47 protein-coding genes and 5 pseudogenes are annotated in these 52,669 nt (G+C 58.2%); 27 read left to right on the top strand and 25 right to left on the bottom strand.

What is annotated here, in order from left to right:
• Positions 1-693 precede the first annotated feature (693 nt).
• Entirely contained in the window at positions 694-1,236 is a 543-nt protein-coding gene (locus KIP88_RS38025; protein ID WP_214493302.1) for a DUF4760 domain-containing protein, read from the top strand.
• 62 nt (positions 1,237-1,298) lie between these two features.
• Here KIP88_RS38025 and KIP88_RS38020 read toward each other — a convergent pair whose 3' ends face one another.
• Positions 1,299-2,069 (bottom strand): trypsin-like peptidase domain-containing protein, encoded by a 771-nt coding sequence (locus tag KIP88_RS38020; RefSeq protein WP_249791325.1) that lies wholly within the window; start codon positions 2,067-2,069, stop codon positions 1,299-1,301.
• A gap of 185 nt (positions 2,070-2,254) precedes the next feature.
• The gene (locus KIP88_RS38015; protein WP_214493300.1) at positions 2,255-3,232 is read right to left on the bottom strand and encodes a hypothetical protein; all 978 of its coding nucleotides are present in this window, start codon (positions 3,230-3,232) and stop codon (positions 2,255-2,257) included.
• Positions 3,233-3,609: 377 nt separating this feature from the next.
• On the opposite strand from KIP88_RS38015, the gene KIP88_RS38010 reads away from it, so the two are divergent.
• From KIP88_RS38010 to KIP88_RS37940, 16 genes and pseudogenes are all read left to right on the top strand, one after another.
• The gene (locus KIP88_RS38010; protein ID WP_214493299.1) at positions 3,610-3,909 is read left to right on the top strand and encodes a hypothetical protein; all 300 of its coding nucleotides are present in this window, start codon (positions 3,610-3,612) and stop codon (positions 3,907-3,909) included.
• An 80-nt stretch (positions 3,910-3,989) separates the two neighbouring features.
• Positions 3,990-4,910: a hypothetical protein gene (locus tag KIP88_RS38005; protein WP_214493298.1), complete on the top strand. Its 921-nt coding sequence runs from the start codon at positions 3,990-3,992 to the stop codon at positions 4,908-4,910.
• Positions 4,911-5,192: 282 nt separating this feature from the next.
• On the top strand, positions 5,193-5,459 hold the full coding sequence (locus KIP88_RS38000; RefSeq protein WP_214493297.1) for a hypothetical protein: 267 nt from the start codon (positions 5,193-5,195) through the stop codon (positions 5,457-5,459).
• Positions 5,460-5,851: 392 nt separating this feature from the next.
• Positions 5,852-6,655, top strand: coding sequence for a hypothetical protein (locus KIP88_RS37995; protein WP_214493296.1), 804 nt, complete (start codon positions 5,852-5,854; stop codon positions 6,653-6,655).
• Between the two features lie 133 nt (positions 6,656-6,788).
• Entirely contained in the window at positions 6,789-7,214 is a 426-nt protein-coding gene (locus KIP88_RS37990) for a hypothetical protein (protein WP_214493295.1), read from the top strand.
• Positions 7,215-7,307: 93 nt separating this feature from the next.
• The gene (locus KIP88_RS37985; protein ID WP_214493294.1) at positions 7,308-8,360 is read left to right on the top strand and encodes a serine protease; all 1,053 of its coding nucleotides are present in this window, start codon (positions 7,308-7,310) and stop codon (positions 8,358-8,360) included.
• Positions 8,361-8,392: 32 nt separating this feature from the next.
• The gene (locus KIP88_RS37980) at positions 8,393-9,391 is read left to right on the top strand and encodes an SIR2 family protein (protein ID WP_214493293.1); all 999 of its coding nucleotides are present in this window, start codon (positions 8,393-8,395) and stop codon (positions 9,389-9,391) included.
• Between the two features lie 103 nt (positions 9,392-9,494).
• Positions 9,495-9,779 carry a DNA -binding domain-containing protein gene (locus KIP88_RS37975; RefSeq protein WP_214493292.1) on the top strand — a complete coding sequence of 95 codons (285 nt, stop codon included), beginning with the start codon at positions 9,495-9,497 and terminating at the stop codon, positions 9,777-9,779.
• A 584-nt stretch (positions 9,780-10,363) separates the two neighbouring features.
• Positions 10,364-10,636 (top strand): annotated as a pseudogene (locus KIP88_RS37970) (SOS response-associated peptidase); the annotation flags it as partial.
• Positions 10,633-10,893 (top strand): hypothetical protein, encoded by a 261-nt coding sequence (locus tag KIP88_RS37965; protein ID WP_214493291.1) that lies wholly within the window; start codon positions 10,633-10,635, stop codon positions 10,891-10,893. The pseudogene KIP88_RS37970 and the gene KIP88_RS37965, both read left to right, overlap by 4 nt.
• 97 nt (positions 10,894-10,990) lie before the next feature.
• A complete protein-coding gene (locus KIP88_RS37960) occupies positions 10,991-11,335 on the top strand; it encodes a response regulator (RefSeq protein WP_214493290.1) in 345 nt (114 codons plus the stop codon).
• Positions 11,336-11,767: 432 nt separating this feature from the next.
• Positions 11,768-12,055 carry a hypothetical protein gene (locus KIP88_RS37955; RefSeq protein ID WP_308163728.1) on the top strand — a complete coding sequence of 96 codons (288 nt, stop codon included), beginning with the start codon at positions 11,768-11,770 and terminating at the stop codon, positions 12,053-12,055.
• A 13-nt stretch (positions 12,056-12,068) separates the two neighbouring features.
• Positions 12,069-12,245: a hypothetical protein gene (locus tag KIP88_RS37950; RefSeq protein ID WP_214493289.1), complete on the top strand. Its 177-nt coding sequence runs from the start codon at positions 12,069-12,071 to the stop codon at positions 12,243-12,245.
• Positions 12,246-12,427: 182 nt separating this feature from the next.
• The gene (locus KIP88_RS37945) at positions 12,428-12,718 is read left to right on the top strand and encodes a pyocin activator PrtN family protein (protein WP_214493288.1); all 291 of its coding nucleotides are present in this window, start codon (positions 12,428-12,430) and stop codon (positions 12,716-12,718) included.
• Positions 12,719-13,117: 399 nt separating this feature from the next.
• Positions 13,118-13,258 (top strand): hypothetical protein, encoded by a 141-nt coding sequence (locus KIP88_RS46970; protein WP_249791324.1) that lies wholly within the window; start codon positions 13,118-13,120, stop codon positions 13,256-13,258.
• Positions 13,258-14,094, top strand: coding sequence for a site-specific integrase (locus KIP88_RS37940; protein WP_249791323.1), 837 nt, complete (start codon positions 13,258-13,260; stop codon positions 14,092-14,094). The genes KIP88_RS46970 and KIP88_RS37940 overlap by 1 nt, the downstream gene beginning before the upstream one ends.
• 306 nt (positions 14,095-14,400) lie before the next feature.
• Here KIP88_RS37940 and KIP88_RS37935 read toward each other — a convergent pair whose 3' ends face one another.
• Positions 14,401-16,881, bottom strand: coding sequence for a DUF4238 domain-containing protein (locus KIP88_RS37935; RefSeq protein ID WP_214493287.1), 2,481 nt, complete (start codon positions 16,879-16,881; stop codon positions 14,401-14,403).
• A 488-nt stretch (positions 16,882-17,369) separates the two neighbouring features.
• Between KIP88_RS37935 and KIP88_RS37930 the strand changes: the two genes are divergently transcribed.
• Complete coding sequence (locus tag KIP88_RS37930) at positions 17,370-17,606, top strand: YodC family protein (protein WP_214493286.1); 237 nt, start codon at positions 17,370-17,372, stop codon at positions 17,604-17,606.
• Between the two features lie 11 nt (positions 17,607-17,617).
• Positions 17,618-20,722, top strand: a complete 3,105-nt coding sequence (locus KIP88_RS37925; protein WP_214493285.1) for a DEAD/DEAH box helicase — start codon at positions 17,618-17,620, stop codon at positions 20,720-20,722.
• A 231-nt stretch (positions 20,723-20,953) separates the two neighbouring features.
• On the opposite strand, the gene KIP88_RS46965 is transcribed toward KIP88_RS37925, so the two are convergent.
• From KIP88_RS46965 to KIP88_RS37910, 3 genes are all read right to left on the bottom strand, one after another.
• A complete protein-coding gene (locus tag KIP88_RS46965) occupies positions 20,954-21,199 on the bottom strand; it encodes an SMP-30/gluconolactonase/LRE family protein (RefSeq protein ID WP_308163727.1) in 246 nt (81 codons plus the stop codon).
• Between the two features lie 134 nt (positions 21,200-21,333).
• Entirely contained in the window at positions 21,334-23,409 is a 2,076-nt protein-coding gene (locus KIP88_RS37915; RefSeq protein WP_214493284.1) for a sorbosone dehydrogenase family protein, read from the bottom strand.
• A 253-nt stretch (positions 23,410-23,662) separates the two neighbouring features.
• Positions 23,663-25,027 (bottom strand): phospholipase effector Tle1 domain-containing protein, encoded by a 1,365-nt coding sequence (locus tag KIP88_RS37910; protein WP_214493283.1) that lies wholly within the window; start codon positions 25,025-25,027, stop codon positions 23,663-23,665.
• A gap of 327 nt (positions 25,028-25,354) precedes the next feature.
• On the opposite strand from KIP88_RS37910, the gene KIP88_RS37905 reads away from it, so the two are divergent.
• The 3 genes and pseudogenes from KIP88_RS37905 to KIP88_RS37895 all read left to right on the top strand — a co-directional run bounded on the left by KIP88_RS37905 (position 25,355) and on the right by KIP88_RS37895 (position 31,574).
• Complete coding sequence (locus KIP88_RS37905) at positions 25,355-26,200, top strand: type IV toxin-antitoxin system AbiEi family antitoxin (protein ID WP_214493306.1); 846 nt, start codon at positions 25,355-25,357, stop codon at positions 26,198-26,200.
• Positions 26,187-27,097, top strand: a pseudogene (locus KIP88_RS37900) (nucleotidyl transferase AbiEii/AbiGii toxin family protein). The gene KIP88_RS37905 and the pseudogene KIP88_RS37900 overlap by 14 nt, the downstream one beginning before the upstream one ends.
• A gap of 13 nt (positions 27,098-27,110) precedes the next feature.
• A complete protein-coding gene (locus tag KIP88_RS37895; RefSeq protein WP_214493282.1) occupies positions 27,111-31,574 on the top strand; it encodes a hypothetical protein in 4,464 nt (1,487 codons plus the stop codon).
• A 470-nt stretch (positions 31,575-32,044) separates the two neighbouring features.
• On the opposite strand, the gene KIP88_RS37890 is transcribed toward KIP88_RS37895, so the two are convergent.
• Positions 32,045-32,245 (bottom strand): helix-turn-helix transcriptional regulator, encoded by a 201-nt coding sequence (locus KIP88_RS37890; RefSeq protein WP_308163729.1) that lies wholly within the window; start codon positions 32,243-32,245, stop codon positions 32,045-32,047.
• Between the two features lie 89 nt (positions 32,246-32,334).
• Between KIP88_RS37890 and KIP88_RS37885 the strand changes: the two genes are divergently transcribed.
• Positions 32,335-32,751: a hypothetical protein gene (locus KIP88_RS37885; protein WP_214493281.1), complete on the top strand. Its 417-nt coding sequence runs from the start codon at positions 32,335-32,337 to the stop codon at positions 32,749-32,751.
• 49 nt (positions 32,752-32,800) lie between these two features.
• On the opposite strand, the gene KIP88_RS37880 is transcribed toward KIP88_RS37885, so the two are convergent.
• From KIP88_RS37880 to KIP88_RS37820, 13 genes are all read right to left on the bottom strand, one after another.
• Positions 32,801-33,094: a DUF2274 domain-containing protein gene (locus tag KIP88_RS37880; RefSeq protein WP_214493280.1), complete on the bottom strand. Its 294-nt coding sequence runs from the start codon at positions 33,092-33,094 to the stop codon at positions 32,801-32,803.
• Between the two features lie 5 nt (positions 33,095-33,099).
• A complete protein-coding gene (locus KIP88_RS37875; RefSeq protein WP_214493279.1) occupies positions 33,100-34,377 on the bottom strand; it encodes a TrbI/VirB10 family protein in 1,278 nt (425 codons plus the stop codon).
• Positions 34,374-35,384 carry a P-type conjugative transfer protein TrbG gene (gene trbG / locus KIP88_RS37870; protein ID WP_214493305.1) on the bottom strand — a complete coding sequence of 337 codons (1,011 nt, stop codon included), beginning with the start codon at positions 35,382-35,384 and terminating at the stop codon, positions 34,374-34,376. Before trbG ends, KIP88_RS37875 begins: the two co-directional genes overlap by 4 nt.
• 11 nt (positions 35,385-35,395) lie before the next feature.
• Entirely contained in the window at positions 35,396-36,100 is a 705-nt protein-coding gene (gene trbF / locus KIP88_RS37865) for a conjugal transfer protein TrbF (RefSeq protein ID WP_214493278.1), read from the bottom strand.
• A gap of 4 nt (positions 36,101-36,104) precedes the next feature.
• Positions 36,105-37,286: a P-type conjugative transfer protein TrbL gene (trbL, locus tag KIP88_RS37860; RefSeq protein WP_214493277.1), complete on the bottom strand. Its 1,182-nt coding sequence runs from the start codon at positions 37,284-37,286 to the stop codon at positions 36,105-36,107.
• A 12-nt stretch (positions 37,287-37,298) separates the two neighbouring features.
• Positions 37,299-38,054, bottom strand: a complete 756-nt coding sequence (trbJ, locus tag KIP88_RS37855; RefSeq protein ID WP_214493276.1) for a P-type conjugative transfer protein TrbJ — start codon at positions 38,052-38,054, stop codon at positions 37,299-37,301.
• Positions 38,055-38,101: 47 nt separating this feature from the next.
• Entirely contained in the window at positions 38,102-40,690 is a 2,589-nt protein-coding gene (gene trbE, locus KIP88_RS37850; protein WP_214493275.1) for a conjugal transfer protein TrbE, read from the bottom strand.
• Entirely contained in the window at positions 40,684-40,941 is a 258-nt protein-coding gene (locus KIP88_RS37845; protein WP_214493274.1) for a VirB3 family type IV secretion system protein, read from the bottom strand. The genes trbE and KIP88_RS37845 overlap by 7 nt, the downstream gene beginning before the upstream one ends.
• A complete protein-coding gene (locus KIP88_RS37840) occupies positions 40,941-41,312 on the bottom strand; it encodes a TrbC/VirB2 family protein (protein WP_249791322.1) in 372 nt (123 codons plus the stop codon). Before KIP88_RS37840 ends, KIP88_RS37845 begins: the two co-directional genes overlap by 1 nt.
• Before the next feature lie 20 nt (positions 41,313-41,332).
• Entirely contained in the window at positions 41,333-42,271 is a 939-nt protein-coding gene (gene trbB / locus KIP88_RS37835; protein ID WP_214493303.1) for a P-type conjugative transfer ATPase TrbB, read from the bottom strand.
• Positions 42,272-42,308: 37 nt separating this feature from the next.
• Complete coding sequence (locus KIP88_RS37830; protein ID WP_214493273.1) at positions 42,309-42,863, bottom strand: CopG family transcriptional regulator; 555 nt, start codon at positions 42,861-42,863, stop codon at positions 42,309-42,311.
• Between the two features lie 11 nt (positions 42,864-42,874).
• Positions 42,875-44,902, bottom strand: a complete 2,028-nt coding sequence (locus KIP88_RS37825) for a conjugal transfer protein TraG (protein ID WP_214493272.1) — start codon at positions 44,900-44,902, stop codon at positions 42,875-42,877.
• A gap of 62 nt (positions 44,903-44,964) precedes the next feature.
• Positions 44,965-45,204, bottom strand: coding sequence for a hypothetical protein (locus KIP88_RS37820; RefSeq protein WP_214493271.1), 240 nt, complete (start codon positions 45,202-45,204; stop codon positions 44,965-44,967).
• Between the two features lie 142 nt (positions 45,205-45,346).
• Here KIP88_RS37820 and KIP88_RS37815 point away from each other — a divergent pair, with 142 nt between their 5' ends.
• Positions 45,347-46,741, top strand: coding sequence for a GSU2403 family nucleotidyltransferase fold protein (locus tag KIP88_RS37815; protein WP_214493270.1), 1,395 nt, complete (start codon positions 45,347-45,349; stop codon positions 46,739-46,741).
• A 37-nt stretch (positions 46,742-46,778) separates the two neighbouring features.
• Here KIP88_RS37815 and rlxS read toward each other — a convergent pair whose 3' ends face one another.
• Complete coding sequence (rlxS, locus tag KIP88_RS37810) at positions 46,779-48,743, bottom strand: relaxase/mobilization nuclease RlxS (RefSeq protein ID WP_308163726.1); 1,965 nt, start codon at positions 48,741-48,743, stop codon at positions 46,779-46,781.
• Positions 48,744-49,028: 285 nt separating this feature from the next.
• Between rlxS and KIP88_RS48295 the strand changes: the two genes are divergently transcribed.
• The gene (locus KIP88_RS48295) at positions 49,029-49,913 is read left to right on the top strand and encodes a transposase (RefSeq protein WP_214493268.1); all 885 of its coding nucleotides are present in this window, start codon (positions 49,029-49,031) and stop codon (positions 49,911-49,913) included.
• Between the two features lie 128 nt (positions 49,914-50,041).
• Here the strand turns inward: KIP88_RS48295 and KIP88_RS37800 are convergent.
• A pseudogene (locus KIP88_RS37800) lies at positions 50,042-50,281 on the bottom strand (integrase); the annotation flags it as partial.
• Positions 50,282-50,291: 10 nt separating this feature from the next.
• Between KIP88_RS37800 and KIP88_RS37795 the strand changes: the two are divergent.
• Positions 50,292-50,522 (top strand): annotated as a pseudogene (locus tag KIP88_RS37795) (tyrosine-type recombinase/integrase); the annotation flags it as partial.
• A gap of 113 nt (positions 50,523-50,635) precedes the next feature.
• Positions 50,636-50,773: pseudogene (locus KIP88_RS37790) on the top strand (transposase domain-containing protein); the annotation flags it as partial.
• 166 nt (positions 50,774-50,939) lie between these two features.
• Here KIP88_RS37790 and KIP88_RS37785 read toward each other — a convergent pair.
• The 3 genes from KIP88_RS37785 to KIP88_RS37775 form a co-directional block, all read right to left on the bottom strand.
• A complete protein-coding gene (locus KIP88_RS37785; protein ID WP_213253727.1) occupies positions 50,940-51,479 on the bottom strand; it encodes a S26 family signal peptidase in 540 nt (179 codons plus the stop codon).
• A complete protein-coding gene (locus KIP88_RS37780; protein WP_057849756.1) occupies positions 51,469-51,687 on the bottom strand; it encodes a helix-turn-helix domain-containing protein in 219 nt (72 codons plus the stop codon). The genes KIP88_RS37785 and KIP88_RS37780 overlap by 11 nt, the downstream gene beginning before the upstream one ends.
• Positions 51,688-51,837: 150 nt before the next feature.
• A partial coding sequence (locus KIP88_RS37775; RefSeq protein ID WP_214493267.1) for a DUF2285 domain-containing protein occupies positions 51,838-52,669 on the bottom strand: 832 nt, incomplete at its 5' end.

The raw sequence follows: 52,669 nt of genomic DNA, 5'->3' as shown, positions 1-52,669 counted from the left end.
CTTGGGTCAATTGCGTCGCTTTGGCCGCACGCCTAGCACTTCCGGTCTTCCCCCGACAACGGACATCGTGAGAGGCAGTCGGCATGTCTCAAAAGGGCCACGAGCGGACCAATGCGGCGTCCTAGATGGGTCGATCGAGCTCGGCGACAAAGCCGTGCCAGGTTTGCTGCGGCCCCCAGACGGGCTTCGCGCAAACGCTCAAGATGCGTATCCCTTCGGAACGCGATGCCGCACCGGTATCTGGGAATCCGGCGCCCCCTCCACCATGATGGAATGATGATCGCAATAAAAAAGGCCGCTGCCGGCTTATCGACAGCGGCCCCAAAGTCTAGGGAGGAAACGCCCAGGGAGGCGAGCGACAAGACTAACACAACCTAGCCTAGACAGTGATCACTGTTCCGGGAGGCCCGCCACCTGCGCGGAACTTTCGATGTCCTAAGATTGCCCGCCATAGAGCGGAAGCCTCAGACCGCCCGGTGAAATACGAAATCAGGCGCTTCGGGGGGAATAGTATAACGGTAGCACATCGATTTGTGGCTAAGCCGTTGAAACATCTCGCTCGGTTCTGCAATTCCCCGTCCTTTCGGCCCTACTATTTCCGGCCAATTCCGAGCTGTTTGCAAAACCGCCTTTGATGCCGCCGAAGGTCCCGCTAAGCTTGTATGACACAAGGGCATCAATCAAAGGCGGGAAATGGAATTAGATGCAATCGCGAAACTTGCACCAATAGGCACTGTTGTTGTCGCACTTGCGGCTCTAACAGTCGCCACATGGTCTCTGCTCGCACAGAAGGGAGTCGCCCGGCGCAGAGCTGCAATCGATTTCTTTCTTAAGGCAGAGATGGATGACAAGCTGCTGAAAGCTTACGACAACTACAGAGCAGGGGTCGAAGTTCTAAAAGGAACCACTGACCTTACCCAGTTCTGCGCGACAAAGCACTATCAGGCGGTGAGAAGCTATCTGAACGTCTTCGAACTGATGGCTGTCGGCATTGAAAACGAAACGTTCGATGAGCGCATTTGCTATGTGTTCTGGAAGGGATTTGTCCTAGACGCCATGAATGATACGGCGAAATTGATTGATCACATCCGCAAAGCGCATAACGCGGATCTGTATTTTCGTAGCTTCCGTAGGCTGCACTATCGATGGATGACAAATCCTGAGTTAGCCATTCGATGGCAGCACAAAGGGCGACCGCTCCGGCCGGGTCCTATACCGCTAGCTCTGTCGCCATAGCCAGCCCTCAGTGCTCACTTGCTGTTCGGGTGGCACTTCTGCCACGTGGCCCATAGCAACGATTAGCGGGCCCATCTGTCGATACACTCGCGGATACATTGAGCCTTAAAACAATAAGAAAAGCCGGAAGGCATTCCGCCGATTATAAGCTGACCAGCGTTCACGCCGAGGAGCACAGCCTCCCCCGCAAGTTGCGCGAAAACGGGCGCTCCTGACGCCCCCTCTGCTGACTGCGCCTGAAATAACACTCGACGTGCTGGCTCTTGGCTTTCACTATGATAATCGCTCTCGGGATCGCTCGAAACAATGCCTCCTCGCATGACTGGACGCTCGCTGCTCTTATCGTACAGAAGGGAATAGCTGGGCATTAAGATCGGAGCGCCAGGTGCCAGTTTCTTCAGGTCGTCACCTGTAGCGAGCATTCCAACATCGAGATTCATAAGCGACGGCGGTCCGAGCGCTGCTCCTGCAGTTTCACCCTGTTTTCGCCTACGCATGAATTGCATTTTTCGATCGGTCAGATCCAATACGGCCACGTCTTCTGCCGGGTTCGTCGCGAACAAGAACTGAACCGGTTCCGTCGGAATTGTCTCGTAGTAGTGGTCCGTTTCCGAGTAGCCGGATATTTTAACGTCCCCCAAGGTGAAGCCCACGTATTTCCTGTCTTTGAAAGACAGGTCCAGATTGTGCCTGTTCGTCACGGCGTATAGCGCGGCGCCTGATTTCACCAGAAAGCAGGTTCCGTGAATCTCCTTTGGGGAGCCGTCGGGACCAAAGTGCAGCACCGATATCCTGAGTGCCGAATATACTAGCCGTTTCGCAGGGACGGACATTAGGAACCAGCCGTTGTTTGGATATTCTCTAGCGTTATATCCTGCCGTCACGGATCAGGGAGAGACGAAGTACTGCGTGCACAACATTCCGATGTCACCGGAAAAACGCCGCGACCAGACTTGCACAGTTTGTTGCACAGTTCGCGCAAATTGGGGCGTCCCCGGTTCGCCGCAAACTACGCTCGTCAAAGTATGAAGGGTTTGGGCGTTGGTGGAAGTTGGTTCGCGTGCCCCCAGGTCATAGAGATGTGTCTGGACGAGACATCGACAACCGGCGGGTAAAAGCTTTTTGCGTCGCAGTCGCGAAGCGACACAGACAGATTACTGTTGACTAGAGCCGACAGCATACCCTGCCCGCCAAATAGCCTGTGGGGTCCGAAACGAACGCTGAACATTGCAAGATTAGCCGCTACCGCCTGCATACACGCGAGAACCGTAGCGGACGAAAGCCGGTTTAGCCCGTCGTGCTTTGCCTGGTTATACTGATCGTACCAAGGGAGACTTTGCGTAGGCGCGGCAGAACTCCATGTAGAGAACGGTCGGATCGGGACCACAGCCGAATGCCGTGGAAATGACACTTCATAGTCCGGCAGGGATAGCGGATCCTTCAACCGAACATAATCGGTGGTGCGGAATCCCTGGCCTGTCGGGATGACGCCAGCCTTGTCCAGGTAATATTTCCACTGCGCCTCGACATCAGTGCACGCCAAAATTAGTAACTCTCTCGTCTTTTGGCTGAATGCACCCAAAGATTGAGGGGTCGGCTCAATGAAAAGCAATAGTTCGTCGAGCCGCTCGATCAGCAATAAGAGGCGCTGCTCCGCTGATCGCAAGTCGGTTTGATTTTGGGCCAGCCCTGCAATCATATCCTTGTCGAAATGAATGCCCGGCCGCCAGACGCCCTCTATCGACTCTCCAACATCAAGTAGCGACGACTCAACATCTTCCGCTCCGAACTGCTGCTTGACCCAATCTTCCAACGAGCCCTGCTTCCCCATACTCACCGTCAGCCCTGGCGAGATCACCCAAACTCCATCAGCAATTCCGTAAACATGCACAAAATGGGTCGGCGTTGCGTAAGCATAGCCGCGCGGCTGCTGCAGGTGGACAGGTCCCCAGCCCTGAAATTGTCCTGAAGTAGTGCGGTAGACCAAAGCCTTCATGCCAGCATGATCCTAGCTAAATAACCCCTTTGCGATTGCGTCCATAGCCCTCGCATGGTCATCGCTCGGGGGCATGACGTACCGCAGCACTAACGAAAATCGTCCATAAGAAGCAGGCAGCGAGCGCTTCTTGCGCTGGCGCTCGAAAGCCTAAGGTTGTGGAAAACCAGTACAAATACGGAACGGACGCTACCCAAAGGAGAATCGGTCTATAGTCGGAACCGAATCGGGGACTCGCTCCCGCGAAGGGCGAGCCCCCTTGATCCTGCCATTCTCAGCTAGGGGCTGACGGCAGGCCATCGGTCGGTAGCAACGGGACTAAACTCCTGACTCGCCCATGTCGTCAAGTCGGCCCCACATTTGAAAAGGCGCCAAACATGGCCGGTTACTGGACTACATTTCGCATTCACAACGATGCAGGCTACCGCGTTCGCTACGACAACTTAGTTGAGGCGGTACGCTTAATCAGCTCCAAATGGTGGGTTGATCCAACTTCATTTCTGCTTTTCGAATCTTCGAAAGACATTAATGGCGTTGCTGCCAGCATCAAAGCGGCGATCAATACCAGCACTGATATGGCATTGATCGGGATGCCTGACTTTAAGGACGCGCGCCTTGTCGGGCAAACCGGCGATCAAGACTTGTTCGTTCTGATGCCCTTCGCAAAGAAGGTCTGATTTACGTCAATGAGGACGCCCAAGATTCTGGCGAGCCACACTTTTCATTTGTGCCGCCAACAACGAGAATCCCGGCTCACTTGCCGGGCTTCTTCTTCGATTTCGGTTTCTTAGCCTTCTTCCCGATCTTCATTTCCTCGTGCGGCTTTGGCTTCATCCGCACGAGGGCGCTCATCAGATTTTTGGTTGCTTGCAAATCGTCGGTTTTTGCCATGGATGACTTCGCACCGTTTGAAAGCCCCAAGCTACTCATCGATGGGGCAAAAACAAGCATCGTCAATTTTAGATCGGCGTGCGAGACGTTTATCGAGTCTTGCAATTACGACATGATTTACAGCCAAGACCCGAATACCAAGCAAAAAATCGTCAAGCTCCGCTTCCATAACCGCCTTCCGGCGCTGCGCTATGCGGCTTATGGCATCGTCAACGATCTTCGCCACTCGTTGGATCAGGCTGTCTGCGACGCTGCGGTGGAATTGGGTAGACCCGACTCGCGCGGAGTCTACTTTCCCTTCGGGAAAACCGCCAAGAACCTGGATGACGAAACGGCGGCAAAAACCAAGAAGGTCAATGCGGACCTTGTGACCTTCGTAAGAGCATTCAACGCGCATTATGGAGGAGACGACATGCTCTATGCACTCAGCTCCGTCGCCGGACCTAGCAAGCACCAGCGTATTCTTCGCATGTCGCTCGACTCTAAAGGGGTCGTTTTTGGACTGGGCGGCCAAGCCACCAGCATGACCTTCCGTGGCGGAGAGAATCAGATCGGAATCAACAAGTGGAATGATCTGCGCAACGAACTCGAATTTTGTCGCTTCGCGGAGGATACGACCGGAAACATTGATGCGCGCCCGGTGCTTCAGGTAGTCCTCGGAACAGGAGAACCCCCGCTGGCGGACCCAGCGCCGACCGCGCTCGACGCTCTGGCGGGCAAAGTTGAGAGCATCGTCCTGGGTATTGAAGCGGAGACCGCGCGCATCAAACGCAACCTTGGCATTTGAAATATTCTGCACTGTTCCTCACAGTGCACTTGCACACTCAACCAAAACTGCAGCCCTGCTGGCACATCTATTTCGGCGACGTCCATGTCGGGCACGATCGCGAAGAGCGAATGAGCGCGAGCTAGCCCACCATACGGCTTGTTGCGAAAGTAGTCGCGGTTGCCTAGCGCTTTCTCTGCGTACTGATCGACCGCAACGGTGATCGCCTGGACGTGTTGAAAGCAGTAGCCCTCGCGCGTAGCCAGGTGGCGCACTTCAGCGAGCGCGCTGATCCAAGGCGAATTGTCGGCCGCGTTCACGTCGTACCATTTCAGCGGCTCTGCCATCACCAACTCCGGCCGCCAAGCACACGCCCTTTCGTGGCCCGCCCTGCTCCTTCTTGAGCCGTTCACGCTCAGCACAAAGGTCGTCGATTTTGGCGTGCATCCTTGCAAGGAGGAGTTCAGCCGAGGCAGTGGAAATCCCTGCCCTTTGAAGCTGGAGGATTTCCTTGCGCTGTCTTCCGACCTGGGCGCGCATGTGCTCGATTTCGGAACGGACGCGATCTAGGCCCATAGCGCTCCTTCATTACCCTCTGGATTGTGCGAACGAGCCCTTCCGCCCTGCGCTCTAGCCGGTCGTAGAGGCGAAGCCGCCTGAACAGGATTTCGATTTCGCGGTCATTTTTCTTCATCCCGAGAATAGTACAAATCGTGAACAAATTGGCAAGCCGCTAGGTATTGGGGGGTGGTCGCCTAGACGCCCCAGCCCTTCCTGCACAAGGAAGTCATCTGGCTTCAAAGGCCGAACCATATCAACGACTTGCGCTTGATGTGTTCACATTTGTGCCGCGATTCCCGTTGGACTATCTACGGCGAGACATATCGACGCTTATACACACCTGTGGAGAGTTTAGGCGGCGCACCTCGCGCTCGACGCGAATCTCCGTCTAAGGTCGCGCAATGGATACCGCGCTCTTCCTTACGCTTTTTTTATTCGCGGTCCAGATCGCTGCCGGGGTGGCTCCCCTGATATGGCCAAACCCGCAGCATGCTTGGATTGCTAGATCAATCTTTTGGTCGTCGGGACTCTTTGCGGTCGTTTGCATGGTCATATGGGCGCAGCCGATGTCGTTTGTTTCGCCGAATTATCTCATCGCTTTCGGTCTCGTTATCGCCGCCTGCGGATTCGTTTGGCAGCAAACAAAGCTTGCGAGCAAGCCTGAGGTGGTGGGACTAGCGGTGGAAGCAGCCTCGCAATCTCCGGCACCGCTAGAAAAGCGATTTACGGCCTATGACATCGAGCAGCGCATTCGGGCGATAGATGAATTATATGGCTTGCTAAGCACTGAAGTACTGTCCGCATCTACAGCCGGTGCACGTTTGAACAAGTCCCTTATGGATAGGATTTTGAACAAGACGGCCGCAGCGAATTTATCCGCATATGCGGACACTACAGAGATTGCTCTCAACAAGTATTTTGATGCGGCCGGAAGATACATGATCTTTCCCGACATACATCACGATGCAACGGCACTCGTTTGGAATCCGTTCGAGGCGGTCAGCAGCGCGAAGAACCTCGCTGCGGAAATCAAATCGCTAGAGCAGCAAGACGCCAACGTTCCGCTCTATCTTAAAAGCAATAAATTCATGGCTGAGTTCAACACTGCTACATCGGGACGATTCTGGACGTGGATTAACGAGAAGCAGCAACTTTTGACAAAGAAGCGTCGAGAGTACGAAGCTGCCCCGATCTATCCGAAATAGGACGCGTTAAAAGCTTTCGATTGCTGATGACCTGCACCGAGACGCACGTGAATGTCCCTAAATAAGCGCCTTTGAAAGATTTGACGCGTTCCCGGCGGCGCTTCGGCGACCCATGAGTGATGCGGGGAAATGAATGCATTTTCGTTTTGGCGGCGAACTTCCCGACGATCACCCGTTTCTGGAGCGCTTCAGATCATTAGTCGATTGGTCGTTCAAATTTATATCCTGGTTGATAATCACTGCCACGCTGGGAGTAGCCGCGCAGGTAACCAAGGATCCCTGGCTCTATGGACTCTATTTTCTTTGCCATGTGTTGCTGATTTTCTTTTTGCAGGCATTTTTCAGTTGGCTGTTCACCATGAAAATTCCCGGCGGAAGGAGCCGGAAAGAACCCGCCGCACCCCGACGTGGGTGGTGGGCATGGATGCATAAGGCAAGACGGATGCTCATCGCAATTTTTGCCTTCCTTGTGTGGGGCTGCTTTCAACTAGGGATGCAGCAGGCCATCGGTCGGACAGTTGATGCGATAGCGGAATTTCAGAAAACGAACAGGAAGTAAAACGCCGAGGGCTGGCTGGCCTGCTGATGTTTACCTAGCTATGGGAGTGACAACTATGCCCCCGCTGAAGCTCGGCAAATAGGGCAGATGCAAATGGACGACATCGGAATATTGAAATCGATCTGGAGAAAGAACGAGGCGGGCGTTTGGGCTGGTCACGATCTTAAGGGCATAGACCTCAAACCCAGAAAGGGTTTCTCAAAGGACTACTTCAAAATCGAAAATGAAGTCACTCTTATGACCCAAAGCCCGGGTCCTATAATGAACAACTTCTTCGCCACGTTTGGCACCACTGAATTTCTAGTTCGGCAAAGCATCGTACCTATCGTCGCATGGAATGACGGCGATGAAGAGATGCGCTGCATCGGCACCGGCTTTTTCATCAGCGCGTCCGGTCTGTTGATAACCGCTGCGCACGTAATTCGTGATCCAGTAGACGAAAATTATACGAGCGTCACTCAAGTAACCAGAGACGCGAAGAAATTGGGCGACGACCTGCGATTCGGAACGTTGCTGCCCGCCAACCCAGCTCTGAAAAATGCTCCCTTTCAAATGCATCCGCTAATGCGCGAAGCAAAATGGTTCATGTGCCCATTTGAGTGGACGCTTCATTGGGGTAGAGATGTTGAAAGCCCGCTTCTGCATCTAGCACCTGAATTTAAAGCAGACCTCGATATCGCAGTTTGCAAAGTTCGAGAACAGCCGTTGATTGGCCCCTATCAGCCGCTGAACATCGGCCGGTATAATCTCAAACTTGGCGACCGCGCCGTTGCGATTGGTTATCCCGAGATGAGGAACATTCGATTTGGAGGCGATGACTACCAGCCAGAATTGGTTGTTTCCGTTGGCTCCGTAACAAGCATTTACCCGGACAACATGACCGAGAAGCAAAACTCAACGCCGGGACCGAACTTCGAGTTCGACGCAAAAATTCCTGGCAAAATGAGCGGCAGTCCCATTTTGGTTGGTGGAGGCATTATAACGAAAGGAGTTGTCAGCCGTAGCTTGGGTAGCACCGAAAATCACGCAAGCGGGTGTTTGATCGCGCCGATGATGACGCTGCCGTTAATCGACAACAAAAGCCTGATCGACCTGATGAAGAATGGGAACGAAGGTATTGCTAATGTCCACGGAGCGGGTCTTTAGGGGTGAGTATACAAATCGAGGAGAGATTGTTAATGCCTCATCTCTTGTTGACCGGTGCTGGCTTCAGCCGAAATTGGGGGGGCTTCCTTGCGATAGAAGCCTTCGAGTTTCTACTCGGCTGTCCCGAGTTGAACGCACTCATAAGAAATCGTCTCTGGGCAAACTCTGGAAATTTTGAAGAAACCTACCAACAACTGAGGGACGCAGCTGCCGATCCGGCCGATTTGGTCGCGGCAGATAATTTCGCCCGATTCAACAAAATGCTGATCCGAATGTTTGATACAATGAAGCTTGGCTTTCGCTCCACCCACATCGAACGAGCGCAAGATCGCGGCGTTTTTGCTATCGACGCACTCCTCGACCATTTCGATGCCATCTTCACACTCAACCAAGACACCCTTTTGGAACAACATTACATATACAATATTCCGCAGACACCTCCTCCTCACAAATGGGAGGCTCGGTACATCCCCGGTCTTATGCCGCCGGAGCCAACCACCGTTCATGGAAACCAACTGTCCAAAGCCACCGTGCGGTCAATTATGGAATCAGGCTTCGTGCTTGAGGCGGGTAAACAGCCCTATTTCAAGCTCCATGGTTCCTATAACTGGCGCGCACGAGACCAGCACGTGATGGTGATCGGAGGGGCAAAAGTGGACGACATTAATCGCATTGCCCTTCTCAGCTGGTACCAAGAACGGTTTCACGAGATGATTTGCGGGTCCAATACTCGTCTCATGATTATCGGATACAGCTTCAACGATGACCACATCAACGCTCAGTTAGCGGCGGCCGCGCGGGCCGGAGCAAAAATGTTTATAGTTGACATGCAAGGCCTTGATGTAATCGATAAACGCGATGTGCGAATGCGAGCTGCTATCCCACCTGCTCCGCTGTTCAACACTCTTCGGGATAATATTGTCGGAGCCTCAAGAAGATTGCTGCGCCCGACGCTGCAATCCGATCCTGTTGAGGTCAAAAAGTACGTGGACTTTCTCGGCATCGAGATCAGATACCGTTACGACGAGTAGCCACCTACTTTAGCAGTTCGTCAGGGTTCACCAGTAGCTGGTCATCAATATGCCAAGGAGACCAATGCAAATTGGCCGACGACAAGCTATTGCGAGAAATCCGATGCCGAAGCCGCCGCTTGATCCAGATGTCGCCGATACCGCGCCCTCCAGTTCCGTATTGACCGTTTACGACGAGAAACACCTTGTCACTTATCTGCGTCTGCTCGACGCGGACGGGCAAGGTGCCGACTGGCGTGAAGTCGCGCGAGTGGTGCTGCACCTTGACCCAGAACATGAAGCTGATCGCGCCCGGAGAACGTTCGAGAGCCATTTGTCGCGCGCCAAATGGATGACGGAGCACGGTTATCGGCATCTGCTGCGTGATGGCGCGTCGGCAAAAAAGTGACGACTGCCAATTCGTCAGGAGGTGCAATTCGTCAGGAGGTGGCTGCCTATGCGCCAAACATCGGACCGTCGAGCGTCGGCGTAAACTTAAAGGGTGGAGCCTCGTTCGCGATCGTGGCCAAGAAGTGCTTCTCTTTGGTCGCCGGTTGATCTCTATCGCTTCCACGATGAAGGAAGCCAAGTGGGGCAGCACTTCATCGCGCTACGTGCTCGGTTTGATTTAAGGTGCCACAGCTGACCTAGGGCATCCTCTCACAACGGACACCCTCACCGTCTGTTTATCCGGGAAATGTCTAGCCCAACCGGTGCAGGGCGTCGCTCAAATGCGGAAGACCGCTTCTGTCGGCACTTCGATTGACTTCATATTTGCACGTCCGACATTCAAAAGTCTGTAGCTCGTAGGTGCTGCCGTAAAGCGCATGCGGCGTGCGCCTGGTCACGTACATCGTGCCGGTACAGGACGGACAGGACGGCCCCTCGTGTGCACCAAATCTGATCTGCATAAGCATGGTAGAAATCCTCGGGCCCCAACCGGGCCTAGGGTATTGCAGGCAAGGCGCCTGCCTTGCACCGTGCTTAGTGAGCATCTGGACCGAGTTCAAGGGCGACCGCGGGACGAAATCGAAACTGATCCCGGGCCCGAATCAGGTCTATGGCTTTCTCACGACTTCACCGAACGCCGTCGTCGAACCGATCCATCCGAAAGCCATGCCGGTCATCCTGATGACAGACGAGGAGCGCGACGTCTGGATGCGCGCGCCGTGGGATGAAGCCAAGGCGCTACAGCGGCCGTTGCCCGACGATGCGATCAGTGTCGTTGCGCGCGGTGTGGACAAAGAAGACAAGGCCGCCGCATGAAATACGCCACCGCCCGCCCCTATGCCGACCCGGAAAATGCCGCGCGCCGAATCCTCGAAATCGCCAACGCGGTCGAACCTATTCAAGGGCGCATCCACATCGAGAAAATCAACGAGCCGTTTCTCTTCCGTGACCGCGGCAGCCCGGCCGAGTACGGCGCTGGCCTCAAACCCGCGATCGACCGCGGCTGGCTCAAGATGCACGAGTCCGAGACCTTCGTCACCTTCACGCCAGCGGGCGCGGAGTTGTTCGCGTAGCTCCGTCAGCCCAGCACAACCAATCCATCCGAACACCAGCCGGCCGGATTGCAACCATTGCCAATTCCGGGATTTGTTTTCTTTTCTGGAGGCAATGATGTCGAACTTCGTAGCCCTCATTGTGGAGGATGATCCGTTCCAGCGGGAGTGCCTTTCCGACCTTCTGAAAAGCGAGGGACTTGAGGTGGTGGAGTGTGCCAATGCAGCGGCCGCGGAACTGGTGCTGGCTTCAACCGGCCCTGACCTGCGGGCTCTGGTGACCGATGTAGAGCTGGGTGGAGATATGTCCGGCGTCGAGCTTGCGCAGTATGCTAAGCGCAAGTTCCCGGACCTCAACGTGGTGTTGGTCTCTGGACAGGGCCCGCCCCCCGTTCCGCACGACACCCACTTTCTTATGAAGCCCTATGAGCCACAGCAGCTGCTGGACGCGGTGCTGAGGTGAGCTGTCCGTCGTCGGGGCTTTGGGACATGGCCAAGTAAATATTTGAGGCCTTCGACGGCTAGGTGGTGCTCGTCTCCGCCTTTGTCTTTCAAAAAATTGGTAACCTTCTCCCGAGCTTCGGCCTCCTGCGCCGGCGTTAGATTCACCATCATGCCGTAGCTTTGCATCACGCGATCAATGGCTGCTTGCATGTGTCGCCTCCAGGTTCCGGAAAATGGAACTCCCTAGGAGAAAGAGAGTTCCCTAGGAGCATCTTCCTTACTGCGGGCGAAGCTGCGCGATGGTGTGCCCGCTGCGCTAGGTTGTTGCTGAAAGCAACCTGAGAGAAGCGTTGTTCGCCCCTACCTAAATGCCGCCATCTCCCACCAAATCAAAATGTTCCCTGGGGGAACGAAATAAAACCTGTGGCACCCGCTCCCAGCGGGGCGCAAAATGTTCCCGTCACCGCAAGGTCCCACGGCAGCTATCGGTGATGAGAACGCCGATCGCGCTCCCGCCATCCTCGCGGAATGGAGCAGCGCCATGCAGCAACGCCGTTTCAAAGACGTATTGACCATTCCCGATCGGCTCATTCAGGAGGCCGAACGCTTACGCGCGGAAGCCAAGAAACTGCCGCCCGGCATTGAGCGGCATGAGCTCGAACGGGAGGCCCGACAAGCCGAGACCGCTGCGCACCTGGACCAGTGGCTGAAGTCTCCCGGTCTGCGGTCGCCACAGTAAGAGGCGCAGCGCCATGAAGGATTACCTCGCCTCAATCGAGAAACTGCGACGGGACGCGTCGGAGGCCGCTCTAATTCGCGATCTCGCTACGGACCACGCCAAACGGGAAATGTTCGACCGACTGTGCCAGCATTTGGATCGGCTGGCCGATGAAGTCGAGAAAGTCATGAACAGCCCCAAGACAGCATAAGCGTTCACGACGAAAGGGCCCCAGGCGGCGGCGCCGAGACCCCTCCGAGGTGTGTCGCACCGGGGGGAAGTGCGACATCATTTTAATCTCCCCACTCCGACAGCGGTTCCTAACGTCTCTGCCCTCCCGTAAGGAGACCAGAACAGCTTGAGTCGCCGGTGCGCCGAACTAGCATCTGTCTCATGAACAAAGCAGCCGCCAACTCCCCCACCCTCAACACCGCCTTCCTGCTTATGGCGCAGTACGGCGGCAAGGCGGTGATCCCGGTCGAGGATGTTTGCCGCGACTACTTCTCGCATCTCGATCCGGCGAAGTTCGTCCGCAAGGTCGGCGCAGGCGAAATCGCGATCCCGTTGGTCCGCATGGAGCCGAGTCAGAAGTGCGCCAAGGGCGTCCACCTTCAGGACTTGGCCGACTACCTCGACGCTCGCCGCGCAGCCGCGCTCAAGGAGTATCAGCAACTCGCGAGCTAGGTACGACGAAAATGCTACACGGCCTATTTTCGCCATTTCTGAAAATGCAAGAAACCACTGTGCTGCAACGACAACTTTGATTCTTCGTCGTTCAGTCGGTCCAATTCATCATGGGTGCCACCGAAAAGCGCGGTGGTCTTCGATCTCAACAATTTACATTGTGCTCCCAATGGGATCGAGCACGAACGTGCGCATCGAAACTAGCCGAAATTGCAGACGTTTGTTGCTGTTTTGACCTCCCGGTGCACACACAGCGCACACGAAAGTCGGAGTGCACACGCGTGGCGACCTTCACACAATTGGCATCCGGAAACTGGCGCGTCCAGGTCCGCCGCAAGACCCGTTATGTGGCCGAGACGTTCCGTCGGGGCAAGGACGGAGAAGAATTGGGCGCTCGAAATGGAGCGCAACATTGACCGCAAAGGATCGTCCAAACCACGCGCGGCGCGCAACATTCGCACGTTTGGCGATCTGATCGACCTACACGATGAAGACATGCACGAAGTTGGAAGGCCCCTCGCCGGTCAAAAGCTGCTGTGATGGCGTCGCTCAAGACCGAGCTCGGTAATGTGAAGTTGCCTGCACTCAATCGAGAGCGGCTGATCGAGTTCGGAAGAAAGCGCGCCAAGCAAGGCGCTGGTCCCGCGACGTTGGCGATCGATTTGTCTTTCATCCGCACAATCATAACGCACGCCGCCGCTGTGCACGGCATCGAGGTTTCAGCCAAAGAAGCCGGCCTCGCACGCGTTGCGCTAAGTCACCTCAATCTGGTTGGAAAGGGCAAAGAGCGTCACCGACGACCCACACAAGACGAACTCGACGAACCAATCGAATACTTTGAGACGAACCCTCGGCAATTCATACCGATGGGACGGATCGTCAGATATGCCGTGGCAACGACGTTGCGCCAGGAAGAGATCTGCAAACCCGAGTGGCCGCTGGTTGATATGAAGAAACGATTGGTGGTCATTCAAGACAGAAAGGATCCGAGGAATAAGGATGGAAATGATCAGAAAGTACCTTTGCTCAATCTAACGGGCTATGACGCGTGGGAGGTCGTGCTTCAGCAGCGAATTGTGACTCGAGGCTATGGACGGATCTTTCCCCACAACCACAGATCCGTCAGCGCGGCATTCACCCGGGCATGCGATGAACTCAAGATCGACGACCTCCACTTTCACGACCTGCGTCACGAGGGAACGAGCCGCCTGTTCGAGGCAGGACTTCCGATCGAGAAGGTAGCACTTGTCACCGGCCACAAGGATTGGCGACAGCTCCAGCGCTATACCAATCTAAAGGTTGAAGATTTGCTTAAGCTGCAATACGCGCAGCAGCCGTCGATGGAAGAATCCATCGCGACGTTAGCTGCCTCATAGCCGATCTAGGCAGGGTGCTGTGTGCACGCAAATCGGTCTTGTTATCTCTCATAAAAGTCAGGAAGATCGACCGCTGCCAAAACCGAGAGGCGGTGCCCCGCAAGAGGCCGCGATTCCGAGCGATTCCGCTAGCTGTGACGCAGCGCTGCTGTCGCTCATTGAAGGGCTCATGGAACGGGTACCGGTGCGCAATGATCGGGAATCGAGATGTAGCCTATGGGAATGGTTGGTAAAGCGGCATCACACGAGCCGGTTCGAAAAGGCTAGGGAGACGATGGCGACGACAATCGTCGCCCCTATTCTCCCCTAGTCGGCCACCTTGATTGGCTCAATATGAAAGACCATCGCGACATTTGGCAGATGGTTCTCCGAACTTGACATCAAGAGCAGACGATTGACGGTGTTGTCCTGGATCCCGCCCTGCAGGAACAGACCGGCAATTCGCGCTTGTTTGAGCGGGATATCGGCTTTTTGAAGACTCTGCTGCGCCGGTGTGTGCGTACGCGTGAAGCGGCCGGCCAGCCCCTGCTCAACATTCGGCTTGCGGCCGCGATCGCCGAGTTTCGTTACATACTTGAATGTGTCGCGCATAACTTGATGATACCCGAAAAACGACGTATCCGACGCTAACGCCACGACGTCAGACGCCGTTTGTGGAAACGCAAACACGGACTCACGAATAGCGCGGGCGAGCTCGGGTACCGCCATTGTTGGTATGCGTGCCGGCCGGGCTGCGGCCATGAGTATTTCTTGCCAGCGAGCCGGGCTGTCGGTGACGATGCTGGCACCTGTCGCTTGAGCCAAATACATGGCCATCTCAAAATTCGGCGCCAGTTTCGCCATGTTAAGGCTAGCCGCCCCCTCACCGCTCTCAAACGGCTCTTGCTGGAGGACGGCCAGCGGATCCTGTTCTTGAAGTCGAAGCATTGCTTGCAGCATGGTCTCGCGTTCGGCTTCGTCTTTGTCAGGAAACACCTTTTGCATCTGCGAACGCAAGACCCGCTGCGGCATGGACATGATACCGCGCTGGGCGTCCTCCCTCATCAAGACCTTCGTGCGATCGTCTTCGTACATTCGCGGGTCATTACCGACCGATCGGGATCGCGCCATCTGCCACATCTGGTCGCGAAGATGTTTGTCAAAGTCACACGGATCAGGGATCAGATTGACCAAGCCGCGCTCGACCAACGGCATTACTGTGTAAAAGAACGCAATCGATTTGAGTACCTCCTGACGATAGGCACTCGGATTTTTGACGGGACTAAATTTGGGGTTCAGAATGCGCGCATTGACGAACGGGTGCTGAATGATCAACTCTCCAAAATACAGCGATGCCCCGAGCGCGTAGTCCGCTATCGCGTCGGGGTGAATAGCGCCGGTATAGATCGCCCGCGGCGTCCCGTCGGGCTTCGGGAGGAGCTGCAAAAGGTCGGTCTGTTCCGGCCATAGACCTTCGTACAAATGATAGATTTGCTTGATTTTCTCGTCGGTCATTTCGCGGCGGATGGTGACCCAATCTTTTTCCGTTTCGGCGAGCCCGAGCACATGCTCAAGGGCGTTGTAAAACATGATGTTGCGTTCGCGGATGCTGCGCTCGGTCCAAGTTGGTCGCAACGCGGGCGGTTTCGAAGCGCAGCAGTCCTTAAAGCGTTGTCCGTAGCCGCATCCGCACACATCATTGGGTCGCAGGGGTTTGGCGCGGGCCGGCTTCTTCAGCCATTCACGCTCCTTTTCGGTCCTGCCGAACGCGTCCTGGTAATGGACGTGACCGCTCTCGAACTTAGCGAACATCTCGCCGCCATAGTGGAAGAGTTCGTTTTCGGGCGGTAAGAGAACGCGTCGGCATTCACTCCAATCCTCGGTTTCGTCCGGGTACAGCCACTCCTTTCGGCCTGCGGCAATAAAGCGGCGGGCTCTCGCTCGGACAATCCGATTGATGCGCGCAACATCGGGCGCGGCGAACTTACGCACGCGGATGAAGGCGTCGGTTCGAACCATTGAATTTCGGTAGTTTCGCGCAAAGGTCCGCTTCTCGAGCGGGTTTGCATCGGGGTTCTGCGCATATTCAAGATTGGTGAGGATCAGACAGAAGTCACGTGAGAGTGGAAAAAGTGTCTGCGACGCCTTCAGTGCGATCGACGGGTCGAGCGGATACGCGCCGAGCGCAGCATCAGGCGGTACCGCATGATTATAAATGGTGACCGGATGATCGCTGGTGATGAATTTGATCTCGGAGTCATCGGCGGTCACAATTTCGCGCACGCCCTCGGCCCAGATCGTGCAGTGCATCGAGCGAATGCCTTGCATTTCGAACATGAGATCGTTCTGCGTCAAAGCAGGATACTGCGCTTTCAACCAATCGAGTCCCTTGGGTGTGCGGATTTTCTGCACGTCGATGTATTGGAACAGAGTTTGAAAATGCTCGTGCCACTTGCCGGGGTCGTTCTCACAAAACGCTCGCACGGCCTGCGCGCCCTTGGCATCGACATCGCCAAACAATCGGCGCTCGATCTCGTCGCTGACGAACGTGCCGAAGAACGTCGAATAGAGATCTTTCTGTTGAAAGCACTGGGTAGTCGGCCAATGGATCAGGGACTTGCCAATCGTGACAATCCGACCGTCATCGAGTGCTTTCTGAGGCGGCGTGAGATCAAAATAGGCGAGCGTATTGCGCCCCGGCTCGAAGAAGCCGGCCTGATACCACCGCGGAACATAGTGATTGTTTCTTGTTGGCGACATGCCCACCGATTTGTAGCGCCGCTCCCGAGCGACGAGCTGTAAGTCCATTTCACGCGCCTATTGCACCGACGAGCCGTCAGCGCCGGGCCATCGATCGGACACTCCTGATATGGGGTCGAATTGCCAACCGGTTACGCCGTATGCCCACAGCGTTCAGCTTTTTCGCGGCAATACGACGAGCTAAGCCTGATGGCTCGTCATCGCAGGCCAACGCCGGCCACGTTCGATACCTGCAAAGAACGACCGGCTTGGTCCATCGGCTTTGTTGTTAAACGAAACCTAGCGTTTGCTGGAAGACCGCAAAGCGAAGCTTGTCGGTTTCAAGCCCGCGAACAAATTAAGAACTAAAATTCAAGCACTTGCCTGCATTTTGATGGATGCACTTGCGATAGGCAGGAACCATCCCCATATATAGTTGGTAGGTTATCGGCTACCCCCTAAGGCTGCGACCTCACGACCGGAAGAAGCATTTATTCTTTCGTTCACGCATTAACTTCGTTTGGAGCCATGGGCGGAAGCAAAATAGGAGTTCGGGGATGGAATTGAGTGAATTTAAGCCCGGCGACCTCGTGCAGGTGAAATCCGGCGGGCCAGTAATGACCGTTGAGCAAGTTGGCACGTCAGCCACGTTCGGCGAAGATTTCGTTTCCTGTGTGTGGTTTGAGAAGGTGGGCAATAAGCAGGTCGCGCAGAAGGAAACATTCGCGCCTGCCGTCCTTGAGAAAGCTGAGAAGCCGCGGGCCTCATTCTCTGTCGGCATTCAACGGGCATAAGGCGGTGGCCCGTGGCGTTTCGCGGTCTCTTCATCGGCATTGATCGTTACGTCTCAGCCAGCATTGATGAGCTGACATGTGCGCGTCGCGATGCAATGGCGCTCGAAGCGCTGTTCTTTGACACGCTCGGCGAATCGACCGTGCTGCTGACGGATGCCGATGCCACGCGCTCACGTGTTGAGGCGGCTTTTGCGGACCTGTCCGGGTGTGATCCCGAAGATACGGTGGTGATTGCCTTCTCCGGCCACGGATCAGAGTCGCACGAACTTGTGACGCATGACGCGGATCTGGCCGATCTCACGGGCACTGCCATCCCGCTCGATCTGTTGCAGGATTGGTTTTCGCGCATTCCAGCAAAGCGTTTGATCCTCTTCCTCGATTGCTGTTTCTCCGGCGGCATTGGGGCGAAGGTGCTGCACGTCGACACGAAGGCCCGGAGCATCATGTCAACCGACGCGAGGCTCGCCCAGCTTGCGGGCGCAGGGCGTATTATTTTCACGGCATCTGCCGCAACCGAACCCGCCTACGAACACCGTCGCTTCGGGCATGGGTTCCTCACCCATTTCTTGCTGGAGGCGTTGCGCGGTGCTGAAGAAGTCGTTGGCGGAGGCAAGATCTCGCTCTACCGGATGCTCGAACACGTCACGAACCGGGTAAAGGCTGCCGCGTCTCAAGTTGGAAAGCTGCAAAATCCGACCATGCGTGGAACCATCGATGGTGACATTGAATGGCCCGTGTTTGTAGCAGGCGCAAAGTATCAGGCTGCATTCCCGTCGCGATTGCCAGCCAGTGTGTCATCCGATCTCTCTAGTCTTGCTGCTGCTGGATTCCCGAGCGCACTGATTGCTGCCTGGGGCGGTGCGATCCCATCTCTGAATGCGATTCAGACAACTGCCATCAACGACTTCGGCGTATTGGATGGCGAGAATCTTGTCGTCTCGGCTCCGACCTCGTCTGGCAAGACGATGGTGGGCGAGTTAGCGGCATTGCGAAGTGTGCTGGATCGCAAGCGGGCCCTGTTCCTGTTGCCGCTCAAGGCTCTTGTGGCCGACAAGCGTCGTCATTTCGCGAACGTCTATGGTGCCTTCGGTGTTCGGACGGTGGAAGCCACTGGTGAAACCGATGACATCACGCCGCTGCTTCGGGGCCAATACGATATTGGCCTCCTGACCTACGAAAAGTTTGCGGCTATCGCCCTCACTTTTCCGCACGTGCTGGCGCAGGTCGGCACGATTGTTATTGATGAAGCACAAATGATTGCCGACCGCAGCCGCGGCGCCAATCTCGAATTTGTTCTCACCCTGATTCGGATGCGTCGCCGTGAGGGGGTTGAACCACAATTGATCGCCCTATCTGCCGTGATCGGGGACACGAACGGTCTGGAGCAATGGCTGGGAGCTCGGCTTCTCCGACGAACCGAACGACCGGTCCCGCTCGAGGAAGGTCTCCTGCTCGGCAACGGCTATTTCCGATTTATTGATCCGGCAACCGACAAAGAGCGAGCCGAGGGCCCCATCATCCGGCCAAACGTCGGGGGAAAAGGATCCAGCCAAGATTTGATCATCCCGCTAGTGAGGAAGCTCGTAGCGGAAGGCCAGCAAGTCATCGTGTTTCGCGAGACAAAAGGCGAGGCACGCGGCTGTGCAAACTATTTGGCGACGGCACTCGGGCTGCCTCCCGCTGCCGAGGCCTTAGAGCAGATGCCTGGAGGCGATCCTTCGCAGGCCAGCGCGGATTTGCGCGGTGCGCTCGCGCGTGGTGTCGCGTTCCACAATGCTGATCTTGAACGCGAAGAACGCCGGATCGTGGAAGAAGAGTTTCGACGGCCCGGCTCCGGGCTGCGGGTCATTGCTGCGACAACCACGTTGGCGATGGGCATAAATACGCCCGCGTCTTCGGTAATCATTGCCGGGCTGACTCATCCCGGCGATGAACCGTATTCCGTAGCAGAGTACAAGAATCTCGTCGGTCGTGCTGGCCGGCTTGGTTTTGCTGAAAAAGGCGCCTCATATCTGTTGGCGCTCGATCCGCGTGCCGAACATGATCTCTGGTCGCGCTATGTGACGGCGACGCCGGAGGATTTGGTGTCGCGCTTCCTCGATGAAAAGACAGATCCCCGTTCCCTTATCATTCGCGTCTTGGTTGCCGCCCGTCGCGCGGCCGGCGAAGGGGCCGCAAGTGAGGAGATCGTCGAATTCCTCGAATCCAGCTTTGGAGCCTTTCAGGCGAGGCGCGCGAGCACGGGATGGCAGTGGAGCCGAGCCGATCTTGTCTTGGCGTTGGCGGATTTGGAACAACATCACCTTGTGGAGAAAAATGCGGCAGGCGCTTTTGAACTCACCAAGCTTGGACGTCTCGCTGGAGAAAGCGCAGCTGAGGTGGGGTCCATCATTGCGCTGGTGGACTGCCTCGCGTCGCTTCAACCCGAAGAAATTAGCGATCCTGTTCTAATTGCGGCGGCGCAAACGACTGTCGAGGTCGATCAGGTTTTGTTCCCGATCAACAAGAAGAGCACGCAGAAGGAACCACAACTTTGGCCTAATGAGCTCCGGGGACAAGGCGTGCCTTGGCAGGTTTTGAATGCGCTTCAGCGGGGGATAACCGAAAGTCATCAGGCCACATTGCGCGCCAAGAAAGCTGTCGCCTGCCTGTTGTTTGTGTCCGGCCGAGCGATGAACGAGATCGAACGCGTGCTGACGCAATTTGGTGGGGCCTTTGGTGGAGCGGCAGGCCCTATCCGCTCGGTAGCGGCACGGACTTGCGATCTTGTACCTGTTGCTGCGCGTGTTGCAGAGATATTGCACCCGACGCTTGACCTGGGTAACCGCGTCGGGCGGCTGGCCGTTAGACTTACCTACGGCGTTCCAAGCGCGGCCGCGGAATTGGCCCAGTTTGCCGGGGCCGAACTCTTGCGGGGCGATTATTGCCGCCTCGCCGCAGCGCATCTTTGCGAACTGGACCCCATAAGCGCTGCCTCGGATGAGCAGCTCCTTGCTTGCCTTGATGAGGACAAGCGGAAGCTCCAGCTCATTCGGGACGTTGCCAAACGGATTGCAAGACAGCGGACGCAAGCGGCAGCGTCTAAGACTCCGGTACTTGAGGCTTACGTGGCATAACGGCGGGATTGGTAGCGGCGGAGCCCCATGATTGCCATCAGTTGCGCCAGCAGCCGCCTCGCGAAAGCAAGGCGCCGTTCGCCTTCGTCTCGAACCTCGCAGGCGCGCTCCTCGGGCTTGAAGCGCTTCAACTCAGGCGCGCGGCGACGGCTCAGTGTCGTCGCAGCCCTTGTTAGAAATCTGCCCAATCGCAAACTGATAAGCATTTGCTCGAAGGCTTATCAGTTATGTCTAGCAATCAGTTCTTTGCAGGCAGTACTCACGTCCTTCCTGGTCTGTGCGAAAGGATTCGACGAAGCCCCCTTGCCGCTGGGTGACAAAGATCGTCTTGCCGTCTTTGCCACCGAAGGCGAGGTTTGAGGGCTCTTTGCCCTTGAGCGCGATCTCTCTCTGGGCTTTGCCGTCTGGGGTCAGGACGGCAATTGAACCCTTCAGGATGCGGGCGATGAATAGTTTGTCTGCCGAGATTGACGACATAGAGATTGCCGTCGAGATCGACGGCCGGCCCTTCGATGCCGGACGTGTATTCGCCCGCGGGCGTGGTCTGGACGCTTTCGAACAACTTCACTTCGGCCGGCGCGGATGTCACGGCGGCCAGGCTCTGCATGGCGCTACAGCAAAGGCACCAGAAGGTCCTGACGGATATAGTAGCCATCTGCATCGGTGCACTCGCCGTTGAGGAAGATATCGGCAGGCCGATAGAACCGGCTGAAGCCGGGCTTACCTGCAGCGTTCTTTTGTGTCACCACGACGACCTTCGTCGTCGGGATTTCGCCGCATTCCTTGTCGGACTTGCTAACGAATTTCCTCTGAACGGGACCGGGCTTGATCCGCATCCTTGTTCCGGGAACCATCGTCCCCGCCAGATAATCGGCAAAGTTCAGAACCTGCGAGTAGCCCGGCTCCGTCTGGGGCAGTTTCTCTCCTCCTGGAGGCATCAGCTTTTCCGCGCCGAGGCCGCGGAGACGGATGCGCAGCTTCCCAGAATCGGGGTCTCCGGGATAAATCCAGCCGTCCTGCGCGAGCATGAAGCGCAGGACCGTTTGATCTTTCTCAGCCTCCGGCTGTCCTTTCTTAAGCCCGAAATCGGAATGGCAGCCGAGGCAGTGCTTCTCGACCAGATTGGTCCGGACGGAAGTCAGGCGAGCCTTGTTCTTGGAATCGTTCGCGACGAAGCCAGCAAGCTCGTCGATCTGCTCAGGCGTCCGCACGCCGCACGGCAGCGGATCGGGCGGGTTGCCGGAAGCGCGGTCGATGCGAATTACAGTCTGGTTTTTGTCCTCGGCGATCCAAATCGCACCATCGGCCGCGACCGTCATGCCGACCGGCGCGCCCTGCGGCCGCGCGCCGTTTACCCGGTACCAGCCGGATATCAGCTCCTCATAGGCGGCGGCCGGAGCATTTCCGGCGTCGGTCTGAAAGGCGCGGCTCGGTTCAGCGCCACAGCTTACTTGATAGCGGACGGGCGGCGGGCTTATTTTCGGGAAGCCACGGCCGTCTACATCGTAGATGAGAAGACGGCTTCCCGTCGGGCGGTAGCCGTGCAAGGCGACAAGAAGCTTGCCGTCAAGTTCCGGGAATTTGCTCCCCCGATAATACAGCATGCCGAGTGGCGCGCCGTGTGGCGGCAGCAGCGAGTGCGGCGGTTTGTACGCGGCGGTGTTGTTGCAGAAATTCTTGTAGGGCCCCGACTGTAGCACCGCCCTAAATTCAGGGCTTGGCGTCGAAAGATCGTAGCAATACGGCCAGCCGTAATGCTTCCCTCTCTCGATCGCGTTGATCTCCTCGTTGGGCTGGAAGATATCCGGCAGGTCCCTCGCATTCTCGCCCTGCAGCAAGGCATAACCGGCGTCGGGGAAGCGGGAATGCACGGCGAGCGCCATCGAGTTCCGGAGGCCTCGCGCATAAATCTCGCGCGGCGGGTTGGAATCGCCCGGCCTAAGCGCCGGGAATACGTTACCGGATGACGGCGTGAACACCCAGATGGAGGCAAGAGGCGACGGGCCTTCACCCGCGGCGCACGGCTTGGTGATCGGCGGCCTCGTGATGCAGTCGTCGCTGTGGGAGCCGATATTGACGAATATGCGTCCCGTCCTGTCGAAAATGAAATGCTTGAGCGAGTGACTGCTTTCTTCGATCTTGGCGCCGTCCGGAAGCGTGACCCTGCGGCCCGGGAGGCCGTGAATGATTGTCTCGATCGTGCTCTTCGGATTTGCCGCGAGTGGATCGAACCGAAAAATCGTCTCATGGGTTGAGGCGTAGGTTTTCTTATCCGGTCCGATCGCGAGGCCGAACGGATATTCGAGGTTCGTGACGATTTCCTTGACCCGCTTGCCTTCCGCGGCGTGAGGATCAAGCAGCAGCAGCCGACCATCTGTGCGATTCCATCCACCCATGTCGGAGATCACGAACTGCTCGTGGCCGGGGATTTGCACGATGGAGCGCGGAAATCTCAGCCCATCTTCCTCGCTCAGAACCAGCCCCGCGCAAAATCCCTTCTTCATGTCGATCTTGACCCTGGGAAACGATAGGCCCCGGCCGCCGCATCGCTCCGCGCCGATCGCGTATCCGCTCTTTCTTTCGGGTTCAACTGGCCAGGCCGACGAACCACAGAGAGCCGTGGCGGCAAGCACAAGCGCCGTTCGAATCTCTCGACGAAAAGAACAGGCAAGACTCGCATGAGCCATGGCAATCTCCGAATCTCTCGCAGACGCGAGTCGCCACTCAAGATACCATAGCATTACCCCTGATACTCATAATCAGATACTACAACCAAACGTTCTTGCATTCCTGCGATCGGAGGTGGCCGTCACCATTACGGAGTGGGTGGCCCCAAGAGTGTCGACCGCTCCGGACTGATAAACCTTCTGTGAAAACCGATCAGTGCGCCAGATCGCCTGCCGTTCTCAGGCCGCAGTCGTCACCTCCTTCCACTCGAATTCAGATGGAAAGTTGCTCAGTTGACGACAATGCTGGGATACGCAATTTCCAGCCGACAAATAATTCATCTGCGTCGTCGATCGTGTCTCTATTGGCGTCGAAGATAATCTTCCACTTTTCAGTGTCGCCATAGTAATGCTTTGCGAGCTTGCGGAGCTGATCTCCTGATACAACCACGTGTTCAGCGAGAATGTTGGTATCCTGCTGACCGGCATCGATCACGTAAGACGCAAGGGCTGAATCAAGCTTGCTCAACGTTCTTGGCCTATAAGTAACCCGATCAGGCAATTCGCTGGGCGAGGCCTTGTAACGGCGCAGTGCCGCCGCAGAAAGTTGCCAGAGGTGATCCGGCCCTTCCCTGTCCGTCGTGATGACGTTCGTGAAATTTTTTTCCGGCTTGCTCATGTTCACAAGCGGCACGAGAGCATTGGGAGCAAATCCTTGGATGCGCGAACCGGCGGCGGTATCAAGTACCAAGCCCGCACGCTTTGCACCTTTCAACACCCAAGCCAGTGCCCCGTCAGACAATCCGCGAATGTCACCGCCGCCGCCCACTGAGCCATGAGTGCCGGGAAACCACTTCTCCTGATAGGGAGCATCAAGATGATCCGGGGCATAGTTTTTTTCAGCGTTAATGGCGGCTAGATCACCCCAGGTGGCGGGTGGAAATAATGCGCGGCGCTCGTCAATTGCGACGGCATGTCTCGCACTCTCGACAAAATCGCTCAAACTTGCATCATGAAAAGCATATTTGTTGTTGAGCTTCTGACTGAAAGGCATGAGCTCGGGAAATCCGAGCGCTGCAACGGTATCCCAAACTCCCAGGTACTTGATGGTCAGGACTGGAGCCGAGCCCTTTTGGTAGTTGGCCACATTCTGGCAGCGCCAAGAATCGTCGTCGGTACCAACACAAACATTACTCGAATAATCAGCGCGAAACTTTCTCATGCGTTCGCTGGCGCCGTCCGCTCCGGAGAGTCTTTCACGATACAGTTCTAAGGCCTCGTCAATTCTGGCGGCATGGAGCCGACGCAATGGTCCGACATGGCGCACAAAGTTCACGAAGGTCCGAGCACTAAATGCGCCGCGAGAAAATCCGAAGACGAAGATTTCATCGTTGGGATCGTAGTTAAAGATCAGGAAGCGATAAGCCTCGCGAACATTCTCGATCAGGCCTGCTCCGAACATACCTCCAGAGAGTTTTTCGAGACGGCCTGTACCTACGCCTTCATCATAGTGAATGATCTGCGTTATTCCGTCTCTCGTTTCTCGAACGATACTCGCCGCGGTCAAAACGACGTTGGTAGGCGTATCCGCGTTCAACGCATTCCATGTACCATCAAAGCAAAAAACTAGGCGTTTCATGTTGATCCACCGAAATCAGATGCGCTCGTCGCTAAGTGTCGTGCTGGAATGGGCCAGTGCGCCCCGCGTTCCCTAATGGTCCGGTCACCTTCAACCGTAACGTGGCCCTAAGGCTGATTTCGCGCTTCGAGACTAATCAGGGGGAACGAGGGTTCAGGGTGTGCAAGATTTGGGTCAAAAACAAGTCGGTTCTACAAATGTCCACCGCTATTTGGCCTATCTGAGCGAGAGTCGGTTCGCGTGTAGGGCCATATACTCAATTCGGTTGATTAAATAGGGCATTTTTTAAACTAGCCTAGGGTTTGAAGATATGCTATATTGCTCAATATGGCTGAGCAAAGCACAAGCAAGCTAAACCAACTCCAGAACGAGCTTCCGGAAGGCTTGCTCGTGGACGCCGCTTGGCTACGAAAGAAAGGCTACGCGACCAACCTTGTCAGCCACTACGTATCGACGGGCCGCCTCGAACAACCCGCGCGTAGCGTGTACCGAAAACCACGCGGTGCATTGAGCTGGCAGCAAGCCGTCATATCGCTGCAGACGATATTGAACGCCAGCCCCCTCATAGTAGGCGGCCGCACTGCCCTCGAACTCCAAGGCTTCGCGCATTATCTCTCGCAGACGATAACAGAGGTCCACCTATATGGGCCAAAGTCCCCGCCGACCTGGCTTGGAAAGCTAAGCGTGGGCGCCAAATTCGTTTTTCACAACAGCAAAAGGTTGTTCAAGAACGACCCGGTCACCTTCGGGCTTGGCAGCCTAAAATGGGATGTCACCAAGTCCCATAATGACGTTCTCGCACAATCAGGCTTCATGGCGCAGCCTTGGGGTCAATGGGATTGGCCATTGACCCTTTCCATGCCTGAGCGCGCCTATCTTGAAATGCTCGATGAGCTACCGGCACATGAAAGCTTCGAGCAGGCCGACAAACTCATGGAAGGCCTTTCAAATCTCAGGCCGCGGCGTTTGCAAAAATTACTGGTCGATTGCCGCAGCGTAAAAGTGAAGCGCCTGTTTTTCTTTTTCGCCGATCGCCATAAGCACACATGGCTCAAACATGTCGATAAGAACACGGTCGATCTTGGCGCCGGCAAACGAATGCTGGTAAAGGGCGGGAAGTTTGACCCCGCCTACCAGATCACCGTCCCGGAGGATCTGAATGGCGTTCAATGAGCAGTACCGCCGCCAAGTTACACTGCTCATGCGCGTCCTCCCGCTGGTCGCGCAGGAAGATTGCTTTGCGCTCAAAGGCGGAACCGCCATCAATCTCTTTGTGCGCAATATGCCTCGGCTGTCGGTCGACATCGACCTCACCTATTTGCCGATTCAACCGCGTGCAGAATCCTTGACCGCGATCAGTGCAGCACTCAAGCGCATCGTTGAAAGAGTCCAGCAAACGATCCCGGCCTCCAAGGTGATCGAGCAACATTTCGAGGGCAATCTCGTAAAGCTGCTGGTGCGCGCGGATCAGGCTCAAATCAAAATCGAAGTCACGCCCGTATTGCGCGGGTGCGTGTACCCGCCCGCCCTGAAATCAGTTTCCGAAGCCGTGGAAGACGCCTTCGGCTATGCGGAAATTCAGGTCACCTCGTTTCAAGACCTGTACGCAGGTAAAATTGTGGCCGCGCTCGATCGTCAACACCCGCGCGATTTTTTCGACGTACGCGATTTACTGGCGAATGAAGGCATCGACGACAATCTTCGTTGTGCCTTCATCGTCTACATGCTCAGCCATCATCGGCCGATGTCGGAAGTTCTAGCGCCACCGCGCAAGGATATTTCCGTCGAATACGCACGCGGTTTCATCGGCATGACAGAAAACGAAGTCCCGCTCGATGCATTGCTGGCGGCCAGAGAGAATATTATCGAAAAGATCGTCGCCAAATGCCGAAGAAACACCGCGAGTTCTTGGTTTCATTCGAACGGGGCGAGCCAAAGTGGGATTTGCTGGGCGTCGACGGCGCGGCAGACCTGCCGGCAGTCAAATGGCGGCAACAGAATCTCGACAAGCTTTCGACGGAAAAACGCAAAGCACTTGTTGCACGGTTAGAAGAAGTGTTGAGCGACTAGGCGGCGGTCATCAATGTCACTTAACCTCGCTCGTTTTTGTTCGACCCTGCAGCGCGCGCTCTTGAAGCTCCACGCGAGCGGCCCCGAGGGCTTCGAAGGGTTCATCCGTGACGCGTTTCTCGAAGCGACGGGCATATCGCAAAGAATTCAAAAATCCGGAACACAGGGCGGTGTTGATGCACTTTCGGACGGGTCGGATGGTCAGATCGCGGCGGGCATAGAAGCCAAGCGGTATCGCGAGACCACCACTTTGGCACTGGATGATCTCAAGAAGAAGCTGATTGATGCCGCCACGCGCGCCGGCAACCCGATAGAGCTTTGGATTCTTGCGGCCAGCAAGGAAGTCTCTGCCGATGATGTCGGCGCTCTTGAACAAATCGGCGATGAACTGGGAATCGGCGTGCTTGTGCTTGATTGGCGCTCAAGCAACGATGTTTTCGCGCCTCTTCCGTTCCTTCTCGCGCTGGCACCCAACACCGTCGAGCGCAGGCTGGGTCGCAAGCTCGGCAAGTCGATTAGGCAAATCGCAGATCTTCCGGAATTTGAAGTCCGAAGAGTCGATTTCCTGCACAAGATCAAACACCCCGGTCTTGGGCGGATTTTTGCGGCGCTCACAGTTAAGGAGAGAATTGGTCAAACGCTGCGAACACGCGCAGATTCCAAATCGAGATTGCAAAACAATGTTGATTTAGGCGCGGCAAGTTGCATTTGGGCGCCGCGTGACATTGAGTGCGCAGCCATCGAAGCATGGTCAAAAACCGCTGACGCGCCGCCCGTTTGCGCAGTCCTGGGCGAAGAGGGCGCGGGTAAAACGTGGCTGTTGTTTGATTGGTGGCGGCGGGAATCCGGACGTGACCCGTCGCGACTATTTGTCTGGTTTGCCGCTCGAGACGTAACTTCCGGATCGCTCGCGGATGTCCTGGGGGCAGCGCTTGCCAAATGGGTTCTCGTGCCAAGTAAGCCCGCGGCGTTTTGGACCCAGCGTGTTCTGCGCTGGCGCCAGGCGGCTCTAGCGCATCCCGGAAGCCCGTTCATTTGGCTGATGCTCGATGGAACGAATGAAGGCACCGCCCAACCATTTGTAACGCAACTCTTGGCCGAGGCGGCCGACTCCGACTGGCGCGGCACTATCCGGATCGTTCTGACCGATCGACCCACGCATTGGCAGTCGCGTTTCAAATCGGGCCAATCCTTGGAACCTCGCCCGACGAGGGTAAAGCTAAGTCATTTCCGCGATGCCGAGCTGGACGCGCTTCTCGCAAAGCATGGAAAGGCGCGTACAGCATTTTCTCAGCCTGTCTTGAATCTAATCAAATGGCCGAGCTGGTTTGCCGTCGCCGCAGAAATGTTTGATCGAGAGCAAGACTGGACCATGCATTCCGCGGAGCAGCTTATGCTCCGCTATGTTCAAGATCGGCTCGGAGTACGATCTGGCAAGTTCGTCGATGACGCAATGTTTTGCGCATTGCTGTCGGGCCTCGGTCGAGACATCCAGCGCAACTGGGATGTTGGCAGCAAGTTTTCCCGAGCCACCCTCAAAGACAGGCTATCCGGCTTTACCGGTGAGCCCGAGAAGAACCTCTTGCAGGCCGTCGATGAAATTACGTCGGGCGTCTGGTTTCGCCCCAGCGGATCGTCCTACCAGTTCGAAATGGACAACGCGGTATTGCCGCTTGCCGTAGGCCTGGCGCTGCATAGCGAGCTTCAAGCGCTGACGACAGAAGAAGAAGTCGACAGCAGCATCCAGCGTTTTCTTGGTCCAGTGGAAGACCAGACCATTGGCGTCAACATACTGGCCGCGACCGTTTCGTTGACTTTTCTTGATCCGGCCTACCCTGCTCTCGCTATCCGGGTGCTTTTGCGACGCTGGATCAATTCCCACAATTTTTCGAATGCGCATTTCCAGCTTCTTTGGCGCATCGGCAGCGTCAATCCAGCACCTTTGCTCGATGTGGCCGAATCCATGTGGCTACAACGATCCGGCGGCTCTTCCGTGGACGAGGTGCTCATCAAGGCCATTGCTAACGTCGGCGGCGACGGCAGGCGCCAAACGGAAGTCATCGCATTTCTTGCGAAATGGGCGCGGACCTATTGGCTTGATCCGCGTGACGGACAATTTATCAATTACGCCCCAGAACCAGAGCAGAGGGCCGAAGCTTTTGCGGCAACGCAAGCGCACCTTGATCGAATGCGAAATGAGATCGGCGCACCAGCTTTTGCAAAGCTCGATCTCATCCTGACTGACGATGGCGTGGGCGCGAGCTGGGTGATTCATCGTGCGATATCGATAGCGACCTACCTGCCGCGCGCCGCTCAAGCGCCCATCTGGCGCGGGTGGGTTTTTAGCCGCGCCGCGATGGGCCACGCAAATCATTTCGATGACATCGCTTGGTCGCTGCGCGTTAACGCGATCGACGCGACGGCTTCGACCCCGGTATTTTTGCAAACCATCGATGAATTGCTGGCCCTAGCGTCAACCGCGATACGAGACATGACCTTTAGCCTGCTTGAAGCGCAGGGCGGCCCAGAGGCCGCCGTCAAGCTCGCTTCGGTCGGACAGGCGTTTCAAGCACGTCGCTGGCACCATTGGGAGGAAGAGGTTTCGCTGGTCGATGGCATCGTGACATGGCATGGGGACACATCGCCAAACGACATGCATACCATTTCCTCGCTCTCAAATTTCGCGGTCATTGCCGATGCGAAGATCGCTTCCGAACATACAAAACTGTTGCGCCGTTTCGCCAAATCCTTGCGTGTACTGGAACTTGGCAACGGGCGCGACCGGACCAGCGTCAGCCTTGATCTGGATACGGCAAGGCCGGCTCTCGCGCGCTGGACGCCGAAAGAGCTGATCGCGCTTTATCGCCGCTTTTTGCTGTCGATTACAAAGCGCAACGAGGCCCAGTTGCTGGGATATACCTTCTCGTTGGGCAAGCTGTTGATACTTTTGACACCGCAAATCCAAAAGAAGATTCGCGTCGCGCTCATCAAGCGCCGGAAAGACAGACTCCAGGACAAGCCGGATCAAATTGATCATGCGCTCATTGAGGCCGCCCTTTTCGGCAATGCACCTCGCGAACAGATCAAGCTTTGGGATGAGATCGGCGCGCCGCGATCCGTTCCGTTAGACTGGGATCATCTGTTGCGGGCGCCGTCGATCAAACAGGTAAAGGATCTCGGCCCACGGCTCGCGCCAACCCAGCCTATCGGCCACCTGGCCGGATGGTTGGCCTACCTAATGCTCAGCGAACCGAAGCAACTTCCGGCTCGCTGGGAAGTTTTGGCGGCGCTGCTCGCGCATGAAGACCCCAGCATACGCGAGCTTGTGTTTCTGATTGCATTGAATGCCAACGACGTATTCCTGGCGAAGCGACATTTGCAATCAACCTGGGCTGCGTCCGACAAGCGCAGCGCCCAAGAAAATGCGAGAGGCGCACTCCTTCTCTCGCTGCTCGTAACACCGAAAACGTTCAAGTCGATCTCAGAGAGGACCGGCCCCGAATGCAGCGCAATTCCATGGCATAAGGTCAAGTATCGGCCGGATTGCGCCTATGCTTTTGAAGCCTTCCTGAAAGCGGCGGTCGAACGCGAACTGAATCCGCCTGCGCAGCGCACATTTCTTGCTCACCGGGTGAGGCACGGCGCGGCTACAAGAAGGCTAGTTGAACAAAAGCCAGACGAGATCGCCGCGCTCGCCGACAGATTATTTGCCGTTGAAGACGATCCGGCGTTCGGACGGTGGGAATTTCCAAGAACGGACCTCGTGGAAGCGTTCTTGCATATCAATCCCGCGAAAGGCGCTCAATACTGGACCAGATTGAGCGAAACTGACGGACCATTTAAAGCCGGCGATGACATTGAGGAAGCACCGTTCGAAGTCAACGATGGCGAGGTCATCAATGAATTGCGCAAGAAACAGATCATGCGCGCCGACAACGATTGGAAGCTTCTCACGCTCTCGAGCTTCATCGTTCGTCGCAAGCGGATTGCGTGGGCGATTTCACTCATCAAGGAACTGCTCGCCAAACCGGAGGCGCCGGGTGATATAGCCCGAGCCTTGATGATCGCTGGGTTCCTAGACGATTCTGCGGCCGTGCGTTCACTCTGGAAAGCAGAACTTGCCAAGGCGCCGCTCGATGGCTGGATTGGCATCGTTTATCGCCATGCGAAGGAAAATATCCAGAAGACCTGGACCAGCTTGGAGCGGCTTGATAGAGCGCTCGCAGCGAAGGATGACGCGGCGTTCTTTATCGCTTGGGAATTATTTGTCCATTACGCCGAAAGAAACGCGATCCCTGCTGCCGCGCAACGCATAACGCTGAAACTGAAAACGCGTCCTCAGCGGCAGAGGGAATTCATTGCGTTTGATTGGAAGCGCGTCCATGACGATGCGACAAAGGCCAAGAACCGATGGAAGGATAAGCTATTCTCGTTCAGCGTTGGCCACCGATTGGCGCGACCTTGGGCGGATGTGTAACCTGCTAGTTTTTCAACAAACCTTTGAGCGAACTGGCGCGAAGCAGACCTTCCGCCGTGACGTCGCGATACTCGATTTCTGCACTGAAGGAAATTACACGGCGGCAAGCCAATCTTATCCGGCCTGCTCGCCGAACCAGCCGATTTCCGCGAAGGCGCGGAACGTCTGTCTCTTCCCTTCGGCCCTCGCATAAGTTGGCATGAATGTTTTTCTCTACCCCCGGAATAGAGACACGGTTCCGCTCACCCAAAACAAACATCCCAAGGCTGCTCACAGGGTCAGCATACAGGTCATATTTTGCCGCCCGTGCTGATCAAAACGCTGCGCTGATCCCGGTGGATTTCAGCGGGCTGCCTTCCCAGCCCGCGCCGGCATGCGTCCAATTCGTGGGATCGTTCCGGAGCGCGCTGGTTCTGTCGAGACTGCAGCTTTCGAGCCGTCGGCACGACGGCGCAAACTCGCGACTCTCATTATCGCTTTAGTAGGTCCCCAGCGTCCACGCCCAGTGCCTTTGCAAGCTTGCCGAGCATAGTAACCGAAGCACTGTAGGCGCTGGTCTCCAGCTGGCTGATGTAGCTTCGATCTACCTTTGCCCGGAACGAGAGTTCCTCCTGACTCCAGCCTTTTTCATGCCGGAGCCGTCGAAGGTTCTTTGCAACAATGTCTCGCATCCCGTCCATGAAAGACGGCATGCTTCTTGTTGAGCATACTCATCAATTGAGTATACTCAACAAAGAGAATTGCAGAGGCGGTATCCCGTATGAATGGTCTTGAGACAGTACAGCTAGAGCCGTTCGCGGAAGTAGCGGGGGAGACCTATCGATTTGGGTACCGTATTGTCGGAGTCAGCGATTACGTTTCTGCGGTCGAAGTACCTATCCAAATCGTAGAGCAGACGGTGCTGGCGAGAGCTTCGTTGACCGTGAGGATTGGTCCGGACGGAACCGTATTTTCCCATATGCTTTCTTCACGTGCTGCGGACACCACCCCGGATCTACCGACCGACATCGAGGCGCTCGACGTCCTAGTTCGAAGAGCCGTAAATTCTGAAAATCTTCGGATGGAAGAAGCAACTGTTTCAGACCTAAATACCCTTCTGCAGCGACTTGAATGTTCGATCAGTCTCGTGAAGGATGCCATCAGCCAGACATCAAGCGAACCGATCACTCCGGTCTAGATGGCGGAAATCGCTGGCTCGCCTCTTCCCTGCTGGCCGGCCAGTAGGATCATTCCTTGCTCTTGCTGGGGCTCGCCTCTTTCTCAGTAGACTGATTATTGAGACGTCGGAGCGTACCAATCGACGGGTCCTTTGTGCCGCCTGCCCGGCTGGCTCGCCTGAAATCCGCATCACCGTCAAGAAATGCCTCCAGCATGAATGGCACGAGATCGGCCACCTCCTCTCGAACGCCGTAGGTTTCAGCGTAAAAATCGGCATAGTCGCGCAGTCGCGCAGCAAGGTTGGGCGTCAACGTCGTGCTGAGTTTGACCGGAGTCCGGTCGGGCAGTTTCGAAAGCTTCATCGACATCATCTCGTCTTGGCCGCAGTCCGGATGTCCTGATATGGCTTCAAGACTAGGTCCTTTGAGACAATAACGCGCAACGGCCAGCCCGGTCGCACCGTAATGGTTGGTTGAACGTCAAGTTCACGCTCGACAAGCCGCTGGCCTGCCCGATTGGTCGTCTGCTGAATGCTTTCGCGCAAAGCTTTGACGAGATCGCCCTCATCATTGCCCAGCGAGAGCTGCGTGCCGACGCCGAGAAGCGTCGCGAGACCAATTCCCTTGAGCAATTGCCAGGTGTGGAAATCGACTTCGTCCTCCAGCCCAGCATAGCCCGCCACGTCTGTGGCCGGCAGATTCTCGATCACGATCGAATTGCCATTAGGCAGAATCAAGCGCGTCCAGACCACCAGCGCACGTTTCTGGCCAAAGGCAACGACACTGTCGTATTTGCCAAAGAGCCTCGTTCCCTGCGGTACCAGGAGATGCTCGCCGGTCACGGTGTCGTAGACGTTTTCCGTTACCTGGGCGATCGTCGATCCCGGCAGATCGGAATTCAAACCGGTAATCAGGCTCGCCGGAATGATCGACCCCGCCATGATCGCATAGGGCGACGGCGCGGCTGCGAGGGCGTGCGGGTTCGTGGTTTCCTTGTCGGCTTTGGCGCTAACGAAGGCGAGCTTGCGTGCTTGGGAAGATGGAATGATCTCGCTGGAGCGATCATTCAGGCCCTGAGTCTTTGCAAGGAGATCAGCTGTCGTCGGAGTGTTGTCCGCAGGTGCCGGGCGAAATGCCGAAGGCTGCTCGGTGGTTGTGACCGCAGCCACCGGCTGTTTGCGCCGGTCCTGCTTGTCGGACAGGCGAAACAGGAGACCTGACTCCTTGGCCTGTTGCGCAATGCGGGCCTGGCGGATGCGCTCTGCCCGCTCAACATCCTGCTCCGGGTTAGCCTGGAACGGCGTTTCGGACGGGCTTACCCCTAGTTTCTTCTCACTCTCGGCGAAGGCGCGACCGACATCGCCGGGCGACGGCGGGCCGAGTTTTGGCGGTAAGTCCTGGTAGGATTTGGGCAGCTTGGTGAGCCCGTCAGCCGTTTGCTTGCGCTCGGTATTGTACAATTCAGTTCGTTCGGTGGGTTTGAACATCCGAGGCGGACTGAGCGCGATGATCATCGCCCCCGCGATGAGCAGCGCGCCGGCGGCGCAGCCGATCATGAGGGTGCGCCTGTTGAGACGACGGATCGGCCGCGGCCGCGCCCGCAATTCCAGCCGTTCCGGTGGCACCTTGTCGGAATCCTCGGTCACGATGCGCCTCCGGTGCTGAAGATCTGTGAGACCGGGCGCGCATCGGTACGGATGATCCGGACCGTTCGCTGAGGATTCTCGCCAAGACGAAGCTCGGCGGCGCCGAACATCCGGTCGACGATATAGTAGGAGCCTCGCACGCGATAATTGACGAGGTTAGGCCGGCCATCAGCGCCGGCGATGAACAGCGGCGGCGCTTCGCCTTGCGAGAGACCCGACGGCATCTGAATAAAGACCTTATGGCCATCGTCGAAGGCACGAAGCGGCCGCCACGGTGGATCGTCCCCCTCGATGCGATAACGGAAGTTCAAGCTGTCCAGCCGCACGCCGCGATCAGCAACACGTTGCTCATTCTCCTGCGCCGCCCGGTTCTGCTTATGAAGCGCGACCAGACTATCGGTCGGATAGGTCCAGGAGATTGAGGCCATGTAGGTCTGCTTGGTGGAGACGAGTTCGAGGTGGTAGGTGCGCCGGTCGGTCAACACCACGAGATTGGTCTGAATGTCCGGCAGCGTCGGCTTGACCAGGATATGAACCCGCCGTGTGCCCCCCTGCCCGCTTATGGTGTCAGCGATGACCCAGCGCACTGTATCGCCGGTCGAGACATCGATCAGCTCTTCGGCTGGCTGCAGCACAATGGTGGAGACCTTCTCCGGGCTGGAGTAGAGCCGATAAAGCGCGCCTTCGGTCCAGGGATAGACTTGAATGGCATTGATATAGCCTGCCCGGGTCGGCTCGATACGCGCGGCCTTGTTGGCAGTGGCAATGGCCTGCTCCGGCGGAACCTTCTCGCCTTTCCCGCCTTTGGTTGGCCAAGGCTTGAGCTGGCCAGGCAGAGGCAACACCTTGGGTACCTCGACAACCTCGACCGGCTTAGGCGGATCAGCCTCCGGAAGAGCCTTCTCAAAGCTCAACTCGTCGTACGGCGCCTCGAGATTCAATTTCGTGGCGCAACCCCCAAGTGCGAGCGCCAACGCAAGGATGCTCACTGACGCGCAGCTCTTCATGGCAAAGGACATCATTTTGCGTCTCCGATCAGGTCGCGCGACCAGTTGAGGGAATGAACGTAGAGACCGAGCGGATTCTTCCGCAACGTCTCGGCGCTGGTTGGAGGTTTCAGGATGACTGTCACGACGCCGGTGAAGCGCTCAGTCTTTGAGACCGCGCCGTTCTCGTAGGTGTTCTCCTTCCAGCGAATCTCGAAACTGTCGCCGGATGCACGGACGACCGAGATCACGTCGGCGGTTGCGGTTTTCGCACCGATCTTGGTGAAGGGGTCGGCTTCGCGGGCATACTCGTTAAGAGCCTGCGCCCCGCGATCGGTGACAAAGTCATACGCCCGAAGCCAGTTCGTTCGTACGATGATCGGGTCAATCGATAGCGAGCGGACATTTTCGACGAAGCGCGCCAGGAAGTGCGCGATCTGGGCATCGGACGGCTGGTAGGTTTCAAATGCCGGACCGACCGCGCGCACTTCACCGAGGCGATCAACCTCGACCACATACGGCACGATGCTGGACCGGCCAATCACCACCGAGAGCGTGAGACCCAGCACAGTTGAAAGTGCTGTCGCGGCCAGAGCAGCAAGGCGCCAGTTGCTGGCCTGGACGCGAGCCGAGCCCAGCCGCTCGTCCCAGACCTGCTGCGCCTTCTGATAGGGCGTGACCGGCTCGGGCGTATTGCCATAGCGGACCGATGGGCGGTGGAAGGGATGAGACGCCATACCTTTAGTCCTCCCCCAGCTTGGGACCGGAAGAGTGTCCACCCTTGTCGCCTTCCTTCAGGGTGTGGCCCGCAATCTGCGCCGCACCCTTGATCTGCTGCCCTCGACGGAATTGGCCGGCCAGGCCCGAGGACCCGCCGCTCGTTGAAGTGGAGCCTTGACCGCCAGGCGCGCCCGAATTCGCAGGCTGAGAACTCTGGCGGGTGGCTGCCATGTCTGCTGCCGAGCCAGACCCACTTGCCGAGGTGCCGGCAAGAGACGCCGCGGAACGGAGCGCGCCCACCGATCCACCCGCCGCCATCCGCAATCCACCGAGCGCCAGCGCACCGCCACCGATCGCTACCGCTGCTGCGCCCGCAACCGTGCCGGCGGCAGCACCGGCCCCAAGTTGGGGCGCGCCCGACACCAGACCTGCCGCAATGCCCGGACCAAAGATACCGAGCCCGAACAAAGAAAGCGCGGCAAGCAGTAGGCTCATGGCGGAGACAATATCGACCGGCCGGGTCAGCGTCGTGGAAAGCTCACCGAAGATGGTCGATCCGATGCCGATGATGATCGCAAGCACCATCACCTTGACGCCGGATGCGATCACATTGCCGAGCGTCTTTTCCGCAAGGAAAGACGTCTTGCCCCAGAGCGCAAACGGCACCAGGATGAAACTCGCAAGTGTCGTCAGCTTGAACTCGATCAAGGTAACGAACAGCTGGACCGAGAGTACGAAGAACGCGAGCACGATCACGATCCAGCAAAATAGCAGAATCAGAATCGTGGGCAGATTGGTCAGTATGTCGAAGCCGGAGAACTGGCCGGTTTCCTCCAGCAGCGGGTGCGCTGCGGTGAATCCCGTCGAGGCCACGAAACCCGGCCGCATCAGATCCGCCGCGCTCAGCGACCCGCCGCTTGCCTTCAGCCCGATGCTTGAGAACGAGTTGAAAACGATGCCAGCAAGCGACTTGAAGTTACCAATGATGAAGGCGAACGCCCCGACATAGAGTACCTTCTTGGCAAGCGTAACCATGATGTGATCGTCGGCGCGCAGGCTCCACGCAAGGCCCGCAAGCGTCAAATCAATGGCAATCAACGTTGAGCTCAGGAACGAAACTTCGCCGCCGAGAATTCCGAAACCGGAATCGATATAACGCGAGAAAGTATCGGTGAAACGGTCAATGACCGCGAGATCAGCCATAGTTTCCTCCTTCTAGCGTCGGCTGGTGTAAGCGCGACCGTCTCCGATGAAGCGGGTAAAGCGCTCGCGCCCGGCCTCCGCGGAGGCCTGCTGCTCGACTGCTCGCAAGGCTTCAGCCCGGGCCTGCGTTGCGACCAGCGCCTGGGCCTGCAGCGACTGCTTGACCTGAAGCGCCAGCAGTTCGTTGCCCGACTGCTGGGCCTGCAGCGACCCGACGGCGCCCGAAGAATTCGCCATCAGGGTACGCAGCGTTTGCCCGTCCTGATCGAGCGCGGAGGCAATCGTCGCCTGGGTCACCAGCGTTTGCTTTAGCGCCTGATAAGTGTTGTCCCAGCGGGCTGTCGCGTCCTGCACCATCCGGTCTGAGGAAACGGCCGCGGTATATTGGCGAGGATAAAACCGCTGAAAGTCGCCCTGGGTTTTCTGGACGTCGAACGAGATGCCCTTGGCCTGGGCGATCAGGCTGTTGATCCCGTTAATCTTCGAGGTGAGTTGGCCAACGACGGTGCTTGGCAGGCTCGTCAGGTTCCTGGCGCCGTTGATCAGCATCTGCGCCTCGTTTTCGAGGCTCTTGATCTGATTGTTGATCTGATCCAATGCCCGCGCGGCGGTCAGAATATTCTGGCTGTAATTCGATGGATCGAACACGACGATCTGGGCTCCAAGTCGTCGCGATCCGTTCACCGCAACGACGAGTGCAAGTCCGATTACGACGACACTGGTCGATATTTTTCGTGGAACGGTTTTGCCGAATAGCTTTTCCAGCATCAGTTGGACTCCGGACTAGAGGAAAGGATTACAGGTAACGCGTGGAATCACGCGTCCCTGACATGTTCGAAGGTGCTGATCAGATTGGCGGCCCACTGAAGATCTCGGGCGGCGAGGTAGCGTTCCGCGAACTGGCTGGGGCCAAATTTGGCGAGTAGTGCCTCGATCAGGCGCTGATCCTCGGGCGATGAAGCTGCTGCGAAGGCAAGCGCGATCGGACCGAGCCCAAGCTCGAACAGGCGATTGCCGGCGCGCGATTGCAGGTAATAGTCGCGCTTCGGAAAGGCCTCCGCGATCAGGCGCACTTGCGTGTTATTAAGACCGAAGCGGCGGTAGGTTTCCGACTGCGCAGGCTCAAGCGCCCGGGGGTTTGGCAGGAATATCCGGGTTGGGCACGATTCAATGATCGCAGGTGCAATCTGGCTGTCGGCAATGTCGCTGAGTGACTGAGTCGCGAAGACGACGGCGACGTTCTTCTTGCGAAGCGTCTTCAGCCATTCGCGGATGCGATCGGCGAACAGCGGATCATCCAGGAACAACCAGGCCTCATCCAGGACCAGTAGCGTCGGACGACCATCAAATCGCGCCTCAAGCGCATGGAACAAGTAAGTAAGCACGGGCGCCACCAGTCCAGGCAACGCCATCAGTTCTTCCATCTCGAACGTCAGCACATCGGCGCTGGATAGTCTGTCCGCATCGGCATCAAGAAAGCGCCCGTAAGGGCCCTCCAGCGTATAAGGCGTCAGCGCTTGGCGCAGCACATCGCGCGCCAGCAAAGCCACAAGCCCGGTCATGGTGCGTTCCGCCACCGGTGCCGAGCCCAGGCTCTTCAAGGCCGACCAGATCGTCTCCTTGACCTCGGGCGTGATGACGACCCGTTCATGGGCAAGAACGCCACACAACCAATCAAGCGCCCAGAGCCGCGCTCCCTCGTCGTCGACATCCCGAAGTGGCTGGAACGCAAGTCCGCCCTTCACCCCCAATTCATACCAGGCACCGCCGAGCGCAAGCGTTGCCGCCCGGGCCGAACGGCCCTTGTCGAAGATCACAAGCTGGGATCCTTGATAGCGGCGGAATTGAAGGGCCAATACCGACAGAAGGACAGATTTACCGGCGCCCGTTGGCCCAACGATCAGGCTGTGGCCGACATCGCCGACATGCAGCGTCAAGCGAAACGGGGTCGCGCCCTTGGTCTTGGCCAGGAGAAGCGGCGGTCCATCCAGATGTTCGCAGCGCGCCTCGCCTGCCCAAACGGCAGACAAAGGACACATATGAGCAAGGTTGAGGGTATGGACGATTGGCTGACGTAGGTTCGCGTAGGCCTGCCCTGGCAGGCTACCGAGCCAGGCTTCCACCGCGTTAACGTTCTCACGGATGGTGGTGAAGCCGCGGCTATTGATGGCCCGTTCCACCGCGCGAATCTTTTCGTCGGCGGTATAGGAATCTTCGTCGTGAACCGTGACCGTCGTCGTGATGTATCCGAACGCCACGAGGTCATCGCCGAGTTCCTGGAGCGCCGCGTCAGCGTCGACTGCCTTGTTGTCGGCGTCGGTGTCGAGCAAGGCTGCCTGCTCGTTGAACATCACCTCCTTCAGGATGGCTCCGAGGGATTTCCGCTTGGCAAACCATTGCCGCCGATATCGGGAAAGTGCGGTATGGGCTTGCGTCCGGTCGAGCGGCAGGAAGCGCGTCGCCCATCGATAGGCGACGCCGAGCCGGTTCAAATCGTCGAGCACGCCCGGAAACGTGACGGCCGGAAAACCCAGCACGGTCACGGTACGAAGGTGGCTGCGGCCGATTGCTGGCGAGAGTCCTCCGATCAGCGGCTCGTCGCTCAGAAATGCGTCCAGATAGGCCGGAATCTCGGGAACCCTGACGGGATGTCGCTTGGTCGAGACACAAGCATGCAGATAAGTCAGGGTGTCCTGGTCATGGAGCGGGGCAATTTCCGGCAGGACTGACGACAGCAGATCGACGGCACGATCTGTTTCCTGAATGAAACGCTGAAGGTGCTCCTGGTACGCGCCTGCACGACGCGACGACGGGTCGCGTCCCGGCGCTGAATCACCAACCGCGCGATCGTTGACCGGTGAATTTGCGCTGGCCGTCCGCGGTGCGCGAGCGGCGCTATTTCGCCGAAACAAACCCGATAACGGATTCGAGCTGGATGTCTCGTCGCCCGGATTTTCCAGAAACAGGGCCTCCAGCCTTGAGACCCTCTCAACCGGCGGCAGATACATGAATGTGAGATGCGAGATGCTCTCAAAATGCTGGCCTCCCTGACGCGAAGGCTCATCCCACGCCGCGCCCTCGAAGGACGCGCGTCGCTCCTCGTCGACCAGCCAGGACACCGCATCGGGAAATTGCGACCGCGGGTAATCCGAGGCGGTCATGCGCGTGGCATCGAAGAACAGCGCCCAGCCTGACCCAAATCTTTTCAGGACATTGTTGACGCGGGACGCAGCGCTCATCAGTTCCGCTTCGGTCGCGCTATCGAGATCAGGACCGCGGTAGCGAACCGTGCGCTGGAAACTGCCGTCCTTGTTCAGGACAATTCCGGGCGCAATCAGACACGCCCAGGGCAGCCAGTCGGCCAGCCGATGTGCGTGGGAGCGAAATTCACGCAAATTCAACATGCGAGCCATCCCTTGTGCTTGGTGTGGCGGACGGCGACTTCGACAAAGGCCGGATCGCGCTTGGCAAGCCAGACGGCGACGCCGTGCCCGACGATCCAGAGCACGAGGCCCGCGAGCCAGAGCCTTAAGCCAAGCGCGAGCACCGCCGAAAGCGTGCCAAGCAGGATCGCGGCGGCGCGCGGGGCGCCTCCGATCAAAATCGGCTCAGTCAGCGAGCGGTGAAGAACAAGTTCAAAGCCGTCGCGCCGCATCAGATCAGCGCTCCGCCGCCGAACGAGAAGAACGACAGAAAAAACGAGCTGGCCGCAAAAGCGATGGACAGGCCGAACACGACCTGGACCATCTTTCGAAAACCGCCGGACGTATCGCCAAAGGCGAGCGAGATCCCCGTCACCGTGATGATGATGACAGCTACGATCTTTGCGACCGGCCCCTGCACGGATTCCAGAATGCGCTCGAGTGGCGCCTCCCACGGCATGCCAGAGCCCGCCGCCCAAGCGGCCGACGCCGTCAGCAACGTGACAATGGCACCGGCGCTGAAGTCGACGATGACGGGCTGGGCGAAATAGCGAAGCCGCCCAAGGCACCCACCCGTGGCTGAGACTTGCAGTCTGAACATCATGAACTCTCTCCAGATCTTGATCAGGGATGATTGACGGGGTTCGGCAGGCCGGGGGGTATCTCCAGGACGTAGTCGCCTGAAAGATCGAGGCCTTTGACTTCAACGGTCGTCTCAATGCGGCGTCCGGGGCCCCGTCCCTTGATGAAGACGACGAGATCGATCGCCTCTGCGATCAGCCGACGAGGAACGGTCGTCACCGCTTCCTGGATGAGTTGCTCGATCCGATAGAGCGCCGCGCGCGCGGAGTTGGCGTGCACGGTTGCTATTCCGCCGGGATGACCGGTGTTCCAGGCTTTCAGCATATCGAGGGCTTCCCCTCCCCGGACCTCACCCACGACGATCCGGTCGGGGCGCAGCCGAAGGGTCGAGCGCACGAGATCGGCAAGCGTTGCGACCCCGGGCTTGGTCCTCAGCGCGACCGCGTCCTTGGCGTCGCATCGGAGTTCGCGGGTGTCCTCGATGATGACCACGCGCTGGCCCAGACCTGCGACCTCGGCCAGGAGAGCATTGGCGAGCGTGGTCTTGCCCGAACCGGTCCCGCCGGCGACCAGGATGTTGCGCCCTCTGGCGACCGCCTCGGTGAGGATTTTTGCCATCGCGGGCGAGGCAATCTGCGCTCTGACATAGTCTGACAAATGGAACGTGGTTGTTGCGGGCTTGCGGATGGCAAAGCAGGCGGCGAGCGCCACCGGTGGCAACAGACCCTCGAACCGCTCGCCGGTTTCGGGCAGTTCAGCGGAGACGATGGGCGACGACCCACTGGCCTCGGCGCGGACGTGGCTTGCGACGAGACGGATGATCCGCTCAGCTTCGTGCGGCGTCAGGATCACGCCGGTGTCGGCCCGTCCGGAACCGTGGCGATCGAGCCATAGCCTGCCGTCGGGATTGACCAGAACTTCGACCACGTCCGGTTCATCGAGCGCCAATGCGATAGCCGGGCCCATAGCGGTACGCAGCATGTTGCGGCGGCGCTCACGGGTCTCGGGCGAGAGGAGATCAGACAATGCCGACCTCCTCTCGTCCTTCCGGAGAATGCTCCGGCGGCTCACCCGTTGCGCTACTCGCACGGGGATTGGCTTCGTCTCCTGCCGTCGGCTGGCCTAACGGCGCACCCTCCTCCAGATTTCGCAAGAAAAGATCCGGATTGGAGGCACTGACCCTCTCCATCACGTCGGCCACGAGCCGGCCCCCCGAGGCGATGCGTTTGCCGACCTGGGCAACGAACATCTCGAAGCGTTCGCGCCCCAAGGCCCGCGCGGCGTCCTGGTCACCCGACGGCAATGGCGGTGTGATGGTGAGGTAGTAGCGGACAAAGAGCGCAATGGTTTCCGCCGTGATCGAAAGATCGCGATCCATGCGGTCGAGCTGCCGGCTCATGCGATCGAGGCGGCGCACCAGGGCTGCATCGCCGCTCTGATCGCGCTCCGGGTTGAGAAAGCGATCGAGCGCTGTGTCCACAATCGCGGACTTGTTAGTTCCTGGCCGGCTGGCTGCCTGCGTAAGACGCTTGGCGACATGATCGGAGAGATAGACAGACAGTTTCGGTTTCATGGCTTGTCCCATCAAAACGCTGGAAGCAGATCATCGTCGTCGCGCGTCACCGCATGGGCGCGGCGAACCGTTTCCGACTGGCTGGCGGCGCGCTGCATCTGGCTGCGATCGGAGGCGGCGTCGGAATCGTCTTCAAAGAGACGTTCCTCGCCGGAAGAAGTCTCGCCGACGCCACGCGCAGGCTCATCGAACAGGGGCAGTTGCTGCTTGAGCCCGCCCTCTTCCTCGGCGTCCTGCATCAGGTCGCGGAACGGAAGAGTTGCTAGCCGGAGATCGACCTGCCGGAGTTGATCCTGCCAATCATGGGCTCTTGAGGGTGGGCGATCAGCGTATAGGCCGCTATCGAGCCGTGGCGTCGGAAGCAGCCGCCCGGTGAAGTTTGCGTCCTCATAGTGCCTCAGCTTTTGGGCGCGGACGGGCGCAAGACCGGACACAAGAACGATTGCCTCACCCGGAGGGAGCTGCATCACCTCGCCCGGCGTCAGCAGCGGCCGCGCGGTCTCCTGCCGGCTGACCATGACGTGGCCGAGCCAAGGCGCGAGCCGATGGCCGGCATAGTTGCGTTGCGCCCGCAGTTCCGTGGCGGTACCGAGTGCATCCGAGATGCGCTTGGCTGTACGCTCATCATTGGCGGAAAACGCAATGCGCACATGGCAATTGTCGAGGATGGCGTTGTTCTCGCCATAGGCCTTGACGATCTGATTGAGCGACTGCGCGATCAGGTAGGCGCGGATGCCGTAACCCGCCATGAACGCCAGCGCGCTCTCGAAGAAATCAAGCCGCCCCAGCGCCGGGAACTCATCGAGCATCATCAGGAGTTGCCGCTGCCTCGGCGCTCCGTCATTCGTGTTCAACGTTTCGGTAAGACGGCGGCCGATCTGATTGAGGATCAGCCTGATCAACGGCTTGGTGCGGCTGATGTCGGAGGGTGGCACTACGAGATAGAGCGTGACCGGCCTGTCGGCGGCAACGAGGTCGGCGATCCGCCAGTCACAGGCCTCGGTATTGCGGCCGATGGTCGGATCCCGATAGAGGCCGAGGAAACTCACCGCGGTCGACAGCACGCCGGAGCGCTCGTTTTCGGACTTGTTAAGCAGCTCGCGCGCCGTTGCCGCCACAACAGGATGAACCTTGGGTACGTCCACCGTGCCGAGATGGTTGGTCGCCATCATGATCCGCAGCGTCTTCTCGAACGATTGCGCGGGATCTGCGAGGATTTCAGTGACGCGGGTGAGGGTCTTGTTCTCCTCGGCATAGAGAACGTGAAGGATCACCCCGACGAGCAACGCGTGGCTGGTTTTTTCCCAATGGGTACGGCGCTCCAGCGCGCCTTCCGGATCAACCAGAATGTCGGCGATGTTCTGAACGTCCCGGACTTCGGCAGCACCCTTCCGCACCTCGAGCAGCGGATTGTACCGGGCACTCCTGACGTCGGTCGGATCGAACAACAAGCAATGCGAGAAACGAGACCGCCAGCCGGCCGTCAGGTACCAGTTCTCGCCCTTGATGTCGTGAACCACGGCCGACGAGGTCCAGGAGAGCAAGGTCGGTAGCACCAGACCCACGCCCTTGCCCGATCGCGTCGGCGCAAAGCACATCACATGTTCTGGCCCGTCATGACGGAGATAGTCGCCGTCGATGCGGCCGAGGAAAACGCCTTTGGCTTGGAACAGGCCGGCGCCAGCGATCTCCTTTGGTGTCGCCCAGCGCGCCGAGCCGTAGGTCGTGACCAGTTGATTCTGCCGGGCGCGCCAGACGGAATTGACGACCGCAAACAGCGCGCCCGCAATTCCCCCACCGGCAGACATAGCGCCGGCGCGCTCGAAGATCTCGGGCGCGTACGCTTCGTAGGCGTACCACCACTCGAACAGCCGCCATGGCAGATAGACCGGATAGCCCGACAGCGTGAACCAGGGCGAGCCAAGGCCGTGCTGATAGCCGAGCGCGCTGGCCGTCCACTGCGTCGCGCCCCACGTCGAGGTGAAGACGATGCCGAAGACGACGGCGATCTGTCCCACGTAGATTTTTGCCGGAAACATTCCTTGCCCCATTCACAGCGAGACGTGAACGGCGCGATGAAGAGGACGAGAACGATGCACATTCAATCGAAATAAAAATCGTGCTGCGCAAAGAAATCCGCGCTCATCAAATGCGCTGAAGAGAGATCACGCGTAATCCAACTTCGGTGTAGTTCGGGAAACACCTCAATAGAATGTGAGCGGTGTGATGATGTTGGCTCACGCTTCCAGCAGCCATCCGGCCGACGGTGGATCGCGCCGATATTCGGATCGGAAACACCCGACTCGACAATCCGGGCGGCCCGGCGATCTTCCGATTCCATGCTCCCGTACCCGATTTTGGGACGATTCCGCGGTTAATGGCGTGTTATACTCACTCCGCGGATTGAGTATAACACGCTGGACTCATAGGAAAGATCGAGTTATACTCAATCCGCGAAGTGAGTATAACTGACGGAGATCGTGATGGCAGCCGCCCCACTGGTCGCGCAGACGACCTACGCTGAACTCTTGGAACGCTGCGCGAATGCGGCGTTCGACGAGGCTTTCGCCGAGGAAGGCGCCTTTACGGTCAAGACCATCAAGGGGCGCCGCTACTGGTATTTTCAGACTGGAACCGGGGACGCGCGGACACAGCGCTATGTGGGCGCGGAAACACCAGACCTTTTGGAGCGAATCGCCGGCCACAAGGAGGCCCGCGATGATGAGCGCGAACGCCGTGCGCTTGTGTCCACGCTGGTGCGGTCCTTCAACCTGCCGCGTCCCATCCCGGAAATCGGCGACATCATAACCGCGCTGGCAAAGGCTGGAGTCTTTCGGCTTCGCGGTGTTCTCGTCGGCACCGTCGCCTACCAAACCTATTCGGCCATGTTGGGCGTCAGACTGGCTTCCGCCCCGCTCGAGACCGGCGACGTTGACATTGCCCAGTTCAAGAATGTGTCGGTGGCGGTCGAGGACAGCACCCCGCCAGTCCTTGAAGTACTGAAGGAAGTCGACAAGACCTTTCGAGCGATCCCTCACACAGTCGATGGCCGGCGGGTGACAAGCTATGCCGCCAAGGGCGGCTTGCGCGTCGACTTTCTCACGCCCAACGAAGGGGGCGAAACCGGACAGCCTCAAGCGCTGCCTGCACTGCAAACGGATGCGCAGCCGCTGCGCTTCCTCGATTTTCTAATTCACGAACCTGAACCAGCCGTGATCCTGCACAATGCCGGGATCTTCGTTCAGGTCCCTTCGCCGGCGCGCTATGCCGTTCACAAGCTGATTGTGTCGCGCCGGCGTCGCGAGGGGTTAGCGAAGCGAGACAAGGACGTTCAGCAAGCCAGTGTTCTTCTGGAGGCGCTCGCCGAGAAGCGGCCTCATGAACTCAAGCTTGCCTGGGAGGAAGCCTACAAACGGGGCCCAAGCTGGCGCGAATTGCTCATTCAAGGATTGAGCGTTGCGAGCGGCAGCGCAAGAGATTCGACGCTTAAGATTGCCGGCGTGCACCGCTCCACGATTCCTGGCCTTGATTTAACCTTCGACAATCCCCCGGTGCGCCATGATTTCAGCAGGGATATCGTGACATTCCAGGGCAGCGCGCTCGGTAGCTCAGTCGCATGCGCGATCAGCCGTGAGGCGCTCGACAACCATTTCGGCACAGATGGACAAGATCCGAAGGGACGCGTCGAGGCTGTCCTCAGAAACAGATCCAGAGTCGAGCTCATGGCTCGCGCCAAGTATCTCTCGTGGCCAGTGGACGAACCCGGCGCCGTGCTGATCAAGACCATGGACGTTCCGAAGTTACTGAACGAAATATCGGCCACGACACCGCCAAAGCCGTCTTCCCGACCGACCGGCAAGGCCCGCACAAAGCGTTGAGGCCTGTACCGGCAAGCGCCAAATCGCCAAGAGCGGCTCACCGCCCCAATCCGCGCTTGATCCCGATCGACCAAGAAATCCCTTCGCCGCCAACGACGCCGGTGACGCTCTGCCCCTTGGCGCGTTCAAGTACCGGGCGCCATGGCACCAGGCTGAATTCCTGTGCCCGTTCGATCAGGGCAAACCGTCCACTGTTCAGCGTCAGCGTCCGCCGAAAGGTTCCGGTCAGCCGATCGCCGGGCTTGATCTCGGAATATCCAAGGCCGGTTTCGCCGGCGATGCGGGCGCCGGTCTCGGCAAGCTCACGTCGCTCCAGCGTCTGCAGGAGATTGCGCGCATAGACCATGCGGCCGTCCTGCTCGCGCGCGAGCCCCTGTTCGAGCAACCATTGGCGCCGTGCCCGAATGGCCGCGCCGACATCTGACCCAAGCCCCATCGGAGCGATCGTCTCGGGGTCCTTCGCGACCAGCTGGCGGTCAAGCCAGGTCGCGCCGTTGGCGTTGGGCAACTCTTCAAGGTTCCGCCACGACAACACGGTCATTCGCACAGGACGTTCTGAGCGGTTCACCACCTCGAAGCGCTCGGCCCGGTCGAGATGACCTTGCCCGACATGCCATCGCCCGTCCGGCAACCGCTCGGCCAAGCCCTGCCTTCGCATCGCCTCAAGCCGGCGAGCGTGACTTTGGATAAACTCTGCTGAAGCGCGCGGGTCGGTGTCGCGATGAATATCCCCACTATAGAGCCCTTGGTTGCGCGTCGCGATCTCCGCGATGGTACGGTCGACCTGGCGCGGACTCGCCTCCCACGCACGCAGCTCGATAATCGTATTGCGGGTGAGCGGCTCGTCCTCGGCGCGTCGTAGCCCGAGCTCGACATAATGCGTCCGGCCGTCGATCCCGTCGACGATCGCATAGCGCCGCTCACGCAATTCGTCCGAGAACCCTTCCGCGACCAGGCGTCCGACGATGCGGTTGCCGACTTTGGGGTCGAAGATCGCTTGATCGGCCGCGGCGCGATTGAGCCCAGCGCCCCTGAGGTCGCGGTGCATGGTCTTGATGATATCGCCGCGCTCCCCCATGCGGCGCAAGGTCGGCTCGATGTCCCCGGCGATCCGCCACGTGCCCGGCGCCGTCTCTTCCGCCAAACCCAGACGCTCGAGCGCCCGAAGTCTACCCATCCTCATGGCATGACGCCGAGGGTCGCGCTCCAGCTTTGCGGAAAGCGCAAGGATGCCGTCGCGGGTGTCGCGCAGAATCGCGCGGTCGAGACGGGTGAAGCGCTCGGCGCCGACCTCGCGTTCGAGCTTGCGCAGATGGTCCAATTCGCTTTCGGGGCCCAGTTCGCGGGTGATAAGTTCGCTCGCCCGGGCCCGCATCCCGTGGGCGATGTAGTCGCGGGCGATCACGAGGTCGCTCCCGCGATCGTCCTTGCCGCGCACCACGATATGGCTGTGGGGGTGGCCGGTATTGAAGTGATCGGCCGCCACCCAATCGAGCCTGGTGCCGAGATCGGATTCCATCTGCCGCATCAGGTCACGGACGAACGGTTTGAGATCGGCGATTTCGCCAGAGTCCTCCGGCGCCACGATGAAGCGAAACTGGTGGCGGTCGCCTTCGCCTCGCTCAGTGAACGCCTTGGCATCAACGCGATCGTGGCCTTCATCGTAGAGTTCGCCGGGATTGCCCTCGCGCGTGACCCCGTCGCGCTGGACGTAGCGCAGATGCGCACGCACCGCGCCCGCATGCCCTGCCTTGATTCGGACGATCCGCGCCTTGATGACGACCCGGCGCTGGCCTGCGGAGCGACGGCTTGCGAGCACCGTGCCTTGCGCGTAGCCGCGGCCCGTGCGTGAACCGGTGAAGGTGGAAGCCCGGCGCGGTCGCCCGGTGCCGAGCTTGTTCGCGATCTTTCGGACGCGCTTGACGTAACCGATTGCCTTGCGGCCGCGGCGGTTGCCGATCCGACCAAGCCTGACCCTGAACTCGTCGTCGGTGTCGGACACAAGCGCTCTCCTTAAACGGCAGGCGCATGTGTGAACGGATTTCCGGCGCGTCAAGATGCAGACGTCGTTCATCAATCGGCAAAGCCGCTTAGCCTCAAGCTGGCGACACCACCTTCGCCGGTAGCGACAAATCTTGGATGTGCAGACAACGACTTAGGCGCGTTTAGGCGCCAGTGCTTTTATCTTGCCCTCCCGCTTCGCTCGTAAGCGTCCGGAGCTTGCACGACTTTCTGAGAGTGCGTTCTCGTTCCATTTCGGGTTCTCTGCTGCATTGGAGAATCTCCGGTGGGTCCAAAACATTTCCAGAGCAAAGCCAGACGCGAGTGGTGGTCGATTCACATCGAGGCCTGGCGGCGCAGCGGCGTTTCGCGTGTCGCGTATTGCCGTCGGCATCGATTGGACGAGGGAACGTTCGCGCGCTGGCTCAACGCGCTCACTGGGGAGGAGGCTGCACGCAAGCTTACGGAATATCAGACCGAATTGCGCCGCGAGAAGCGTCGCGAGGAGCGAGAAAAAGGACTGAAACGACGCCAGCGGCGGCGCTTTAGCGTGAGCACCGACACGCAATCGCGAGCAGTTCAGGCGTTCTGGGCTATGCACGTCGAGGCGATGAACTGGAGCGGAATGGGCGTTCGCGAATACGCTGCTGCGCTGTGTCTGTCGCCCTATGCGCTCCGCAAATGGCGTGACCGGTTGGACGGCGGCGAGATTGAAATCGACTGGCGCGCGCATCTTCACCCCTCCGCCCGCCCCGTCGTTGGCACTAGTGCTAAGAAATCGGCCTCCGAAAGCCACTTGACAGGAGCAGCAAATGACGCTGCGCAAACGCCAGCGACGCCCGTCCGGCGCTTCTTCAGCGATGAACAGAAGCTTGCGATCGTAATGGAAACCGAGCAGCCGGGTACAACGGTCTCCAGCGTTGTCCGCAAGCACGGCATCGTTACCGGGCTGCTGTTCCGCTGGCGGGTGGAGTTCGCCGTAGCGCAAAAGAAACGTGCAAGGCTCGCTTCCGTCGCGCTGGCGGACGACATAGTAGCCACGCGCTTTCTGCAACCGCCTGACGGAACGACGGCTGTTGATCCGCCCGACGGGCGGCAGGTCTTTGCTACCGCCGACAGCGATCCTGATGTCGTGCGGGCGCGCGTTAAAAGCGGAGAGATCGCGCCATGATGATCGTGCCCGCGGGCGTAAAGGTGCATGTGGCGCTGGGCTATACCGACATGAGGATTATGCGGAGCGCACGGTTATGCAGAGTCCGCGGCGGAATGTTGCGGCCGCCGCGGCTTTTCTCGTAGATCTTACTCCGCATAATCCGGCCTGCGTTTGACCGTGCTCAGCATGGCGAGCAGCTTGTCAGGCGCGCGGAAGCGTCCGGGCTTCAGCATCGGCGGCACCATGGCGGCGAGCGCTTCGAGCTTTTCGGTCGGGTCCGCGCGCAGGTAGACCTCGGTACTTTGCAGGTTGGCGTGTCCGAGCCAGAGCGAGACCTTCCGCACGTCACGGGTTGCCTACAGGGTGTGCATCGCGCAGGTATGCCTGCTATATCGACCAAGACATAGGCGACACAGCGCTGCGATGGAACTGCTGCAAGCCGGCGTCGACTGCTCCGTGATCGCGCTGTGGCTCGGTCATGAATCGGTCGAGACGACGCAGACGTACCTGCACGCCCACCTCGCCCTCAAGGAAGCTGCCCTGGCGAAGCTCAAGCCGTACGAGCGCGGCAAGCGAACCCGCTTCCAGCCGAACGACCGCCTGCTCGCCTTTCTGGAGGCGCTCTGAACGACCAGACTATGCCGAATGGAATGGGGCTGCCGTGCACGCGATCGACGGTGCCAGCGTGACAACGGCGTGCCATACCAAACCCGTTCGGCATAGTTCGGCGGGCGACATAAACCTGCAAACTCAACGGTGTCGAACCCTACGCTTACCTGTGCAACGTGCTCATGCGAATGGTGGATGGTCACCCCATCAACCGCCTCGACGAACTGCTGCCGTGGACCTGGAAAACAGAAAATCATGTCAAGACCTGACTGATGTGCAAGCTCCGGACGCTTACCTTCGCTCGTTCACCCGTTGGTCTCAATGGAAGAGCTTGCTTGACCGCAGGTTCGCGGTCTGCCCGAACGAAGGCTCAGCGGCATACCGGGGAAGGTGCGCGCCTTTTTCTGACACGCACGATCGCTGTCATGGGCAACTTCAAATATTTGGATTCCAGGTCCAGAGCGGATGCGCCACGCCCAGGACGTCGCAGCGCAGCACCGGGCCGAAGTATCGCGAGTCGAACGAATGAGGGTGCGGCTGCAGCAGGAAAAATTCTCCTTCAACAAGCCGCAAGCAGCCTTCCCAGGTTGGCAGGGGCCGTCCCCCTCGATCGTTCTGAAGCACCTCTACAATGACCTTTCCATTGACCAAGATCGATTCGATCGGTGCTTTGGCGCGGCACACTTCATCGCCGCCGGCCGCAGCCACCTGCTTCAGAAGGGGTACCGGCCCGGGCAAAACACCATGCGCGATGATCAGGAGCTCAATAGCCGGCGGCGGTCTGAACAGCGCCAGTTCACCGTGCGCGGGCAGCCGTTGCTCCAGATAGTAGAAGCCGAGTGGCGCGCTGCCCGAGGCATTATAGATCAACAGCGGCATCCCGTTCGCGAAGGAAATCAGCACTGCGATGATGCTGGCGCACATGGCCGAGAGCACGGCCAGTTGGCGCCAGGGACTTGCGCGATCAATCAGCATCGGAGGTTGACCTCCGCTTATTGGCTTGCGAATATTCGATGAGGTCTTCGATGTGGTAGCGGACATAGCGTCCGTGCTTGCGGTAGGCGGGTCCTCTGCCGTTCACCCGCATTTTTTCAAGGGTATTCTTGGTGAGGCGCAGCCAGGCGGCAGCCTCTACCGTGTTGAGAAACGGCTTATCGGACTCTTTGTCGTCACTCTTCGTCATTTCCGAGGCTCCTTGTCACCTACCTCATCAAGCACGAGGCGTGAGAAGAAGCGTCGTCACATCGGCAACCTAATTGGGAGTGGCGAATGCGGCAGGGTCTGTTTCGCCATCCCGCGAAAGCAAGTCTCGTCAAGCCGCGACAAGAAGCGGCTAGCTCAGGAGATCGCGATAGCCGCCCTTCATCAATTCGGTTCCCTTGGCAACAAGCCGTCGCGTGCGATCTTTCAGGAATTGACTGTGCCCGTGCCATTCCTCCGCAACTTTTTTCTCCCCGAAGATCGTGATTGCGATCTGGCGGTAGGTCTTGCCCTCCAGGCTTTCATCGAGCGCGATCAGGGCGTGGTGCATACGTTCGTCGCTTGCCAACGGCGGCGTTTGTATCGTCCTCTGGCCAGGCTCGGTGAAACGCTTCAGGCGCTTCAGAAGCTCGATTTGCGCGGAGAGGTCGCCGAGGCCATGGAGCTCAAAGACCGGCGCAAAGGGCGCAGTCAGGGCAGAAAGACCGCGAATTTCGAGGGGGACATGAACGCCCGCTCCCTTCACCAACACCAATGGGATCTCGTCGACACCGATGACCGCCATTCGATTGACCTTGAAGTCCGCAAGCGTGGACGGCGGCGTGTTTTCGTTGCCATTTCGCATTTGGGCGTTGAGGCGGATCACCCGCTTCAGGGCATCGACGTGCCAGAACACCGGTGCCTGCCGGGCGCGTAGCGCGGGGTCGGCAAAGGCATAAAGTCCCCATCGTTCGGCGCGAGGAAAGCGTCGCCGCAGACGCAACAGCCACGTCCCATCGCTAAGTCTGATGTACGGCAGACGTCGAGGAACGGAGCCTCGCCACTCGGCGATATAGTCTTTGTTCCGGCGCAAGAACTCCCACGCCCAGTCGCATGGGTCATAGCCCGCCGGATCAAGGCGAGCGCTGCCATCGCGCGGACGGCGGTGCGAAGACATGTCGGGTTGGTTCAGGGCCTGCCCCAAG

Origin of the sequence: Bradyrhizobium sp. SRL28, from assembly GCF_018596315.1 — a bacterium.
Classification (GTDB): domain Bacteria; phylum Pseudomonadota; class Alphaproteobacteria; order Rhizobiales; family Xanthobacteraceae; genus Bradyrhizobium.
Note: the sequence above shows the minus strand (reverse complement) of the source record. Positions and strands in the feature narration are given on the sequence as shown.

Coding starts and splice junctions, on each gene's coding strand:
- KIP88_RS38025 (WP_214493302.1), top strand. CDS start 694: ATGGAATTAGATGCAATCGCGAAACTTGCACCAATAGGCACTGTTGTT.
- KIP88_RS38020 (WP_249791325.1), bottom strand. CDS start 2,069: ATGTCCGTCCCTGCGAAACGGCTAGTATATTCGGCACTCAGGATATCG.
- KIP88_RS38015 (WP_214493300.1), bottom strand. CDS start 3,232: ATGAAGGCTTTGGTCTACCGCACTACTTCAGGACAATTTCAGGGCTGG.
- KIP88_RS38010 (WP_214493299.1), top strand. CDS start 3,610: ATGGCCGGTTACTGGACTACATTTCGCATTCACAACGATGCAGGCTAC.
- KIP88_RS37995 (WP_214493296.1), top strand. CDS start 5,852: ATGGATACCGCGCTCTTCCTTACGCTTTTTTTATTCGCGGTCCAGATC.
- KIP88_RS37990 (WP_214493295.1), top strand. CDS start 6,789: ATGCATTTTCGTTTTGGCGGCGAACTTCCCGACGATCACCCGTTTCTG.
- KIP88_RS37985 (WP_214493294.1), top strand. CDS start 7,308: ATGGACGACATCGGAATATTGAAATCGATCTGGAGAAAGAACGAGGCG.
- KIP88_RS37980 (WP_214493293.1), top strand. CDS start 8,393: ATGCCTCATCTCTTGTTGACCGGTGCTGGCTTCAGCCGAAATTGGGGG.
- KIP88_RS37975 (WP_214493292.1), top strand. CDS start 9,495: ATGCCGAAGCCGCCGCTTGATCCAGATGTCGCCGATACCGCGCCCTCC.
- KIP88_RS37965 (WP_214493291.1), top strand. CDS start 10,633: ATGAAATACGCCACCGCCCGCCCCTATGCCGACCCGGAAAATGCCGCG.
- KIP88_RS37960 (WP_214493290.1), top strand. CDS start 10,991: ATGTCGAACTTCGTAGCCCTCATTGTGGAGGATGATCCGTTCCAGCGG.
- KIP88_RS37955 (WP_308163728.1), top strand. CDS start 11,768: ATGTTCCCGTCACCGCAAGGTCCCACGGCAGCTATCGGTGATGAGAAC.
- KIP88_RS37950 (WP_214493289.1), top strand. CDS start 12,069: ATGAAGGATTACCTCGCCTCAATCGAGAAACTGCGACGGGACGCGTCG.
- KIP88_RS37945 (WP_214493288.1), top strand. CDS start 12,428: ATGAACAAAGCAGCCGCCAACTCCCCCACCCTCAACACCGCCTTCCTG.
- KIP88_RS46970 (WP_249791324.1), top strand. CDS start 13,118: ATGGAGCGCAACATTGACCGCAAAGGATCGTCCAAACCACGCGCGGCG.
- KIP88_RS37940 (WP_249791323.1), top strand. CDS start 13,258: ATGGCGTCGCTCAAGACCGAGCTCGGTAATGTGAAGTTGCCTGCACTC.
- KIP88_RS37935 (WP_214493287.1), bottom strand. CDS start 16,881: ATGGACTTACAGCTCGTCGCTCGGGAGCGGCGCTACAAATCGGTGGGC.
- KIP88_RS37930 (WP_214493286.1), top strand. CDS start 17,370: ATGGAATTGAGTGAATTTAAGCCCGGCGACCTCGTGCAGGTGAAATCC.
- KIP88_RS46965 (WP_308163727.1), bottom strand. CDS start 21,199: ATGTCGTCAATCTCGGCAGACAAACTATTCATCGCCCGCATCCTGAAG.
- KIP88_RS37915 (WP_214493284.1), bottom strand. CDS start 23,409: ATGGCTCATGCGAGTCTTGCCTGTTCTTTTCGTCGAGAGATTCGAACG.
- KIP88_RS37910 (WP_214493283.1), bottom strand. CDS start 25,027: ATGAAACGCCTAGTTTTTTGCTTTGATGGTACATGGAATGCGTTGAAC.
- KIP88_RS37905 (WP_214493306.1), top strand. CDS start 25,355: ATGGCTGAGCAAAGCACAAGCAAGCTAAACCAACTCCAGAACGAGCTT.
- KIP88_RS37895 (WP_214493282.1), top strand. CDS start 27,111: ATGTCACTTAACCTCGCTCGTTTTTGTTCGACCCTGCAGCGCGCGCTC.
- KIP88_RS37890 (WP_308163729.1), bottom strand. CDS start 32,245: ATGCGAGACATTGTTGCAAAGAACCTTCGACGGCTCCGGCATGAAAAA.
- KIP88_RS37885 (WP_214493281.1), top strand. CDS start 32,335: ATGAATGGTCTTGAGACAGTACAGCTAGAGCCGTTCGCGGAAGTAGCG.
- KIP88_RS37880 (WP_214493280.1), bottom strand. CDS start 33,094: ATGAAGCTTTCGAAACTGCCCGACCGGACTCCGGTCAAACTCAGCACG.
- trbG (WP_214493305.1), bottom strand. CDS start 35,384: ATGAAGAGCTGCGCGTCAGTGAGCATCCTTGCGTTGGCGCTCGCACTT.
- trbF (WP_214493278.1), bottom strand. CDS start 36,100: ATGGCGTCTCATCCCTTCCACCGCCCATCGGTCCGCTATGGCAATACG.
- trbL (WP_214493277.1), bottom strand. CDS start 37,286: ATGGCTGATCTCGCGGTCATTGACCGTTTCACCGATACTTTCTCGCGT.
- trbJ (WP_214493276.1), bottom strand. CDS start 38,054: ATGCTGGAAAAGCTATTCGGCAAAACCGTTCCACGAAAAATATCGACC.
- trbE (WP_214493275.1), bottom strand. CDS start 40,690: ATGTTGAATTTGCGTGAATTTCGCTCCCACGCACATCGGCTGGCCGAC.
- KIP88_RS37845 (WP_214493274.1), bottom strand. CDS start 40,941: ATGCGGCGCGACGGCTTTGAACTTGTTCTTCACCGCTCGCTGACTGAG.
- KIP88_RS37840 (WP_249791322.1), bottom strand. CDS start 41,312: ATGATGTTCAGACTGCAAGTCTCAGCCACGGGTGGGTGCCTTGGGCGG.
- trbB (WP_214493303.1), bottom strand. CDS start 42,271: ATGCTGCGTACCGCTATGGGCCCGGCTATCGCATTGGCGCTCGATGAA.
- KIP88_RS37830 (WP_214493273.1), bottom strand. CDS start 42,863: ATGAAACCGAAACTGTCTGTCTATCTCTCCGATCATGTCGCCAAGCGT.
- KIP88_RS37825 (WP_214493272.1), bottom strand. CDS start 44,902: ATGTTTCCGGCAAAAATCTACGTGGGACAGATCGCCGTCGTCTTCGGC.
- KIP88_RS37820 (WP_214493271.1), bottom strand. CDS start 45,204: ATGGAATCGGAAGATCGCCGGGCCGCCCGGATTGTCGAGTCGGGTGTT.
- KIP88_RS37815 (WP_214493270.1), top strand. CDS start 45,347: ATGGCAGCCGCCCCACTGGTCGCGCAGACGACCTACGCTGAACTCTTG.
- KIP88_RS37785 (WP_213253727.1), bottom strand. CDS start 51,479: ATGCTGATTGATCGCGCAAGTCCCTGGCGCCAACTGGCCGTGCTCTCG.
- KIP88_RS37780 (WP_057849756.1), bottom strand. CDS start 51,687: ATGACGAAGAGTGACGACAAAGAGTCCGATAAGCCGTTTCTCAACACG.